The following is a 57,671-nucleotide window of genomic DNA, read 5'->3' on the forward strand; positions in this document are numbered from 1 at the left end:
CTCGTTGCTCAATCAAGGTGGCGCATTCTACTTCGTTTCGCCGCCTTGTCAACCGTTTATTTTTCGCCGCTTCCGACTCCGAAAACAACCAAAAACTCATCGGCTTACTGCTAAATCGAGGTGCGCATTCTACACCGAATCGCTACCTTGTCAACCGCTTTCTGAAGAATCTTTAAAACATTTTCTTCAATCCTTTCAAGCAGTTATCGCATCAGATCTGACCGATTCCAGTGGCCAGCCCCTCAAGCGAGATGCGCATTCTACAGACACCAGCTGAGGAGTCAACAGCCAATCTGAAAAAAGTTCAAACCGGCCGCATTCAGGCTAAACCTAACCAACCACCACTACGCGAGCTATCTTCTTCTTACCCGCCTGAACAATGCAGTCATCACCTTTCACAAACTTCCGATCCCCTTCGAACTGCACACCATCAAGGTAAACCGCACCCCGACCTAACACGTCACGCGCTGCCGCACCGTTCTTAACAAGCCCCGCCAGGCGGAGAATGGCAGCCATAGGAAGATCAGCCTGCCCTTCCAGCGAAACCTCGACCGTAGGTACATCTTCCGGAATTTCACCCAGAGCGACACGATTACCCGCAGACTTATGCGCACTTTTCGCAGCATCTTCGCCATGAAAGCGGGCGATCAGCTCTTCAGCAAGGACCTTCTTAAAGTCCTGCGGATTGGCTCCCCCTTTAACGGCCACTTTATACTCTTCAATCTCCACCATTGGCCTGAAGCTAAGTAACTCGAAATATCGCCACAGCAATTCATCAGGCACCGATAGCAACTTAGTGTACATTTCGCCAGGCGCATCATTCACACCGACATAGTTACCCAGAGACTTCGACATTTTCTGCACACCGTCCAGCCCCTCAAGGATTGGCACAGTGAGAATAGCCTGAGGTTTTTGCCCGTAATGCTTCTGCAATACGCGCCCCATGAGAAGGTTAAACTTCTGATCAGTACCTCCAAGCTCGATATCCGCTTCTAAGGCAACTGAGTCATACCCCTGGATCAAAGGATAGAGGAATTCATGAATAGCGATAGGCTGCTCTGAACGAAAACGCTTTGTGAAATCATCACGTTCTAACATTCGGGCAACCGTGTATTGGCCAGCCAGAGTGATCATTTCAGCGGCATTCATCTTACCCATCCACTCGGAATTGAAAACTACCCGGGTTTTAGCGGGATCAAGAATCTTGAATACCTGCTCTTTATAAGTAATGGCATTTTTACGAACCTGCTCTTCGGTGAGCGGCGGCCGCGTTGCACTTTTCCCGGTCGGATCACCAATCATTCCCGTAAAATCGCCAATCAGAAAAATTACCTCGTGACCAAGATCCTGGAACTGGCGCAACTTATTAATCAGAACAGTATGCCCAAGATGAAGGTCTGGAGCCGTCGGATCAAAACCCGCCTTAACCCTTAGCGGCCGCTCTTCTTTCAGCTTTGCGATCAGATCTTCTTCTGGAATCAGCTCATCAATTCCACGTTTTATGATGGCTAATGCTTCATCTAATGATGCCATGAACCCTATGTCTCCAGTTTTGAAAGCAAAACGAAAGCTGCCAGTTACACAGCACTACAAAAGAAGTGTGCGATTTACAGGCGCCGCTTGTTAAAGTATGCGCGATCAGTTTTTAACCAACCCATATATTTCAAGGCCGACATTATATCAGCGGAGGTGTATTTTGTACGACCGCCTGCGCCCGTAACCGTAATGTTCGACGCTGTCCTGTTTCTTTTATATGCGGTAATCTGTTGGTCTATAGTTAATCAGACGCTTTAATTAGCGGACTCAACTACCTGGAATAGCGATCATAATGGGTGAGCATCGTGCTTAAAAGTTTCCCCAAATCACATATTACGCTTGCCGCCGCCGCTACAGTTGTAGTAACCGCAGCAGTGCTTATGAGCCCCAGCGCAGATGTTGAAGCCAGGCGCATGTCTTACCCTGTTGACCTTGAGCAGGGAGTCGTTTCTGGTGCACCGTTAAAGGCGCCCCTTTCAAGCCAATCGGTTATCGAACCTCCTGCCAGCGACGACATCCCACCAACCACAGCAAACGAACAATCGGCTTCGGTCGCTGAGTCAGCACCTCCTGCACCCACCTCCCCCGTGGCCCCGAAGGTTCAGTGGCAGGAATTCCGCATTAAATCCGGTGACACCTTGTCATCCTTGTTCAAAAAAGCCGGGTTTAATGATCGAATCATGCTATCGGTGATTCACGGCGAGGGCGAGGCGGATAAACTTCAACGCCTGTATGCCGGCGAAGACATTCGTTTTGGACTGAATGAACAAGGTGAACTGGTTGGCGTCCAACTGCAACGCAGCCTGCTCGAAACCCTCAAAATCGAAAAATCCGAAAACGGGTATAAAGGCCAGACTGAAATTCGCGAACCAGAAGTCCGCCCTGCCTTTGCATCTGGCGTTATCGATGGTTCTCTTTACCTGGCGGCCAAAGAAGCCGGCATGGACGACCGACTCACCATGGAGCTGGCCGGCATTTTCGGTTGGGACATAGACTTCGTCTACGACGTTCGCAAAGGGGACCGCTTCGAAGTCGTTTACGAGAAACTCTTTATCGATGGAGAGGAATTCAGCACAGGCCGAATTCTGTCTGCTAAATTCATCAACCAAGGAAAAGAGAATTTAGCCGTTTTGTACACTGACTCTAACGGAGAAAGTGACTACTATTCAGCAGAAGGGCAAAGCATGCGGAAAGCATTTTTGCGCGTGCCCATTAATGCCCGACTCTCGTCACCATTTAACCTGCAGCGCCGACACCCCGTACTGGACATTGTGCGACCTCATCAGGGAACTGATTACGCAGCACCTCCTGGCACCCCGATCAAAGCCGCCGGCAACGGGCGCGTTAAGTTTGCTGGCTGGAAGGGTGGTTATGGCCGAACAGTTGTGCTTCAGCATGGCGACAACGTCACCACGCTGTATGCTCACATGAGCCGGCTTGGTAAAGGTATAAAGAATGGCACCCGCGTTAAACAGGGAGAAACCATTGGCTACGTCGGTTCTTCTGGCATGGTTACAGGCCCCCACCTGCACTATGAATACCGGATAAATGGTGTCGCGAAGAACTCTCGCACCGTTAAACTTCCGGACGCTCAGCCTATCCCAAAATCTGAAATGGCCCGATTTAAGCAAGTTACAGATCAGCGCCTGACTCAATTCAACATGCTCCATGAGAGTCGGCAACAACTGGCTCTGGCACCGGAAAATTGAGAATGAGTTACTGGCTTGGTCTGATGTCAGGCACCAGCATGGATTCAGTCGATGCCGTGCTGGTGTCTTTCAAATCACAAAGTCTGACGATACACGCCACTCATTCTCTCGCCTATCCGGATAATCTCCGGCATCGCCTTCTTATGGCAACCCGCGACCACGGAAGTCCAGACGAACTTGGCGAACTTGACACTTTGGTAGGGCAGCATTTTGCACGCACGGCCTCAGAGCTGATCGCACACTCAGATATTTCCGCCCCAGAAATATCTGGCATTGGTAGCCACGGCCAAACCTTGCGCCACCAACCATCAGGAAATGCGCCCTTCTCCATGCAGATCGGTTCGGCAGCCTTTATCGCAGAAGCAACAGGCGTGACAACAGTCTCTGATTTCAGAAGCCGGGATATTGCTGCTGGTGGACAAGGGGCTCCGCTTGTACCCGCATTCCACAGATGGCTATTCGAATGCGAAGAGCAGGACCGATGCATACTGAATCTGGGCGGCATTGCCAACATAACCTGGCTACCCGCTGGCAACCGGAAGCCGATCATCGGTTTTGATACTGGCCCGGCTAACGCGCTTCTGGATGCCTGGTGCCTGGACCAGACCGGCCGTCACTATGATGAGCACGGCCTTCTGGCTGCGGAAGGCTCATCCAACGAAAAGCTTTTGGCCAGCATGCTCTCGGATGCTTATTTCACCAACCCCGCCCCAAAGAGCACAGGCAAAGAACGCTTCAACCTTGACTGGATTCACACTCACCTTCAGCGCTTCCCGGAGCTATCTCCAGCAGATGTTCAACGAACCCTGTTGCAGCTGACTGTAACAACCATTTTGCAGCAACTGCCGCAAGAGTCTTCCAACATGGCGGTTTATGCCTGTGGTGGAGGTACGTTTAATCCATTACTGATGAACGAATTAAGGCTGGGGCTTGGCTCTGTAGCATTGGCCACCACCGCTGATCTGGGGCTGGATCCGCAATGGGTAGAACCGGTTGCTTTCGCATGGCTTGCGCGGCAGACGCTGCAAAACCTGCCAGGCAATGTGCCGGAAGTCACTGGAGCTTCGGGGGAAAGAATTCTTGGGGCTATCTACCCCGCCTGATATCAGATCGAGAAGGAACTACCGCAACCACAGGTTGAACTTGCATTTGGATTTTGCACCACAAACTGAGAACCCTGAAGGCCCTCTTGGTATTCAATGGTGGCCCCCACCAAGTACTGGTAGCTCATGGAATCAACCAGCAGCTTGACACCATCTCGCTCAATGACCGTGTCATCTTCTTCCTGATTTTCGTCAAACGAAAAACCATACTGAAAACCAGAACATCCTCCGCCTGTCACAAAGACCCGCAGTTTTAGCTCCGGATTTTCCTCTTCTTCAATCAACTCGCGCACCTTGGCAACGGCACTGTCACTGAAAAACAGCGGTGTGGCCACTTGCTGCTGAACTACACTCAAGGTTTGCCTCCGGCACTATTGGATATTCTTAGATTATGGTATTCCCGAGTAAAACAGTCAACTATTCGGACTTTCCCTCATCCTCATCATGCGCATTATCAACCTGGGAAGCCTCATGGGAAAGCAATCCGGTCGTTTCCGTCTGACGAACAAGATTCCCATTCACCGAAGCCCCCATTGCCATTTCAATCAACTGATAATAGACATTTCCGTTGACGCTCGACTTTTCAGCTAACTCAAGGTGAGCAGACGACTGCACATCGCCATTAACAGTGCCATTGATAATGATGTGTGGCGCGATCACATCGCCGGTAATCTGACCGACTTCAGACAGGCGAACCACCGCATCACTGCCATCTTCAGCGATAACACGACCTTTGATTTTACCATCAATATGCAAGCCTCCCGAAAAGTGCACATCACCCTCAATCGAAGTTCTTGCTGAAATCAACGTATCGAACCGATTCGAAGCACGATGCCGCTTCTGCTTTTTCTTACCCAACATATCAATTCTCCGTTAACTGCTCCCAATCAAAGGTACTCTCAGCCTGAGAGGCCTTCCGACCCTCAGCCTGGGCAACCACCTGAACTTCCAAAGGTTCAAAATTTTCCGGCAAACTCAGGCTGCCTTCTATGTCCTGAAAATAGCGAAATCTGAACTTTATACCGAGATCATCGATTTCTTCCGATAGATCTCGCAGGGCGATCACCTCTTTTTTACCCCCCAGAGAGCCGATCACATTTACGGCCACAAGACCCGATATGTACCGATTATTATTACCCACCTGGGTCAGTACCATCTTGAAACTATAAGTACCATTTTCACGAGCAGGAGCTAGCGTAAAACTGTCCACCTGCAGGCCTTTACTTGCCTCAGACGGAGCCATAATGTTGCGATAAAATGTCAGGTCAGCCTCAAGCTCAGAGACACGAGTTTCAAGGCCTACGATGGCATTCCGGGCGTCCCGAAGAGCCTGCTCATCAATCGCTCTGCCTCGCTCCAGATTTATCAGATTCTGCCGGGCCTTACGGTACTGTTCTCTCAAGCCATCGATTTCTTGAACCAACTGGTCGTTAGAATCTTCTGCAGATGAAAACCGAAAGCCACCCTGGGCCATCCCAGCAAAATACCCGGATACTGCGGCCACAACGGTAAATATCAGCAGAATCAGGGTCCGGCGCATGCGATAACCCCGCCGATGGCGGATAACCACATATTCCTCTACGGGTTTACGAGTGTCACTCACAGGTTACCCTCAGGGAAGTAAGGCCGGAGCATTCAGCCCCAGATTTTCATTCAATCCGAACATGATATTCATATTCTGAACAGCCTGACCGGCCGCGCCTTTCACCAGGTTATCAATCACCGAAGTAATGATAACCACGTTGCTCTGCTCCTGGCGGTGCAGTGCCATGCGACAGTGGTTAGCGCCCCGGACACTCCGGGTTTCAGGATGGCTGCCAAACGGCATCACATCTACGAACGGCTCATCTTTATAGCGTTCTTCGTAAAGAGCCTGAAGGCGATCAAAATCAGCCTCATTCACCAACTCTGCATAAAGCGTTGCCTCGATGCCTCGGATCATAGGTAACAGATGAGGAACAAAGGTAACACCCACACCCGCACCCGCACCCGCAGCCAGACTCAGGCCTTGCCGAATCTCGGGCAGATGACGGTGACCAGAGGCACCATAGGCCTTAAAGCTTTCACCTATTTCACCGTGCAGCATGCCGATGCTTGCCTGTCGGCCAGCCCCGCTGGCACCGGATTTGGCATCGGCGATCAGCCGTGAAGCATCCACCAGCCGATGTTCAAGCAACGGCAAAAAGCCCAACTGTACCGCAGTGGGGTAACAACCCGGGTTCGCCACTAATTGCGCTTTATGAATGTCTTCACGAGCCACTTCAGGCAAACCATACACTGCTTTTGCCGCCCATTCCGGGCTTTCATGGGGCATGCCATACCACTTAGCCCAAACATCGAGATCTTTAAGACGAAAATCGGCAGAAAGATCCACAACTCGCGTGCCAGCATCCATCAGTTCTGGCACCATACGGGCAGCCACACCATGGGGCGTTGCAAAAAACACCAGGTCACACTGTGCTAACTCCGCCGGGTCCGGTTCGGAGAATGCCAGATCAAAGTGCCCTCGCAGGTTGGGATACATGTCTGCTACCGGCATGCCGGCTTCTGAGCGGGAAGTTATACACTTCACCTCAACCTCCGGATGGACTGCCAGGATTCTCAGCAGCTCTACACCTGTGTATCCGGTACCACCAACGATGCCAATTTTAATCACGCTATTCTCCAACGTATTCTGGTCAGAATTTCGCGGTAGTCTAACATGATAAACCAAGGACTTATTGCAGCTTGCAGGCTCAAGGTTACAATGTTGACCGAAACACTCTGATCGAACCGTTCGACCAACCGGAACCCGGCGCATATGCGTAACATCAGGCAACAGATCACGGAAAACCTGATACCCGTATTCCGAGGTAAGCTCTCCGGTGTCGACGCACTTCCCCAATTAGCCGCGCTCGGCCTGCTATCCGGCATTGTAACCGGCGTGGTCATTCTGCTGTTCCGGTTCGCCATCGAGTGGCCTCTTGAGCATTTCCTCCCAGGCGATGGCTCTGAAAATTTTGAGGATCTGAACATTCTCACCCGTGGTCTCCTGCCTCTTGCCGGAGCCCTTGGACTAGGCCTTCTTCTGCACCGGTTAGCGCTTCATGATCGCAAAGTCGGAATCGCCCATGTTATGGAGCGGCTGAACTACCATCAAGGCTACATTTCCCTCAAAAGCGCTATGGTCCAGCTTGTCGCAGGTGTGGTTACCGTCGTCAGCGGCCAATCCGCCGGTCGTGAAGGCCCCGCAGTGCATCTTGGCGCAGCCTTTTCGAGCTTGCTTGGCCAGTGGATGCGACTACCTAACAACAGCATTAGGACACTGGTTGCTTGCGGTTGCGCAGCGGCGATTTCAGCCTCGTTCAATACGCCAATATCCGGCGTTATTTTTGCCATGGAAGTGGTGATGATGGAATACACCATCGCGGGCTTCACTCCCATCATCCTTTCGGCCGTCAGCGCAGCCATCGTGACCCAGCTGGTCTACGGCTCCGAGCCGGCATTCAGCGTGCCCGCATTAACAATGAACTCCATGCTCGAAATCCCATGGATACTGGCCATTGCAGTCATCATCGGCATTGCCGCCGCAGCCTTCATTCACATTGTCGACAGCCTGGGGCGCTATCATCATCGCCCGGTGCTGTTACGCATCAGTGTTGCCGGGCTAATCATGGTGCCTTTTGCAATATTCATCCCCGAAACCATGGGGATTGGTTACGACACCGTCGGCAAAACCATTCATGGCGAACTCGGTTTCTGGCTACTCCTGGGTGCGGCAACAGCCAAACTCCTGATTACCGGTGCATCCATTGGTTTGGGCATGCCCAGCGGAGTCATCGGACCAACACTGTTTATTGGTGCCACACTGGGGGCCGCCATGGGGCTGGTAGGCGCGGCCATGTTCCCTGACAACGCCTCTTCTGTTGGCTTTTACGCGATGCTTGGTATGGGCGCGATGATGGGGGCGGTTCTGCAAGCACCAATGGCCGCTCTGATGGCACTAATGGAGCTGACCAGAAACCCGAACATCATCTTGCCCGGAATGCTCATCATCACCACCTCCAGCCTCGTCACCAGTGAAGCCTTTGGAAAAAAATCCCTGTTTTTGACTGTCCTCAAAAGCCAGGGGCTGAGCTACCAGAGTTCGCCAGTTATCCAGGCCCTCAGGCGGGTCTCCGTTGGCGCAATCATGGAGCGGAACATTCTGCGAATCAAACGTGAACTGACCTTTGAGGAGGCCCGTAAGGCCCTGACCTCTGAGCCAAAATGGCTCTTAGTGGACGGCAGCAACGGGCCTACATCATTACTACCTGCTGTTGACCTTGCCCGTTATCTGGAAGATATCGAAAAACAGCTGACCGAAGAGGGTATTGAATCGCCGGAAACCCTGGACCTGATGCAGATCCCGGCCAACCGACGTGATGTCGCGCCGGTGCAATACCAGGCAACGCTGGAAGAAGCCCTGAACGAATTTGATCAATCCCACGCCGAAGCACTATATGTGCAACGCCATGTGGCTCCGATGATTCAACGGGTTTATGGTGTCGTCCTGCAATCAGACATAGAAAGTTACTACCAATATCGACGGAGTTAAAAAATGCTTTGGGTTAAGGCCTTCCATATAATTTCACTGGTCTGCTGGTTCGCCGGCATTTTCTACCTGCCACGACTGTTCGTATACCACGCAGCCTGTGAGGACAGGCCCGGCCAGGAGCGTTTCAAAATCATGGAACGCAAACTGTACCGGGGCATAACCACCCCTTCGATGATTGCCACAGTTATATTTGGTGTCTGGCTGCTCAGTTATAATCTTTCCGGCTATTTCAGCCAGGGCTGGTTGCATGCAAAGCTTTTTCTGGTTGCACTGTTGATTGCATACCACTTTTATTGTGGTCACCTGGTGAAGGTATTCCGTGACGACAACAACACCCGTAGCCACGTATTCTACCGCTGGTTCAACGAACTACCTGTGCTCATTCTGCTCGCGGTAGTTATCCTTGCGGTTGTGAAACCCTTCTGAGGAGGCGAATTATTAACAGCTACACCCGTCCCCATGTTCTGGTGCTTTCAGGGCTGGATCCTTCCGGCGGCGCCGGCATTCAAGCAGACATTCAGGCAATCACGTCACTCGGTGGCCACCCCCTGCCGGTGCTGACCTGCCTGACAGTGCAAGATACCAACAATGTATATAACGCCAAAGCTATTGACCCCGGGTTCATCCGTCAGCAACTCGAATGCCTGGCAAACGATATCCCTATACATGCCATAAAAACCGGAGCTATGGGCAATGGCGCCATTGTATCGATCCTGATGGATTTTCTGGAAAGCCGACCGGGCATCCCCATGATAGTGGATCCTGTGATCAAGGCTGCAGGTGGCGGTGATCTTGCAGATGATGAACTGGTAGAGGCCATGAAGAGCAACCTGTTTGCCAAGGCCGAAATGATTACTCCCAATGGCATCGAGCTCATCCAGCTTGGGGGATGCGAGAGCGAAGGCCTGGCCGCCGACAGGCTGCTGATGGCCGGCTGCAAGTCGGTACTAGTTACCGGCGGCCATGGTACTGGCACCCACATCATCAACACCCTGTACTGCCATGATCAGGCGCCCATGCACTGGGAGGTCGACAGGGTTGGTGACAACGAATACCACGGCACTGGCTGCACACTGGCGGCTGCGATCGCCACAGGCCTCGCCAGCGGGCTTTCAGCCCGAGCCGCCATATCTCAAGCTCAGAACTATGTTCACCGCACCCTTCTGCAAGCCCTGACCGTTGGCCAGGGACAACGAATTCCAGACCGGGGTATCCCGTGGGAGCGATAAACCATAAAGTCCAGCCTGGCCTTTATGCCATCACCGACAACCAGCTCACGCCCCCCGACCAACTGCTGCAGTCCGTAGAAGCCGCTCTGGAAGGCGGAGCTGTGTTAGTCCAATATCGGGACAAGCTTTCTGCGGATTCAGAACGGTTACGCCAGGCAGCAGACCTGACCGACCTGTGCCGAAATGCGGGCGTCCCATTGCTCATTAACGATGACCCTGAACTGGCACTCAGAGTGGGCGCTCAGGGCGTGCACCTTGGCCAAGACGACTGGTCACTGGAAAAAGCCAGAAACCTGCTGGGGCCGGAAGCTATTATTGGCATTACTTGCCACCACCGCATGGATCTGGCTCACGCAGCCAAATCACATGGCGCAGATTATTTGGCTTTTGGCCGGTTTTACAGCTCCAGAACAAAACCTGGCGCACCCGCTGCAGAGGTCAGTGTATTAACGGAAGCAACCCGATTGGCACTGCCCGTGGCAGCCATTGGAGGCATTACAACGGATAATGCAAAACCACTGATTCGCGCGGGCGCGGACCTTCTCGCCGTAGTGGGCGGATTGTTCGGGGGATCCCCGGAAGACATTAAAGCAAAAGCCAGAACTTTTAGCCGACTCATCGCTTTGCATCACCCGCTATCAACACATTCTCACTAACAGGAGCTAACCATGACTCATTCTGAAGAGCTGTTCGAACAGGCCCAGAAATACATACCCGGCGGCGTCAACTCACCGGTTCGCGCATTTCGTGGTGTAGGCGGCACTCCGGTGTTTTTCAATCACGCAGAAGGCGCGTACCTGTACGATGAGGACGGCAACCGATACATCGACTTCATCGGTTCCTGGGGCCCAATGATTCTTGGTCACTCAGACCCCCGCATCAAAGCAGCCCTGCACGCTCAGGTTGATCTTGGCGTTGGTTACGGAGCGCCCACTGCTATCGAAACAGAGATGGCCAAAAAAGTGTGCGAACTGGTACCTTCCATCGACCTGGTTCGCATGGTGAACTCCGGCACTGAAGCCACCATGAGCGCGATTCGTCTGGCTCGTGGCTACACCGGCCGGGACAAGATTGTGAAATTTGAGGGCTGCTACCACGGCCACGTCGATTCCCTGCTGGTAAAAGCCGGCTCTGGCGCACTGACTCTGGGCGAACCAAACTCTCCGGGCATTCCTGCCAGCCTGGCCCAGCACACCATAACTCTCGACTACAACGACATCGACTGTGTTCGTAAAACCTTCAGTGACATCGGCGATCAGATTGCCGCTATCATCGTGGAGCCTGTAGCCGGCAACATGAACTGCATTCCGCCAGTTCCAGGATTCCTTGAGGGTCTGCGAGAAGTGTGCGACGAGCACGGCACCGTACTGATTTTCGATGAAGTCATGACCGGCTTCCGCGTGTCTCTCGGCGGCGCACAGGGCCACTACGGCATCACCCCAGATCTGACAGCGCTGGGCAAAGTCATCGGCGGCGGCCTGCCTGTGGGTGCATTTGGCGGCAAGCGTGAGATCATGGAACACATTTCACCACTGGGCCCGGTCTATCAGGCTGGTACTTTGAGTGGCAACCCACTGGCCATGGCTGCTGGCCTGACGTCACTGAATGCGATTTCTGAGCCGGGCTTCCACGACAAGCTGATCGAAAAAACTAACAAAGTACGGGATGGTCTGAAAGCTGCTGCCGACGAAGCGGGTATTCCGCTGACCGTGCAATCCGCCGGCGCCATGTTTGGATTCTTTTTCACCAGCGAGCCATCCGTGACTCGTTTCGATCAAGTGATGAAATGCGATGTGGAACGTTTCAAAAAGTTCTTCCAGGGCATGCTGGCTGAAGGGGTATATCTTGCACCCTCTGCATTCGAGGCAGGCTTTGTATGTGCAGCGCTATCGGATGAAGACATTGAGTTTACCATCGCAGCAGCCCGCAAGGTGATGGCAACGCTGTAACTCGAAGAAATAAAAACAGAGGCCTGGGATGGCCTCTGTTTTTACAGAGCTCTCGCCCGGTTCTCAGCCTGATCGGCCCCTGCAACATTTCCCCGGGCTCGGCGAATATCCGCCAGCAATAACCAGCCAGACCGTTGCATCCGGTAGTCATTACCCGCCAGTGATAGACCTTTCAGGGTGAATTGTTCCGCTGCGCCCAGATTTTCTCCCGCGACATAGGCCTCTGCCAATTTGAAGTACACCTCGGCTGAACGTGGCGCAACTCGTTGGGCACGCTCCAGCCGTGCAACCGCCCCAGCCGAGTCGCCCTGTTTCAGGCGCTGGTCGGCATCATGAATCAAAGCCACAGCCGCCGCTGGCAATTCATCACCAGACTCCCGATAGCTCGGCGAACGGGTTGGCTGGCCGGGTTCCGGCTCACTCACTTCCGGCTGTTCACTCTTGCGCCACACCGGTGGTTCGAGTTCCGCAGGGGCAGACATACGCGGAGGCTCAGGGGCTTCGGCTTGTTCACTGCCCCCCATGGGGACATAAATGGAACCTCCGCCAGGGCCCGAGGCACATCCGGCCAGACTCAGCACCAATATGAGGCCTGCGGCATGGGTTATCGCTACTCGTTTCATCTGAACAATCCTTCAAACCAATTACGAATTTGCCCGCCAAAGTTCCCGTTACATCCCGTATGAGCCTCTGGCTCGCTGCCGGTTACAAATGGCATCAACCGGGCATTCTGGCAATTCTCACTGGTCAGAGCCTGAGCCTCGGCATCCACCCAATGATATTGCACGCCATCAGGCATTACCGGGGAAAAGCCATGCTGAGGAATTTGCGCCATCATGGCAGACCACACTGGCAACGCACCAGAAGCGCCGGTGAGTGACGTTGGGCCATTATCATCCCTGCCTACCCAGGCAACAGCAAGAATGTCGCCACTAAACCCGGCAAACCATGAGTCACGGCCGTCATCCGTGGTGCCGGTTTTCCCGGCGAGCGTCAACCGCTCAGGCAAGGTGTAATAGGCTGAGCGACCGGTGCCTTCCTGCATGGTTTCCTGCATAACGTACTGCACCAAGTGCACAGCTGCAGGGTCCGCCACCTGATCAACCTTCAAGTTATAGCGAGAAAGCGGCTGATTGCCAGCATCCGTCACCTCACGAATGGTGCGTAGCGGCGTATTAAAACCCGAGGTAGCCAGGCCTTGGTATAACTGAGCCACGTCCACCGGAGCCAATGAAACAGAGCCCAACAACATTGCAGGATAATCCGAAATCGGCTTGGTAACCCCGAACGCCCTGAGCTTCTCCTGAACCTTCGGAATTCCCACATCCAGACCGACCCGAACAGCTGGCAAATTATAGGATTTAGACAGCGCAAGGTGCAGGGGCACTTCGCCCCGCTCCTGTTTGTCAAAATTCTTTGGCTGCCATAACTGGCCATCATCAAACTCCAGCGTGAAAGCCTGATCTTTCACTGGCGTGATCAATGTATATTTCTCTGGCTGCTCCAAGGCAGCCAGATAGATAAACGGTTTGATCAGAGAACCCATCGGCCGGTGTGCATCCACAGCGCGGTTAAATCCGGCGAAATCCGGATCTTTACCACCCACCAGCGCAAGCACTTCACCCGTATCTTTAGCCGTCACCACCAGTGCTGCTTCCAGTACATCGGATTTAGGCAGTTTGGGCAACGTTTTACTTACCGCGGTTTCAGCGGCGTGCTGCACAGCTGGATCGAGCGTGGTGAAGATGCGCAAACCTTCGCTCTGCAGATCTTCCTGTTGATAGTCCCGGGCCAAGTGCCGGCGAACCAAATCGATATAAGCAGGATAACGGTTATCGGTGAACGAAGGCTTAGCGCTAACATCTAACGGTTTGGCCTTCGCGCTGTCGGCCTCCCGTTCTGACAACAGCCCGGCTTTCGCCATTTCATCCAAAACCAGATTACGGCGCGCAGTCGCTCGTTGCGGATGACGCCTGGGGTTGTAGTAGCTAGGCCCTTTGACCATACCAACCAACAAGGCAATCTGATGTGGCTCCAAGTTCTTTAGCCGCTCTCCGAAGAAAAACTGACTGGCCAGGCCAAAGCCATGAATGCTTCGAACTCCAGCCTGCCCCAGATAAACCTCATTCAGGTAGGTTTCGAGAATGTCATCTTTCTCGTAATGTAGCTCCAGCAGAATCGACATCAGGGCTTCGTTCCCCTTCCGCGCAAGGGTCTGGTCACGGGTCAGAAAAAAGTTCTTCACCAGCTGCTGAGTTAAGGTGCTGCCCCCCTGAACGATCCCGCCAGCCTTGATATTCACAACCATGGCGCGAGCGATAGACAACGGTGCAATGCCGAAGTGACTATAAAAATCACGATCTTCTATCGCCATCAGGGCTTTCGGCAACAACTCTGGCACCTCATTCAGCTGCACCAGCACCCGGTCTTCCCGGTGAGCCGGATAGATACCGCCGATCTGCGCAGGCTCCAACCGAACAATAGGCGACTTAGGCCCCGACAACACAGAAAATGACTGGACTTTATCGCCATTCACCACTAATGAAAGCCTGCGCTGGGGCTCATCACCGTCAGGGAACACAAAGCTTCGCGCGCTGATCACGAACCGTCCACCGTTACGCTGGTAAGTGCCGACTTTCACGCCATCACCCGCTCTATAGCCTGCTAACGCTAACTCTCGGGCCAGGCCTGCAGCACTGACACTGGCTCCGTCGTACAGTTCCAGCGGCCGGGCGTACACGCGAGACGGCACTTCGAAACGACGGCCTTCGAAACGGGAAGTAACCACAGCGTCCAGATAAACCATCCAGCCGGCCAACACTACCAAGCCCAAAAAAGTGATACGGAACAATAAACGCCACAGACCAGAACGCCTGCTCTTTGGTTGAGTTTTGGGAGATTTTTTACGGGAATTCGATGATTTGCTCATCCTGTGATTATAACGAAGCCTGATAGGCGACCGGCAGACCTGTTATGTGTTATTTCTGTAATCTGCCAGCTATGATAGACCAAATAAAATCAACGAGTTCAGGGATCCCAGGAGCAAAATGTGAGCGAGCGAGCGCCCGATACACTGGTTAAAGCACTACAGAACCCGGAATTGTTCGACCATCCGGTTAAAAATTTCCAAGTGATCGAGACCCATATTTCTCAAGTACTTCTGACCGGCGACTACGTCTACAAAATCAAGAAACCCATGAATTTCGGTTTCCTCGATTTCTCCACGTTGGAACGTCGTAAACATTTCTGTGAAGAAGAACTCCGCCTGAACAGCCGGTTGGCTTCAGACCTTTACCTGGAAGTGCTGCCGATTACAGGTACCCCGGAACAGCCCCGCTTTGGTGGTGATGGAGAGCCCTTCGAATACGCAATACGCATGCGCCAGTTTGATCAAAGCCAGCAATTCGACAGGCTTCAGGAAAGTGGCGAGCTAACGCCAGACTTACTCGTCAGTACGGCCCGCCAGGTTGCTCTGTTTCATGACAGCCTGCCCCCCGTAGCTGAGGACAAACCGCTGGGTACAGCGGAAGCTGTTTATGCCGCGATGCAGGAAAACTTCGACCAGATCCGGCCATTGCTGAGCGATAAATCCCTGCTCACCCAGCTGGACGCTCTGGAAGAATGGACAAAAACCACCTTCGAGCGTAACCGGGATCTGGTTACTGCACGCAGGGCTAATGGCCTGGTACGCGAATGCCACGGCGACCTCCACCTCGCCAATATTTCCGTATTCAAGGGACAGGTAACGGTATTCGACTGCATCGAGTTTAACGAGCCCTTTCGCTGGATTGACGTCATCAACGACCTGGCGTTCCTGTTAATGGACCTGGAATCGCGCCAGGAATACGTATTGGCGAACCTGGTTCTCAACACCTACCTGGAATACCGAGGTGATTTCGAGGGTCTGGAGCTACTTCCTCTTTATAAAGCGTACCGGGCGATGGTGCGGGCTAAAATTGCCCTGTTTACCATGGGAAACCCAAGCCTGAAGGAAAGCGAGCTCAAAAGTCTGTGGCAGGTCTACCGGGATTACGCACAACTTGCGGAGAATTACGGTGCTATTCCTAACCGCTACCTGCTGGCCACTACCGGCTTGTCGGCATCTGGAAAGACCTGCGTTAGCGCTGCCATGGCAGGCGAACTGAACCTGGTGCGCCTGCGTTCGGACGTAGAACGTAAACGGCTGCACGGCCTTGGGCCTCTGGATGACAGCAAATCCGGATTAGGCACAGACCTGTACAGCCCTGAAGCGACAAAGAAAACCTACCAACATCTGGCACAACTTGCCGACCAGCTTCTGACGTCCGGGTTATCGGTTATTGTTGACGCTGCATGCCTGAAAGAAAGCGAGCGAGCACTGTTCGCCCAGGTTGCAGAAAATCAGGGCGTGCCGTTTGCATTACTGCACACCGAAGCGCCAGAAGCATTGCGCCGGGACTGGGTGCGCAATCGCAAAGGTGATGCATCTGAAGCGACGGAAGAAATGCTCGACGCTCAACAAACCTGGTTCGAACCTCTGACAACAGAAGAAAAGACCCACACCATCCACCTACAAACCAATCAGGAGCATGTGGCAGAAGCCGTGGCCGACAGAATCCGTCAGCACTTTGGCCTCAGCCCGCAGCAATGAAGCCTGCAGGCACCCCCTGGCAATCGGTTTGCCCGGCACAGGAACTCGTGCCGGGCAAATTTGTGGAGTTCCGGCTCCAGCAAAAAGCCGCTGCCCCCGACAGCATGCCGCTGACAGGTTTTGTTTTTCTGGACAACGGCAACCCCAGAGCCTACCTCAACATCTGCCCCCACCTGGGCATTGAATTGAACTGGATGCCAGGCCGCTTTATGGATTCCGACAACCTGTTCATTCAGTGCTCCACCCACGGAGCTTTGTTCAAGCCAAGCTCCGGCGAATGCATCGCAGGCCCCTGTCAGGGAGAGGCACTGACGGAACTGGATGTACGCGAACGAAATGGCGACATCGAAATCAGGGTGCAAGGTTAACCGGCACGGGCCCCACCAGATCAAGCCGACCACTCGGGTTGCCATCAGCCCCGAGCAAAGCGGCCCTATAGGCTATCACTTCGACTCCGGCTTCAACGGCCTGCCTCAGTAACTGGCCGTAACGGGGATCAATGTGATCGGCTGGCCGCACTTCGCCAATGCCAGTGTGATTCACCACAAAGAATAAAACTGCACGATCACCCTTTGCTACTTGCGCCATCAATTCCCTTAAATGCTTTTGTCCGCGCTCTGTGACTGCGTCCGGGAAATACCCCTGCCCACCATCAGCCAGAGTTACGTTTTTCACCTCAACCCAAGCATCCGGTTGCGTGTCATGGTCAGACAACAGAAGGTCAATACGGCTGTTTTCTTCACCATAACGTACCTCACCCCGACACTGGCGGTACCCCATCAGTTCAGAGACAGTCCCCGCCTCAATCGCAGCCCTGGCCTGAGCGTTCGGTCGTGCCGTATTCACACATGCGATAACACCAGGACTGGTTTCTACCAGCTCCCAGGTGTACCTGAGCTTTCGTTTAGGGTTATCACTCTTGCTCAACCAGACCCTAGCATTTTCCGGCTGGCAGCCAAGCATTGACCCGGTATTCGGACAGTGCGCCGTTACCTCCTCACCATCCGGTAAACGCACATCTGCCAGGAAGCGTTTGTAGCGGCGAATCAGCCGCCCCTCTATCAATGGTTCCGCAAACTTCATATGCTCTCCACAATAAGTCGGAGTCACAGGACTAGCACCCCTGAGACTTATCTGCTATTTTCCGCAAATTCCCATGTCAGGGCGCCTGGGTAAAACCCGCACAGCCACCCATGCTGATGCGGCAGAAGCAAAGCGCCCTAGCTAGAAGCATAAACAAGAGGCCAGGATTCAATGGCAAAGAAGACTGCACAAGCACCAAGCGAAAACTTTACCGACTTCACCCCTTACGAGATGAAAAAGGGTGAAGAATACATGAGTGCAGAGATGCTGCAGCACTTCAAGGAACTGCTCCTGAGCTGGAAGCAGGAACTGATGGAAGAAGTAGACCGCACAATGCACCACATGCAGGAAGATGCCGCAAATTACGCGGATCCCAGCGATCGCGCAACCCAGGAAGAAGAGTTCAGTCTGGAACTCCGAACCCGGGATCGTGAACGCAAACTGATCAAAAAGATCGACAAGACCATTGATCGTATCGATAAAGACGATTATGGCTTCTGCGATCAGTGTGGCGTTGAAATCGGTACCCGCCGGTTAGAAGCTCGCCCAACTGCAACACTCTGCATCGACTGCAAGACACTCGCAGAAATCCGCGAGCGCCAGACAGGCATCTAATACCTCCTGATAGCTGGCGGCTAGCCCGCCAGCTTATAGAGCCGCTATGGAGCACTCTCGGTACCGTGGACGTTTTGCGCCCTCACCCACAGGCCCTTTACACTTTGGCTCCCTCGTTACTGCCTTAGCCAGCTGGCTGGAAGCCCGCGCCTCTAACGGTGTTTGGTTGGTACGCGTGGAAGACCTGGATCCGCTAAGAGAGCCACCGGATGCGACGGCCCAGATTCTGCATTCGCTAGAAGCCCACGGCCTACTCTCAGACGAACCTGTCTGCTTTCAGTCCCGGCGTCATTCAGCATACCAGCACGCTATCGAACAGCTACTGAAAAATGGCAAGGCCTATCGCTGCGCATGCTCCCGCAAACAATTGCAGGCCAATAATGGACGCCATCCAGCCCACTGCCGGGATAATCTGCCGATTCCTGACGGCACAGCCTACGCCATCCGCTTTGCTCTGAGTGATGAGAACTGTCATTGGCAAGACCTGCTTCTTGGCCCGCAAAATCAACGGGTTTTGGCGGAGCTTGACGACCCGGTAATTCGGCGAAAAGAAGGTTTTTACGCTTACCAGCTGGCGGTGGTGGTCGACGACATCAACCAAGGTATAACTGATATTGTTCGGGGCTCCGACCTGCTGAACATGACCGCCCAGCAACAGCAGGTATTCCAGGCCCTAGGTGCCGAACCTCCACGATGGCTGCACATTCCTGTCATTCTCAATGAACAGGGCCAGAAACTCAGCAAGCAGAACCTCGCACCAGCGCTGGACGACTCTCAGCCTTCGGTAAACCTCGTACAAGCCCTCAGCTCTCTCGGCCAAAAGCCCCCTGCAACGCTGGCATACGCGCGGGTGGAAGACGTACTGGAATGGGCGCTTGCCCACTGGCAAAGACAGGCTATTCCACTGACATCCCAACAGGCCCGTGGTATAACCCTAGGCACACAAACGCACTCGGACTACTAGCCTGATGTATATCTACCGCCTGGTTTTTCTACTGGTGCTGGCCATCTACATTTTTTCTCCGAACATCCTGGATTGGTGGACCTCGCCGGGCAATGTCTGGTACAGCCCGTATATAATCTGGGGCGGCCTGATAGTGATCGGCTTCTGGCTCGAATGGCGGCGGGATCCAAATGAGTTTTAGTGCACCGGGGCTGCTACTCGCCAGCCTTCTTTATCTTATTCTTCTGTTCGGAATTGCGTGGGCGACAGAGCGTGGCACGCTGCTTCGCCAATGGGTCCGGCACCCTCTTGTATACACTCTCAGCCTCGGAGTTTATGCCGGCATATGGGCCGTTTATGGTGCAGTTGGCATGGCTGCTGATTCTGGCTTCGGATTTCTTGCATACTATCTGGGTATCAGCGGTGCGTTTTTGCTCGCCCCGGTATTGCTTAACCCCATACTCCGGATCGGGCGGGCCTACCAGCTAACGTCTCTGGCAGACCTGTTTGCCTATCGATACCGCAGTCAGTGGGCGGGCACACTGGTAACACTGTGCTCCGCCGCGGCTATTCTGGCTCTGCTCAGTATGCAAATACAGGCTGTCTCTATGTCTGCCAGCCTGCTGGCACCGGACACCCCACCCAAAGTCATCAGCATTATGTTCAGCTTAATCGTAGTGCTGTTCGCCATGTTGTTCGGCGCTCGTCGCCATCAAACATCTGGCAATCACCAAGGCCTGGTTCTAGCTATCGCTTTCGACTCTCTGGTGAAAGTCGCTGCGCTGCTGGTGCTTGGCGGCGTCATCTTGTTTGGCGTGTTCGGCGGAACGGGTGGGTTGGAGATATGGCTGGCTGAGGAAACCCAGCCCAAAGCCCCGATGGCGATGGCCATTAACGACGGCAGTTGGCGAGCCTTATTGCTGATGTCGTTCGCCGCATCGCTGGTACTGCCCCACATGTACCACATGACTTTCAGCGAAAACCCCTCCCCCAGAGCTCTGGCAAAGGCAAGCTGGGGGTTCCCTCTGTACTTGCTCCTGATAGGCCTGCCGGTTCCTTTGATTGTTTGGGGAGGTCAGGCTTTAGGCGTTACTGTGCCACCGGCGTTCTTCAGTATCGGCGTGGCACAAGCCCTGGGCAGTCCGATACTGACACTGTTGATGTACATTGCCGGGCTTTCTGCCGCCAGTGGCCTGATGATTGTAAGCACACTGGCACTCGCCGGAATGGTACTGAACCATGTCGTTCTGCCCCTTAAAACACCAAGAGATCAGGGTGATATCTATCGTTGGCTACAGTGGGTCAAACGCCTGCTGATTGCCGTTATCTTATTTATGGCGCTGCTGTTCCACGAAACCATTGGCCAGCATCTCAACCTCTCCATTCTCGGGGCCATTTCGCTGACGGGCACACTACAATTATTGCCGGGTGTTTTGGGGGTGATTTATTGGCCTGAAGGAAATCGTCGCGGACTCATTGCCGGGCTGCTCACCGGCTTGACAATCTGGCTGTTCACTCTTGTGCTGCCCTTTTCCTACACCCTGGACCTGCTATCATTTATCGGCCTCCCCATCACCACTGGCTATGATAATTGGCATCTGCTTACCTTCTTCAGCCTGACAGCCAATATCAGCATATTTGCTCTGGTATCCATACTCAGCCCTGCCTCTCCAGAAGAGACCAGCGCCGCCCAGGCATGCTCCGTTGGTGCGTTATCACGACCACAACGCCGGGAACTTCTTGCTGCCTCATCCAATGATTTCATTCAGCAGCTGGCAGAACCCCTGGGCATCAATGTCTCGCGCCGTGAAGTAAACCGGGCCCTGACCCAGCTCAAGCTACCCAATACAGAGTTTCGCCCTTATCAGTTGCGACGCCTGCGAGATCAAATAGAGGTTAACCTGTCGGGCTTGCTGGGCCCCTCTGTCGCCCGGGATATGGTGAAGCGACACCTTGGTTTCAAGCCCATGAATCACGGTGGCACCGGCCAGGATATCCGTTATGTCGAACGTGCTTTGGGCGACTACCAGAACCAGCTGACAGGACTGGCTGGCGAGCTGGACAATCTGCGCAGGCACTATCGGCAAACTTTACAGAACCTGCCGATACCCGCCTGTTCCGTTGGTGAAGATGGTGAAATTCTGATGTGGAACCACGCCATGGAGGCACTCACAGGCATCTCCGCCGATGAAGTGGTGGGCGCAAAACTGATGGCACTGCCCGAACACTGGCACCTCCTGCTGGACGACTTCAATCTGGGCAATGACCTCCACCGCTACAAGCACCGTCTGGACCTGCGCGGCAAACCCCACTGGCTGAACTTGCACAAAGCCGCGCTGAACGGGCCGGACCATGCTGAAGGGGGCTCTATTATCCTGGTGGAAGACCAGACTGAAACCCGCTTACTTGAAGACGAACTAATGCACAGCGAGCGACTCGCTTCCGTTGGTCGTCTGGCTGCCGGCGTGGCGCACGAAATCGGCAACCCTGTTACCGGCATTTCTTCTCTGGCACAGAATCTGAAGCTCGAAACTGACAACCCGGAAATCCTGGAAACCGCCGACCAGATTCAGCAACAAACCCGCCGGATTTCGACCATTTTACAGTCACTGATGAACTTCTCGCGCACAGGCAACCATGCTCAAGCCAACCGTTATGAGCCTGTCAGCATTCACCGCTGTGTGGAAGAATCCATCAACCTGCTCTCGCTAAGCGAAAAAAACATGGGCATACAGTATCTGAACGAATGCCCCCAAGACTTACAAATACTGGGCGACGAGCAACGGCTGGTACAGGTATTCGTAAACCTTCTCGCCAATGCCCGAGACGCCTCACCGGATGGAGGAACCATTCGGGTCAGTGGAAAGCTTGACGGTTACTCCGCTATCATCGAGGTGATAGATGAAGGCTCCGGTATTCCTGCTGAGCAGCAGGATCATATTTTCGAGCCGTTCTACACCACTAAAGCACCCAACAAAGGCACAGGGCTTGGCCTCTCCCTTGTATACAGTATCGTTGAAGAACACTATGGCAACATCCAGGTTGAAAGCCCCGCCAACAAACAAAGCGGTAACGGAACCTGTATGAGATTACGCCTGCCGGCTTATGAACCTGACACCGATGCTGGCAGCAGCCCGAACGAAAGGTCGTGAACGCAATATGCCCCGTATTTTGATTGTTGAAGATGAAGATATTATCCGCTCCGCAGTACGCAAACTGCTTCAGCATGCCGGCTACGAAGTAGCCGATGCAATTTCTGTTGAGGAAGCCGATAGCCTGGAGCCAGATAGCTTTGACCTGGTCATCACGGACCTCCGGCTACCCGGCGCAGCGGGTACCGAAATGATCAACCGGGCACCAAACACCCCGGTACTGATCATGACCAGCTACGCCAGCCTGCGTTCGGCTGTGGATTCCATGAAAATGGGCGCCGTGGACTACATCGCCAAGCCGTTTGATCATGATGAAATGCTGGCGGCTGTCGAAGGCATTCTTGCCCGGAAGGACTGCCGCCCCCCTCTTGATGAATCGGCCTCAGAAGGCGACACGGAAGCCGTCGATCCATCCAGCATCATGTTCGGCCAATGTGAACCCATGCAGAAGGTGTTCACGCTCATTCGCAAAGTAGCCCCTACCCAAACCACCGTGTTGATTAACGGTGAATCCGGTACAGGTAAAGAACTGGCGGCCAGGGCCCTGCACTTGCTCAGCCCCAGAGCGAACAAACCGCTGATTTCCGTGAACTGCGCAGCCATCCCGGAAAGCCTCATTGAGTCCGAATTGTTCGGCCACGAGAAAGGCTCCTTTACTGGCGCAGTTTCTGCCCGCACAGGCCTGATTGAAGCCGCTGACGGCGGCAGCCTGTTTCTGGACGAAATCGGGGAGCTACCCGCGGAGGCACAGGCCCGACTGCTTCGGGTATTGCAGGAAAGTGAAATCCGGAAAGTAGGTGCAACCCAAAGCCGAAAGGTCGATGTACGCATGATTGCCGCGACACACCGGAACCTGAAGGCAATGACCCGGACCGGAGAATTCCGCGAAGACCTCTATTACCGTCTGAACGTGATGCAAATCCGACTTCCACCGCTTCGGGAACGGCGTGCAGACATCTTGGGGCTCGCTGGCCGATTCCTCAAAAAACAAGCCGAAAAGCTGGGTCGCCCGGAATTACACCTTAGCCCTGAAGCCATGCAGGCCCTCGAACGCCACCGCTGGCCGGGTAACGTCCGAGAATTGGAGAACGCCATAGAGCGCGCCTCAATTCTCACTGACGGCGACACCATCACGCCCTCTGTTCTGGACCTGGACAGCGACTTCAGCGATGAATACATCCCTGAAACTCTGGTAGAAGGTGACAATGAGCGCACCCAGCCGCGGGAAGCCGACTCCGCCAACGACCTGTCGCTGGAAGATTACTTTCAGCATTTTGTCATTGAAAACCAGGATCGCATGAGCGAAACCGAACTGGCTCAAAAGCTTGGCATCAGCCGGAAATCACTTTGGGAGCGCCGGCAGCGCCTGGGAATCCCACGTAAGAAAACAACGGGCGGCTGAATGTCGCCCAACAACTGAACCCCGTCTCAACTGTTACCGTGCGTTCCCCCAGGTAACACTTCGCGATAAAGCAGTGCAATACAGGTAACACTTTTTAGGGATACGGGGTAACACCTATTTCCAGAGTTACCGTAAACCACTGTTAACTATAGAGTTATTAAAACTGGCACGGGCTCTGCACTCTTATTAGCGCACAACAACAAAAACAAGAGTGACAACGCAGCGTCTCAAACAAAAACAAAAAGCTGCAGGTGCGTCCGCCAACAAAAACAAGACTGGACGCGAGCGAACTGAGTGTTTTGGGTGCTAGGTTTTTTTGTGGTCCCTCAGCATGCGCGAGTTGTAGATGTGGAGAAGAATCGCCTTTCAGACGACGCCACAACTGCTCTAAAAACCCGCTCCATGCTACTGACTACTCTATGTATTCAAAGCTTTCCGTTTGCGTTGCTTATCGCCCTTATTATTGGGCAGCACAGTGGGGCAAAAGATTAAAAAGAATCCCAGCAAAAACAAAAATAATTGCAGATCGTCAACGCTTTGAGGGCGGGTTCGTGAAAACGGATCCGCCTTTTGATTATCTACCCACGGCAAAAGCCAAGTCCGCACTAGCTCACACAAAAAACCACATTTTCACGGCTATTATCAGCCAAACATGTGCAATTCCTGCGCAAACCGTTAAAATCCACGTTTTTGCGCTTCGCAAACACGGAATTCCATGCCTAAACGACTTGTAGACAGACTGCGTTCTTTCATGCCCGGCAACGGGAAAAAGAAAGCCAAACATTACCAGCGCCAAGAGATCCCCAGGGATCAGCACAATGTGTCCCGCTCAATGATCAGCGAGCCGGCCAAAAAAGTGCTGCACCGACTGAACAAGTCCGGTTTCGAGGCTTATCTTGTGGGCGGTGGTGTTCGGGATATCGTACTGGGGGGCAGACCCAAAGATTTCGATATTGCTACCAACGCAACGCCAGAAGAAGTTCACGATCTGTTCCGGAACTCCAGGCTGATAGGCCGCAGGTTCCGCATCGTGCACGTTGTCTTTGGCCGCGAAATCATCGAGGTTACCACTTTCCGTGGCAACGCCGGAGAATCAGAAAACGGTCACGCCGATGATGAACATAAAACCAGTGAGCATGGATTACTGTTGCGCGACAATGTCTACGGCAACCTGGAAGACGACGCCCTGAGGCGCGACTTCACCATCAATGCGCTTTACTACTGCATCCAAGACTTCACGATTATCGATTTCGCTAACGGCATGCAGGATCTTCACAACCGTCAGATTCGCCTGATCGGAGATCCGGCAACCCGGTACCGGGAAGATCCAGTTCGCATGCTTCGGGCCGTACGTTTCGCTGCCAAGCTTGGCTTTGAGATAGAGCCTGAAACAGAGGCACCCATTCGTGAACTGGCCCCTCTCTTGGGGCACATCCCCCCTGCCCGCCTGTTTGACGAAGTACTTAAACTTTTCTCAGCGGGTTATGGCGAGACCACTTATCAGCTACTCCGGGATTACGGGTTACTTGAACTACTGTTCCCGGAGACTGTCAGGGCCCTTGAAGCCGGCGAATCCGATGAACTTATCCGTCAGGCCTTGCGCAATACGGATGCAAGAATAGCCCAAGGTAAATCGGTAACTCCGTATTTCCTGTTTGCAGCCATGCTATGGCCGGCACTTCAGGCTGAGTGGCGTCGCCGACAAGACAACGGCGACCCGGTTCAGCCTGCCTTGCATGGTGCCATTGGCAAGGTAATCGGCCGCCAGGTTCAGGCAACCTCTATACCCAAACGGTTCTCAGGCCCCATGAAAGAAATCTGGGAACTCCAGATTCGGCTTCCTCGCCGCCAAGGAAAGAGAGCACTCGCGACCGTCTCACACCCGCGCTTCCGCGCTGCTTATGACTTCTTGCTGGTACGGGAATCCGCAGGCGAAATAGAACCCGGCCTTGGCGATTGGTGGACAAAGTTCCAGAAAGTCGATGAACGCGGTCAGGAAAAAATGCTTTCTGAATTAGGCTCGTCTGCCGGCCCCCGGAAACGTAGCCGCAAGCGCAATCCGGTCAAGAGGCCACCCCAGTCGTGACAACCGTTCTGGCCTATGTAGGCCTGGGCAGCAACCTGCAAGACCCAGCGGCACAACTGGCACGGGCGGTGATGGAATTGGCCCGCCTGCCGCAAACCATGCTGCAGGCTCAGTCGCCATTTTACGCCAGTCGCCCGGTTGGCCCACAGGACCAGCCTGACTTCGTAAATGGCGCAGTAGAACTGAGCACCAGTCTGCCACCACTAGAGCTACTGGATCACCTGCAAGCCATTGAGCAAGCTCACGGCAGGGAAAGGCTCAGACACTGGGGCCCTCGTACCCTTGATCTGGATTTATTGTTGTATGGCAACAAAACTCTGGATAACGAGCGTTTGAAGGTGCCCCACGCTGAACTGGCCAACAGGGACTTTGCACTGCAGCCATTACTGGATCTCAACCCTGAGCTTACCCTGCCTGACGGGCGTCGCATCGATCAGTTACGCGCACAGTGCCCAGACAACCGGTTACGCCTGTTGCTTCCTTTGGCTAAAACGGACTGACCCAAAGACCAAGACGCCATGCTACTCTTGTGTCTTACCTACCTCGGCATTAATCTAGTACATCTCTAAACACCGGAAGACCCCGACTTATTACTGGCCCATCCACCCAAAAGGCAAGGATCTTATGGCAGTTACCATCAATACCCTGCGGGAATTCAAACAAAAGGGCGAAGCCTTCTCAGCCCTGACCTCTTACGACTCCACTTTTGCACAAGTGGTCAGTGAAGCAGGTGTGGATGTAATCCTTATTGGTGACTCTCTCGGCATGGTCCTTCAGGGCAACGACAGCACGCTCCCGGTCACCATGGACCATATGATTTATCACACCCACTGCGTCGCCAAGGGCAATAAGGGCTCCCTGATCATGGCCGACATGCCCTTCATGTCTTACGGCACCATTGCGGACGCCCTCGACAATGCAGCTGAACTGATGCGCGCCGGGGCTCACATGGTCAAACTGGAAGGCACAGACTGGATGAAGGATACCATCGAAGCTTTGAGCGAGAGGGGCGTACCTGTGTGTGCTCACCTGGGCCTGACGCCACAGTTCGTCAATAAATTTGGTGGCTACAAAGTCCAGGGGCGCGACGAAAAGGCCGCCGAGGCAATGATTGAGCACGCCTGCGAACTGGAAGCCGCCGGCGCCGACGTTATTCTTCTGGAGTGTGTGCCGGCGCCTCTCGCCGCCCGCATTACCCAAGCGGTAAAAGCTCCGGTAATCGGCATCGGTGCCGGTTCCAGCACGGACGGACAGGTTCTTGTACTGCATGACATGCTTGGTATAACCCCGGGCCGCAAGCCACGTTTTGTGAAGAACTTCCTGGCTGAAACCGACTCGATTCCGGAAGCCATCGCTGCGTACGCTAACGCCGTCAAAACGCGCAGTTTCCCCGCCGAGGAGCATACGTTCAAAGCATGAGAACCGTACATTCACTCAAAGAACTTCGTAACATCCTTAAGGCCTACCGCCAACAGGGTAAAACTATCGCGCTGGTGCCAACCATGGGCAACCTTCACGATGGCCACATATCGCTCGTGCGCAAAGCCTCAGAAGCAGCCGATGTTGTGGTTACCAGTATTTTTGTAAATCCGATGCAGTTTGGCGCAAACGAAGACCTTGATTCATACCCCCGGACACTGGCGGAAGATCAGGATAAACTTGCACCGGCGGGTAACACATTGATATTTGCGCCTCCGGTTTCAGAAATCTACCCGGAAGGGCTCGCCAACCAAACGAAAGTAGTTGTTCCTGAAGTCAGTGAAGGCCACTGTGGCGCCAGCCGGCCAGGCCACTTTGAAGGCGTCGCTACAGTCGTAACCATGCTGTTCAATATGATTCAGCCTGACATCGCCGTTTTCGGTGAAAAGGACTTCCAACAGCTAGCCGTAATTCGAAAAATGACCCGCGATCTGATGATGCCCATCGAAATCGTAGGTGCTCCCACCGTTCGCGAAGACGACGGCCTGGCCAAGAGTTCACGTAACGGCTACCTGTCTGACACTGAAAGAGCCTCCGCGCCGGTTGTTTATCAGACTCTGACAAATGCGGCCAGGCAACTGGAACAAGGGCGGACTGATTTCACCGCTATCGAGCAGGAAGCTCAAGAGACCCTTTCCAAAGCCGGTCTGCGCCCTGACTACTTTAATATTGTGAACAGCCTGACGCTGAAACCAGCAACAGTAGACGACTCAGAAGTTACCTTGCTAGTGGCTGCCTTTCTCGGCACCACCCGGCTGATCGACAATATTTCCATAACCCGCTGAATACAGGACTTGCTGCCTCACTGTAAAGAGAGGCAGCGAACAGAAAGGACGCTCTGATGCCAGTCAAGCCGGTACCACTGACTCAAAAACCAGAATGGCTGGCTCTTCTCCAGCAGAAAAACCAGCTGGAAAACCTGACCATGCGAGCCATGTTCCAGCAAGACCCGCAACGCGCGCAGCGCTACCTGATTGAAGGCGCAGGGCTAACACTGGATTTTTCACGCAACCGCCTGAACGATGACACGCTCACCGCCCTCATCAATCTGAGTAAAGCCTGCGGTCTGGAGCAACGCACCTCCGACCTGTTCAACGGTGCTACTGTCAACCTCACCGAAAACCGGCCGGCACTACACACCGCCTTACGTCAGCCAGAAAACACCACAGTGCTGGTAAAAGGCACCAACATCATCCCGGAAGTTCATGCCACACAAGCCCGAATGGCGCAGCTGGACAGAGAGATCAAGAACGGCACCCGAACCGGCTACACAAAGCGCCCATTCACTGACGTGGTCAGTATCGGTATCGGTGGATCTTTCCTCGGCCCAAAACTGGCCGTGGAAGCGCTAAAGCCGTACTGGCAAGGCCATCTGCGCTGTCACTTCGTAGCCAACATTGATGGCACCGACATCTCAGAAACACTGAAACGGCTTAATCCTGAAACCACGTTATTCCTGCTGCAATCAAAGTCATTTCGTACTCAGGAAACTCTTGATAACAGCCTGGTAGCACGACAGTGGTTCCTCACTAACGGCGGCAACAAAAATGCTATCAGCAAGCACTTTATGGCTGTCACTGCCAATGTAGATGCCGCCGTTCGTTTCGGCATCCACAAAGAAAACATCTTTCCTATGTGGGATTGGGTGGGCGGACGCTATTCACTCTGGTCGGCTATCGGCCTGCCCATTGCCCTGATGGTGGGGATGGATAACTTCCGTGCCTTGCTGGCCGGCGCTCACGCCATGGACACCCATTTCAAAGAAGCCCCGGCCGAGCAGAACCTGCCCGTAGTGATGGCCATGCTCAGCATCTGGAACAATAACTTCTGGGGCGCTGGCAGCCATGCAGTGCTGCCTTATGATGAATACCTGAAACACCTGCCAGAACATCTCCAGCAACTCGACATGGAAAGTAATGGCAAACAAGTCACCCAGCACGGTGCAACGTTCGAGTACGGTACGGGCCCGATCATCTGGGGTGGTGTCGGCGCTAACGGCCAGCATGCCTATCATCAGTTGCTACATCAGGGAACCCGGCTGATTCCCGCAGACTTTATCATTCCGTTGACCTCACACAACCCGGTAGCGCATCACCACGCCACTCTGTTTGCCAATTGTTTAAGCCAGGCCCGAGCTATGATGACAGGCAAAACCGAGGCAGAAGCAACTCAGGAGCTGATGAATAGCGGCATGGACAAGGCCGCGGCTAAACGCCTGGCCCCACACAAAGCTATCCCTGGCGACAAACCCAGCAACATCCTTCTGATGACAAAAGTAACACCCGATACCCTGGGGGCATTGATTGCTCTCTACGAGCACAGAACGTTTGTTCAGAGTGTCATCTGGGACCTGGACTGCTTTGATCAATGGGGAGTGGAGCTGGGAAAACAGATGGGAGGCGAGATTCTACCGCGCCTGCTCAACGATACGGAAAAGGGCTCCACGGGTGACAGTGCAACCGACAATCTGGTCGCCCTGTTTCGCTCAGCTAACCGCCATTGATATCTTTCGGCCTTGCCAGATAAAGTCCACCGGCCAGAGCTTCTGATCGGTAGCATAGCATTGCCACAAATCTCGATAGCTCTTCAGACTTACCGGATGCTGAACCTCTGGAGCTATATCTGCCAGAGGCTTCAACACAAAAGCATTCTTCAGGATTTCACCACGGGGCAGTTCCACACCAGCCACAACACCAACAAGCTCGCCATAGGTCAGAATATCCAAATCCAACGTACGAGGACTGAACTTCCGCGCACCGGGGCTTCGGCCGCATTCCAGTTCCAACTGCTTCAACTGACCCGAAAGTTCGGCTAATGGCAGCTTCGTCTGGAAGCTCACCACCAGATTCAGAAAATTCGACCCATTAAAGCCTACCGGCTCACTCTCGTATACCGGAGACACGTCCAGCTCGCCAAACCTACCCTGCAACATATCCAGAGCCATAGCCACATGCCGGTAGCGCTCAACATTACTGCCAATGCCGAGATACACTTTCGTCATGTAAGATTGCCTCGCTCAATACGAACTCCTACAGAGGTCGCCGCTGGCACGGCGCCCGGCTTTCTGATTGTCAGCCGAAGCCAGCCAACACCAAACTCTTGTTGCAGAAGCTCGGCTACCGTTTCTGCCGCAGTCTCTAGCAACTGGGGTTTCAAGTTCTGAACGCATTGGCCAACCCGTTCACTCACCGCAGCATAATCCAATGCATCCGCCACACTGTCGCTCGTCGCAGGCACCCGGTTATCCCAGGCCATCTCCAAGTCCACAAGAAGGCGCTGAGTAATCTCACGTTCCCAGTCATAAACACCAATGACAGCATCCACCGCCAAACCTTCAATAAGCACTACATCTGCCAAACCAGACTCCCTAGCCTTAACACTCTTGGCTGATTGAATATTAAACAGACAAGCGATACTGTGGCCGTTCGCCTGCTCGCCTGAATTTGGGGCGGACATTTTCTCACAGAACACTGGCGCCGTCTGCGCAGCTTTCGAGCCCACTATGAACCTGGCAAACCATCCGATTCTGATTGTATTACTCTGCTTTGGTGCTTATCTCGCCGGATCGGTGCTGTTCGCTATTCCTGTCTGCAGGGCCTGGCACCTTCCAGACCCAAGAGCACAAGGGTCTGGCAACCCTGGGGCGACCAACGTGTATCGTGCAGGCGGCTGGCAACCAGCTTTGGCCACACTCATCCTGGACGCTCTCAAAGGCTGGCTACCGGTTTGGCTGGCCTATCAAGCCGATATGTCTATTCTGGTTCAGGCAATGGTCGCGCTATGCGCTGTCACCGGACACATGATTCCAATTTTTTTCCGGTTTAAAGGCGGGAAAGGTGTAGCAACCGCTCTGGGTGCCGGCCTGGCCCTGGCCCCGTCATCGACGCTTATTATGTCTGCAGTCTGGCTGGCCATTATGTGGCGCTGGCGCATCTCTGCTTTGGCATCATTAGTCGCTATCGGCTCCGGCCCCGTCATCAGCGCTCTGCTAGAGCCAGAAACACTGCCGTTATTTGGCCTGTTAGCCCTGCTTATTGTCGTGCGCCACCGCAACAACCTTATCCGTCTGGCCCAGGGTCGGGAAACCGGCCTGTAACGCAGTCAATCCACCAGACCATTGGTGCGGGACTCATTCACTGAAGGCAGAGTATCCATCGGCCAGCGAGGCACCGACACAATGCGCTCACCGTCTTTCTGACCCATCCTCAATCGCTGAGCACCGGCATAGGCAATCATCGCACCGTTGTCAGTACAGAACTCTGGGCGGGCATAGAAGACAGAACCATCCAGCTTTCCCGCCATTTTTTCGAGCCCGGCCCGCAGGCGTTTATTCGCACTGACTCCCCCGGCAATCACCAGCCTTTTACAACCGGTATGCTCCAATGCTCTCCGGCACTTGATGGTCAAGGTATCTACCACGGCTGTCTCAAAAGCCAGTGCGATGTCGGCTTTCACCTGTTCACCGAATTCGCCCTTATCCCGTGCATCATTAACGGTGTTCAAGGTGTAGGTTTTCAAACCACTGAAGCTGAAATCCAGACCGGGCCGATCGGTCATTGGCCGAGGAAACCGGTAACGACCATCTCGCCCTTTCTCCGCCAAAGCAGCCACTCTGGGGCCACCCGGATAATCCAGCCCCAACATCTTAGCAGCCTTGTCAAAGGCTTCGCCCGCCGCGTCATCCACCGATTCACCCAGCATTTCATACTCACCAATTCCATCCACTCGCACCAACTGGGTATGCCCGCCGGAAACCAATAAAGCAACGAAAGGAAATTCTGGCGGGTTGTCTTCCAGCATCGGCGCAAGCAAATGCCCTTCCATATGATGAACACCTAGCACAGGAATACCCAACGCAAAGCCAAGAGCATGAGCCACAGCCCCCCCCACCATCAGCGCCCCAATCAGGCCAGGCCCGGCGGTATATGCAATACCCTGGATGTCGGCACGGGTTTTCCCGGCATCAGCCAGCACCTGATCGCACAGCGGTAACAATTTGCGAACATGATCCCGCGACGCCAGCTCCGGCACCACGCCGCCATAGTCCGCATGCATATCAACCTGACTGAACAAGGCATGAGCCAGCAGCCCAAGCTCGTCATCAAACAAAGCAACGCCGGTCTCATCGCAGGAAGTTTCAATACCAAGAATCAGCATAATCAGGGCCGTGTCAGCAGGGAGTGGAATGAACTGAACTTATTTTAACAGAAAGCCGAAAGCCTCCGGGACTTTCGTTGAACAATGATTGACCTGCAACGTCCTAACCGCTATCATTGCCGCCCTTAATTATGCACTGGTCGAGTTATAACCAATCTGACCAGGAATCGAGCCGCGAGAATCTATTCCAGCGGAACAATTTGAAACCGAATCTATCAGGTAGGTGATTGTCGAATGCCAGCTGTTAAACTGAAAGAGAACGAACCGTTTGACGTAGCACTGCGTCGCTTCAAGCGTTCATGTGAAAAAGCCGGTGTACTGTCTGAAGTACGTCGTCGCGAACACTACGAAAAGCCTACGGCTGTTCGTAAGCGCAAAGCAGCTGCTGCCGTTAAGCGTCATCTCAAGAAGCTTCAGCGTGAGCAGCGTAAGTTCGAGCGTCTGTACTGAGTTCAGGTCGCATCGACAGCAAGACTGATTGCCGGAACGGCGTTTCGCCTTATCCGGCAAACTGAAAATGCCGCCGAGGCCTGGCTTCGGCGGCATTTTTGGCTATGGTGAATAACGTTTGTATCCGGCGCCCCGGATGAAGTGGAGCCACCATGAGCGGACTGATCCCTCAACGCTTTGTTGAAGACCTGTTGGATCGAATTGATCTTGGGGAACTGATCGGATCACGCATTACTCTCAAAAAAGCCGGTGGTAACTACAAGGCCTGCTGCCCATTCCATGACGAGAAAACACCCTCGTTTAATGTTCGGCCAGACAAAGGCTTTTATCACTGCTTCGGTTGTGGTGCTCATGGCGACGCCATCAGCTTTATCCGCGAATTTGAGGGCCTGGGCTTTACCGAAGCTGTGGAAGAGCTCGCCAAACGAGCCGGCATGGAAGTGCCGTATGACAAAGCCGCCAAGCAGGAAATGCAGCAGGCGCGGACGCTGACCGACGCTCTGGATTTTGCCAGTAGGTTTTACCACTCAACACTGGCCAGTCAGCAAGGCGCATATGCACGAGACTACCTGCAGCAACGCGGCCTGGACGATGACATCATCACGCGATACCAGATCGGCTTCGCTCCAGGCACTGGCACTGCACTGTATGACGCAGCACCCAAGGATCTGAAAGGACCACTACTGGAAACCAAAACCGTTTCCGATAAGTACGGCAAGCCGAGAGACCTGTTCCGCAACAGGGTCGTGTTTCCCATCCGGAACACTCGAGGCAAAACAATTGCGTTCGGCGGCCGCACATTGGGCGACGACAAAGCCAAGTACATCAACTCGCCGGAATCAGACGTATTTCATAAAAGCCGCGAGATTTACGGCTTACACGAAGCCCGGCAAGCCACTCGCCAGCTGGACAAGCTGCTGGTTGTAGAAGGCTACATGGACGTCATCGCTCTGGCCCAGCACGGCATAGATTATGCTGTTGCGACACTGGGTACAGCGACCAATCAAGACAGCTTGACCGCTCTGCTCCGGCATGTGCGGCACATAGTCTTTTGCTTTGATGGCGATCAGGCAGGCTTCAAAGCCGCTGATCGCGCCATGGAAAACGCACTGGAACTGATCGCAGACGGCCTGCATTTACAGTTCCTGATGCTTCCCGAGGGCGAGGATCCGGACACACTGGTCCGCAAGGAAGGCGCTACCGCTTTCCAGAAACGAATTGATGGAGCCACACCACTCTCGCGCTACTTGTTTGACCGCCAGAGTGAGGGCCTGGACCTACAGCTTCCGGAACACCGGGGCGAACTGAGAGCCAGAGCCGAGCCGCTATTGAATAGAATGCCTCGCAGCACGCTGCGGGATGCCATGTGGCAAGAAATGCTTCGCCTGTGCGGCGGCCGAAGCCAATGGCAAAGCCGCCAGCAAAATGGCAAAAATTACAAAGCCAAAGGTTGGCGTGGCGAACGCCAGCACCGTCCAACGGAAGAACGGATTGATGTAAAACTCAGTAAAGACAGCACGCTGTGCCTGGCTTTACTGGAGGCGCCGGAATTGGCCATGGAAGTAAAAGCTCAGGCCGACAGCGCACGAAAACTTGAGCAAGCAGGGCGTTTTGCCCGCTGGCTTCTGGAAAAAAACATCCAAACCCGCAAAGCATTAGTTGCGGGGCTGGCAACCGACAAACAGGCCCGTGACAGGTTCTACAACCTGTTTGACGGTCTGGAGCACATACCGGCACGGGAACGCACGCTGGCCGCCGCCAGAGAGCTGCTAAGCCCGAATGAAGAAGCCGCGCGCCAGCATAGACTGGCAACCCTGCTCCGGAACCTGGCAAAGCTCACCCCAGAAGAACGGGATGAGCTAAGAACACTCAGCACAGGTACGTTAAATCCGAAGGCTGAGGATTGAGCACTTGAAACTATTGTCATTGATCACCATCTAACCATTCAGTGGCAGACCAGATAGGCGACAGCTATAATGGCTGTTTAATTTTTTCCTCTTTAAAAGCGAGTTCACAGGGTGTCTATGTCAGGCAATTCGCAAAAATCACGTTTAAAAGACCTTATCGCACGAGGCAAGGAACAAGGTTACCTGACTTACGCCGAGGTAAATGACCACCTGCCGGAAGATATTGCAGACCCGGACCAGGTCGAAGACATCATTCGCATGATCAACGACATGGGTATTCAGGTAACCGAAGTGGCACCGGATGCCGATACCCTCCTGATGACCGACGGAGACTCCACCGCTGACGAAGCCGCTGCCGCCGAGGCTGCTGCTGCTCTCGCCGCTGTAGAATCTGATGCTGGCCGCACCACTGATCCTGTGCGCATGTACATGCGTGAAATGGGCACCGTGGAGTTGCTGACTCGTGAAGGCGAAATTGTTATCGCCAAGCGAATCGAAGAAGGCATCCGTGACGTCATGGCAGCCGTTGCCCATTTCCCGGGGACTGCAGGCACGGTCATTCAGGCTTACGACCGGATTATCGAAAACGAAGGTCGCATCAGCGACATCGTTACCGGCTTCCTGGATCCAGACGACGCCGAGCCGTTCATGGGCGAAGAAGTCGTTGAAGAAAAACCCGCTTCTGACGGCAATGAATCTGACGATGCAGATGACGACGAAGAAGAAGAGGAAAAAGAAAACGGCCCAGATCCGGAAGAAACCCGCCTGCGTTTTGAACTGCTGAAAGAAAAACTGGAAGCAGCTAACGAGGCTCTGGCCAAACACGGCCGTGGCCATAAGAAAACCCAGGAAGCACTGAACGATCTGGGCCAGGTATTTGCACCATTCAAGCTGGGCAACAAAGCCTTTGATGAGCTCGTTAATGTGGTTCGCTCTACCAACGATCTGGTACGTGAAAACGAGCGGGCCATCATGCAGATTTGCATCCGCGAATCCAAGATGCCCCGCAAGGACTTCATTAAAGAATTCCCGGGCAATGAAGTGAATCTTGACTGGGCGCCGAAAATTGCCAAAAGCAAAAAGCCCTACGCCGCAGCCATCGGTGAGCGCCTGGACGAAATCATCCGGCTGCAAAAGCGGATCCACAATGTGCAGGTTGACGTCGACTTAGACGTTGTTGACATCAAAGAGATCAACCGTCGCGTCTCTATTGGCGAAGCAAAAGCTCGTCGCGCCAAGAAAGAAATGGTTGAGGCCAACTTGCGACTGGTTATTTCCATCGCCAAAAAATATACCAACCGCGGCCTGCAGTTCCTGGATCTTATCCAGGAAGGCAACATCGGCCTAATGAAAGCGGTCGACAAGTTTGAATATCGTCGTGGCTATAAATTTTCTACTTACGCCACTTGGTGGATTCGTCAGGCTATCACCCGCTCTATTGCGGACCAGGCCCGCACCATCAGGATTCCGGTGCATATGATTGAAACCATTAACAAGCTCAACCGTATTTCCCGTCAGATGTTGCAGGAAATGGGCAGGGAGCCCACACCGGAAGAGCTTGGCGAACGAATGGAAATGCCTGAGGAAAAAATCCGCAAGGTATTGAAGATCGCTAAAGAGCCGATCTCTATGGAAACACCGATCGGTGACGATGAAGACAGCCATCTGGGCGATTTCATCGAAGACATTCAGGCGTTATCGCCCGTCGATTCCGCCACGGCCGAAGGCCTGCGCGAAGCAACCCGCTCCGTGTTAGCGGGCCTGACCGCCCGTGAGTCCAAAGTACTGCGCATGCGTTTCGGCATCGAAATGAACACCGACCACACCCTCGAGGAAGTCGGCAAACAATTCGATGTAACCCGTGAGCGCATCCGTCAGATCGAAGCCAAGGCCCTGCGCAAACTGCGCCACCCTTCTCGTTCTGACCACTTGCGTGGCTTTATTGACGACCAGGGTAACGGATAAAGCAGAAAACACAGTAGCGGGCGTCATCCCTCATAGGTATAATGGCGCCCGCTTTTGTTATCGGGCCTATAGCTCAGTTGGTTAGAGCAGAGGACTCATAATCCTTTGGTCCCTGGTTCGAGTCCAGGTGGGCCCACCATTTCCCCTCCCCAGAATTATTTCGCAATAAAAACACTCTCTACGGCCTATCGGGCCAGAAAAACTCTGATGGCACCAAGAAATGCGCCTCTGTACGTGGTATTACTGACACAGCTTCGTGTCAAACAGACCAAGGCCCTGACGTCAGAAGCCCAATACACTTAACGCTGAATAATCGTACCAATCCCTCCATCCTTTGGCGGGACCGTGCAAAACAATAAAGAGCGAACGGAGTGTATAAATGGTTCTTCCCACCCGATTTTCTGTACGGGCAACGACCCTTGCTGTTGCAGCTGTATCCGCCACCCTTTCCATGCCAGCCACCGCCAGCATGGGCAACCTGGGCACCACTTATGGCGTGATGCCAGTAGACGTTGCCACAGCCCAGTCATTGTCCATGTTCAATGACCAGGTCTCTGCCACTTACTACAACCCGGCCGCTCTTACCAAGGATAAACGAGGGGAACTGACATCCGGCATTCTACATGCCGACCAAGAGCTCCGTTCAGCCAACCCGAATGCCAACGGCGATATTGTGTCAAGCTCACCCAGTCAGCATGTTCTTATCGGCATGAAAACCAACCTGAGCTCACTGACCCGCTTCGAGCATCCAATTTATCTGGGATTTATTGCCGGTGTGGAAAAATACGGTAAAGAAATGCTGGCCTTTAAGTCCGAAACCAGTGAGGCAGGGCAATACCTGCAACACGGCAAAGAGCCGCTGTTCCTTAACTTAGGCGGCGCCACTCCGATTTGGCGAGGTATTTCTGCAGGTGCATCTGTGCGTGTCACACTGGAAGCTTCTGCCCAACTGAGCGCAGTCTCCACTTTGGGCGGCGAAACAAGCCGTGAACAATTAGCCGTTAACGCCGAGCCCACACTCAAAACCATCCTGGGCACAAACATCGACTTCGGTAGCACTTTCTGTCCTGACACCGACTGCATTCTTAGCGGTTGGGAAACGGCATTGACCTACCGTACCAAATCTTCAGCAAAAACCTCCGTTGGCTCCGATATCATCGTCACCCAAATTGTCCCCGATCCGGGACTTAGCCTGACCGTAGCGACAATTGACTCATTCCAGCCAGAAACCCTTGTCCTTGGTACACAGTACTCCGGGAACCGGTGGCGAATTGGCGGCAGCATCGAGCAGCAGAACTGGTCAGAGCTTGAGAACGAATTCAGCAGAGACAACATCAAAGATCAGGCCTCTCTGGCAGCAGCGAGCCGCATCCGGTTTGACGACATCCTCATTCCCCGCCTGGGAGCTGAGTACCAGCTGAATAAGAATTTTTCGGTTCGTGGCGGCATCGCTTATGAGCAATCGCCACTTAAAACAACTCGCAACCCAGAGCTCAACTACCTGGATACCGACAAAATCATCGTAGGCTTAGGCGTCAGCGCTACCTACAATCGCACACACTTACTGGCCTTCCCGGTACGTTTAGACCTTGGCTATCAATACCAACAACTACAAGAACGGGACTTCACCCTGATTGACTATGACGGTACAGAAACCAACGTCACTGCCGATGGTGATATCCACGTACTCAGCGGCTCCATCACCCTGAAGTTCTGAGGAGAAGCAGGCCATGAAAAAGTTAAAGACACTCTTAGTTATCCCCACCCTGCTACTTGCAGCCTGTGGCGGAGACGAGCAAAGCATTAACGAAAAAGTAACGCCCGGATCACTGGTTTATTCTTACCCGATGGATGGTCAAACGAATGTCAGCCCCAAAGCTGATATCGTTCTTCGCTTCACTCATGCCATCACAGACAACGAAGCGACACTAGCGAAAAAGATTCTGCTGACATCAGGCAGTGGCACCCCCGATTTCACTATCACAAAGGTAGACAATGGCAAAAGCCTGAACCTTCAAATTGCTGAAGGTCAGGCTCTTGCCAGCAAAGCCAGCTACTCAGTCACCTTCAAGGAGCCCCTCATTGCTGAAGAGGGCCGCGAAATCGCTACGCCAAATGCTAAAAATGATGATAAGCCGGGTATTCAGTTCAACACCCGTGCAGAATATAGCGGCGCGGCTGAACTGGCCGTAACTTCAGAAGCTTTCAAAGTTGCCTTACAGGTTCCACAAAATGGCTCACCATTCGAAGCCATGAACTTCTCCACCTTCCGACTGGCCATGACCCACCCGATTCATCCGGAGTGGAAGGAATACGGGGGCTCCATTGAGCTCCTCGACAAGAAGGGCGCAGCTGTACCGTCCACTGTTCTGGTAAAAGGCAATCGCATTACCGTTGACCCTTGTGTTACGAAAGATCCGAAAGCCTGCGGCAGCAAGGCCGATATACTGCAAGAAGACCAAACCTACACCCTGAAACTGAACAATCTTGTCAGTCTGATCAACGGCCCTGATGGTAAGCGTTTCACTAAAGAGTTCCGCTTCACGCCAAAAGATACCGGCCCGACCGTCGTGCTTCAGCAATCGGCTATCGACTCAAACAACGAATCGATTACCTCCGTACTGAACGGCCAACCAATCAACTCGGTCACCCTGAACTCTGTTCTGTTGGGTGAAGCCGGCCCGTCACAACAATCCGGCGATCTGTTTGCGGAATTGGCGTATGCCCCGTCATTCAAAGCTGACGAAGCTCTGCCATTGCGTATTCCCAAAGGCAGCGTGTTACTGAGTACCAGCCTGGATGTTCTGGTTGGTGGTAATGTTCCCGTATTAGACGCAGCAACTAACCAGTTTCAAACCACAGGCGACATTAAGGTTACCTTGCTCTCGGATGCCTCTGGATATATGAGCCCGAATCAATATACCGACGACCTGAACGCGCCTCGCCACATCACCTTGTTTATGGATATTTCCATGAACACAGAGGAAGCACAGCCCAACGCCGCCATGTCACAAGACCTTCTTGGCGTGGAACTGCGAGGCATTGCTCTTGTGCAGAATGGCATGCTGACGATTGATGCTATCGGTATGGTAGAACCCAACCTGCTTGGTCAGGAATACGCCGATTCCACCATCGCATTTCAGCTACAGGCAGCTACCGACGTCGACTCGGTTCTTGATGCTGAGGTGTTGCGTAAAATCGACAATACAGCGCCTCAGCTTGTGAGCTGGATGCCCGGGGACAAGGAAAACGCTATCCCCAATACGCGTCAATCAATGCAGCGACCAGGTGATCCAGTGATTCTTTTTTATGATGAGCCTCTGGATCCAGCTTCTATCACAAACGGTGTCACTCTTTACGCAGACGATACGCCAGTAGAAAAACTCATCACCAAGGTCGATGGCACTGCACTTATCATTAACCCCGAAGGGGGACTGAAGCACGGAGTCGAGTACACGCTGGACATTGATGGCGTTTCAGATCTGGCCAGCAACAACGCCAATAAGCTGTCGCTGACATTTGCGCTGGACCCAATAGACAGTTCGCCGAATTCTGTCTCCCAGCGCCCACCGTTAGCACTCACCACCTATCCCGGGTTTCCCTGCGAAACTGACCACAGCATGCTTGACCTTGAGAAGGGCGTGCTCGGCCAGTGCTATGACGTGCGAGGAAATGCTTACAACAAAGGCCGGGCCGCTACTGTCGACACCTTACCTGTCAGCCAAATGCCCTCCGATCGTCCGATCACTGTGGTATTTTCAAAAACCATGAATACGGACTCCTTCATTTTAGGAAGAACGTTCACCGTTGAAAAAGTCTATCAATCTGGCGTAGGAGGCAGTACCGTCAGAGTTATTGAGAGCGTGCCTGGACGGCTTGAAAAAAACGCTCAACGCATACGATTCTTCCCGCAGAAGCCGTGGGAAGTCGGCTCTCATTATAGGTATACACTGGCCTCCTCAGAGAGCGCTGATGCATGCGCTTCCGGAAATTACAGGGCTATATGCGACACCCATAATTTAGCTCTTAAAACCGATCTTCTGGAAGGCCTGAACGACTCGCATGCCGGCGATGACCCTCTGGTTATCTATTTCACAGCCACAGAAGCCTTACCGAGCGTTTTCTCGCCCCTGCGCAACCTCCCCGTTCGGGACACCAACTCAAACTTCCTTGTTGACTGCAATCCCTATGAGAGCAGTAAGGGAAACAGGGCTTTCGAAAATACAGACACTTGCCTGGAACCTTTTCAGCATGAGGGAAGCGATGCTGATGGCTGGGTTCCCTCTGCCAACTCAACGAAACTTGCCGTTCGTAACCAGACGGCTCATGCCAGCGCTCTCGCTGGCGGCGATATACCAGCGCAAGTTGGGTGTGAGGCAGGCGAAGGAGTGAGCTGTCCCCGAAGTAAATTCATCTACCAGACCTATGCCCTCAACACCGAAGTCAAAGGTCCAGGAGTCTATGACCCAGATCCGGATATTGACGGAGATGAAATCGACGGGGTTCTCGTTGACTTATACCCGACGCTACTCGCAACAAGCTCTATCAGCGTGTTTACAAAAATAAAACTGGCCGGTTTGATTCCTTTACAAGAGGAAACCATTACAAATACACAGGTGCTCAGAATGCGCTACGCAAAGGATGATCCCACCTGTACTGGCAACGACTGTGCGCGCAATTCACTCATTCCCGGTGTCATTGCGAAAGGTGAGAATGATCAACCTGTCTTCATCACTAAAGCGGAATTGCTACTTGATGCACCAGATATGGTTATCCCTCTGGGTGGAACACATGATCTGTACGGCCGTCCATTCACACTCGACCTTAAAGGCGACATCACCTTTTTCGATGACGGCCGGATGCAAATCGAGCAACGCAACGTGAATTTCGTAGGGGACTCAGATGAATTGCTGGTAACAGCCAATACTGCGGGAATTTCCCACATAGGCTTGGTAACCATCAAGCTACCTCTGGAAATCCCTGTTGGCGGTACGTATCTCAACTTCATATCGAACCCGGTAAAAGACCTGCCAATTCAACAATAATTCAGGTGTTACTGTTCTCAGGTCAGCCATCTTAGGCTGGCCTTTTTTATTTCCCCTTTCCAGATCCTCCGTAGGCACCAAAGGCCAAAGTCTGGCACACTGAGGCTCTTCTCAAATAAGTCTGAAGCGAACAGGCTCAATCCTACAAAACAGGGAGGCTTACAATGCCCAGAGGGCTGCAACTGACATTTATTATTATCGGGCTTGTGGTTATCGGGGTGCTGCTGTTCTATATCTGGCGACAGTCACGAGCGATTGCAGAGGAGCGCCAACGCCAGAGGAAAGCAGAAGAATTTCAGGCCAAACGCAAAGATGAGATGGTCGAAAGTATACGGATTATTGCCATGGCGGTTGAGGAGAAGCAGGTAGAGTACTCAGAGGCTTGCTTACGCTTAAAGGGGTTACTGGACCATGTAGCGCCAGAAATGCTAACCCAGGAACCTTACCGGGTGTTTCAGGAGGTTCACGACAAGCTTCAACACATGCCCACACACAGGGCGAGAAAAGCCGCAGAACCGGAAATGATCCAAAAAATGGATAACGATCGGTTTGCTATAGAGAAAGAATATGCCCGAGATATTCTCCGTGCAGCGATAGCTCTTCGCCATTTCCGTCCTGACTGACACAAGCATTTTGTAACTTTTTGTATCAGGAAATCAGGGAGCACATAGACTTTACCACGGCAATTCAATGGGTTTGGGACCAAACCGAAGTTGAGACACCGTTCACATTTTTTTGCCCGCTCATTACAGCTTTTCTTTCCAGGAGCTTTGACTAAATTCAAAGCAGGGGCGTGGCTTTAGATACTTCAGGCACACCTTCTACGTAGTTTCTCCTCATTAGTGGGACGACTCTGTATTTTTCGCATGATATTGCCGGCCCTTCGTGCCGGCTTTTTTTGAGTCATCTCGAAGACATCATGCCTGCCATAGCCATGATGCTGTCTTTGTTTTCAACCAACTCATCAAACTGTCGCTCTACAGCTTCTCTGTCCAGCCCCAACTCTTCAAATGCTTCATCACTCACAGGCTCTCCCGCACCCAAAGCAACACCTCGACTGGTCAGAAGCTGCCGCCCCAGCCATAACACTCGCGCATAAACGCTATGGGGGCCGTTGTAGGCCAAGTTCTTCTGGTAACGAATAGCCAAAGTAACTTCTTCTGGCATTCCCCAGTTTTCCATCAACTGTGCAGCGATCTGTTCCCGGGTGATTCCTAACAGATAATGTTCAATCACACTTGAATCAATGTTGGGGTTCACTTCCAGTGACCGACAAACCAGCTTGAAGTGCGGAGGAAAAACCTGCGCCAGGACAAGGTGGCCAAAGTTGTGCAGTAATCCAGACAAGTACGCTAAACCAAACATCGGCCGCTGCCCCCGGGGCATCATGCTCGCCAGCACGCCTGCAGACTGTGCCTGCCAGATGGCCTGCTGCCAGTAGCCCACGTAACCATCCGGGTGATCTTGAGGTGGGTTAAGAGCTCGGCCAAGAGACAGCCCCATTGCCAGGTTCATCACCAGATCAAACCCCAGAACCCTTGAGACTGCGTCGTGTACGGAGCGGACCTGGCCGGCGGCGGCATAAAATGATGATGAGGCCCAGCTAACCACTTGGGCTGCCAGACTGGGGTCACTTTCAACCACATCAACCAGATCACCCATCACAGCGTTAGGGTTCACTCGAAGGTGGATGATGCGTTGTGCCGTTTCCGGCAAAGGCGGCAGCTCCAGAGTATCTTCAAGACGTTTCTGTATACGCAAACTGGTGAATTTTTTCAGAGCAAACTGGAGTTGCCCGAGGTCGGCGCTGGGATCACTCAGGTTCACGGCGATTGACTGAGTTTCTACTGAAAAATCATCGCGGTCCGCGCCGGCAGTCAACTTCCGGAAGTCGTCCGCAGGCATCATGACGGCCAGGTTCTGCTCTACCAGCTCAAGAGCAATGCAATCCAGTTCATCTACCCTGCGGTCGATAACTGTTGGCCAGCCGGTTAACGATGGCAAGGCAGGCAATTCCTGAAGACCTGAGCGCTGGTTCACTCTTACCTGCTCTCGTCGCTGCATCACTCGCAAATCACGGCCCAGGCTTTTATTCAAAGCGTCCAGATCGAGCATATCATCGCGACGGCAAATAGCTTGCAGGTTACCTTCACTGTCATTCAACAGAACCATGCGAAGCAAATGCTGTGACTTGACCTGGCTGACACTTCGAAGAGATACGCCCAAGGCCTTCTCGCCCAAAGCTTGCTGAACCACAACGGGGAGTTCCATCAGTGCCTCCGTGTAAACACTAAGATCTGTATGATTGCATTCTGCAAACAGTATACGGCTATTAACAGGTAAGTATTGGCCCTGAAGTAAAGCTTCTTAAGTATTCGGGACTCACACCTCACCATAACGAATTTTCTCACCCAACCACCGGCGAATCAGCGCATCAACCAACCGCGGTTGTTTCATCAATCCCGGGGCCATGTTTTTAATGGGCTCGATCCAACCTTTATCACGCTCAAAACTCGCCAAGCGGAACTGCATCAGGCCGGTCTGGCGAGTACCCAGCACTTCACCAGGGCCTCGGATTTCCAGATCTTTTTCTGCAATCACGAACCCGTCCTGGCTTTCTCTCAAAGCCTGCAATCGGGCTTTGCCATTATTGGATAATGGTGGATGGTACATCAGCACACAGAAGCTCGCCTGCTCACCCCGGCCCACCCGGCCACGAAGCTGGTGTAACTGAGCCAGCCCCAGGCGCTCGGGATTTTCGATGATGATCAGTGAGGCATTGGGCACATCCACACCCACCTCTATCACGGTTGTTGCCACCAGAAGATCCAGAATGCCCTCTTTAAACTGTGCCATCACATTGGCTTTTTCCTGCGCTTTCAGGCGACCGTGCACCAACCCGACTCTGAGGTCTGGCAGGCGTTCCGTAAGCTCCTGAGCGGTCACCTCCGCAGCCTGGCACTGCAACGCTTCCGATTCATCAATCAGCGTGCAGACCCAGTAAGCCTGGCGGCCCTCCCGACAGGCACTCATAACTCTTTCAATAATGTCTTCCCGACGGCTATCCGGCACCACTATGGTCTCTATCGGCTTACGACCAGGTGGCAGCTCGTCAATGATGGAGGTATCCAGGTCGGCATACGCGCTCATGGCCAGTGTCCGCGGGATGGGCGTGGCTGTCATGATTAACTGGTGCGGGGCCAGAGAGCCGCCTACACCCTTTTCCCGCAGAGCCAAACGCTGATGCACGCCAAAACGGTGTTGCTCATCAACGATCACTAACGCCAGACGATGGAACTGCACCTCATCCTGGAACAGTGCATGGGTGCCAATAGCCACTTGAGCGCTCCCACTCGCCACGGCCTCCAGCGCCTGTTGTCGGGCTTTACCTTTTACTTTGCCCGACAACCATGCCAGCTGAATCCCCAGGGGCTCCAACCAGGACTTGAAGTTGTTGTAATGTTGCTCTGCCAATATTTCTGTGGGTGCCATCAATGCAACCTGAGCTCCAGCCCCCAAAGCCTGCAAAGCTGCCAGGGCCGCAACAACCGTTTTACCCGAGCCGACATCCCCCTGAACCAGTCGCAACATAGGAATTGGCTGGCTGAGATCCTGTCGGATTTCCAGCATAACTTGCCGCTGGGCGCCGGTCAGGCTGAACGGCAGTTCTGCCAGGAAGTCTTCCGTGAGGTTGCCGGTTGGTAGCAGCGGTAGCGCGTCTCTGGCTTGTATCTGTTCCCGCACTTGCAACAGACTAAGCTGATGAGCCAGCAGCTCTTCCATCACCAATCGCTGCTGTGCCGGATGACGCCCTTCCAGCAATTGATGTACCGGAGCTCCAGCTGGGGGTGAGTGCACCAGCTTTACGGCTTCAGAAATGCAGGGCAATTGATAATTCGCCAGCAAGTCCGGTGGCAACCAGTCTTTAATCGGATGGTGGTCCAGGTATTTCAGAGCTTGCTGGCACAGGCTTCGGACTCTGGGCTGCTGAATACCTTCCGTTAACGGATAAACCGGCGTCAACGTGGCCTCAGTGGCGGGGGGCATCGGAGGTGGATTGATCTGGTATTCCGGGTGATAAAATTCATAACCGGCACGGCCGGGGCGAACCTCGCCAAAACAACGCACTCGGGCCCCCTCACTAAGCTGATTTTTCTGGGCCGCATTGAAATGAAAAAAGCGCAGAACCAGAAAGCCGCTATTGTCCCGCAGAGTAACCTGGAGACTGCGTCGCCGCCCCATAATCAGATCCGTTTTCATCACCTCCCCTTCCACCACCGCAATATCACCAACACGCAGGTTGCCCATAGGCACCACCCGAGTGCGGTCTTCATATCGGTATGGCAGGTGAAACAGGAGGTCTTGCATGGACTGAATGCCCAGCTTACCAAGTTTCTCAGCCAAGGCGCTTCCTACGCCCTTAAGCTCAGTTACGGAGATGTCGTCCAGTGACGCCATGGCTAGCCTCAGGCTTTTGGTACGGCCGCTGGAGTTTCCGCTTTAGCCCGCTCAATCACCCGGCACTGGCTCGCAGCTAGCGATAACACGTCAATAGCTTTTGGCCTTGGGAAAGTAACCCGCCAGGCCAGGGCCACTGTCCGGAAAGGTACCGGAGCCACAAACGGGCGAACAGCCAGAATATCTTCCTGATACTTGATATTGGAGGCTGCAGAGAGTGGTAAAACGGTAATGCCCAATCCAGAGGCCACCATATGACGAATGGTTTCAAGCGAGCTACCCTCGGTCACCAAACCTGGCCGACTATTGCTGGTCCGCTGGTTCATGGCATCAACCAGAGGCGGGCAGGATTCCAGCACCTGATCCCGGAAACAGTGCCCAGGCCCCAACAACAATAGCTGTTCTTTAGACATCTCTTCTGGGGTAATTTCTTGTTTCTTGGTCAACGGATGGTCTGCGGGCAACAAAACGACAAAAGGCTCGTCATATAAGGGCAAGGTAACAACTTCCGGCTCTTCAAACGGCAACGCGATGATGATGGCGTCCAGTTCTGAATGCCTCAGTTTCTGGCGAAGGTTAGCGGTGTAGTTTTCTTCAATGAACAGCGGCATTTCCGGCGCAGCCCGGCGTAGCTCCGGCAGCAGGTGCGGGAACAGGTAGGGGCCAATGGTATAGATAGCCCCTACTTTCAATGGTGAATTAAGCTGATTTTTCCCATCTTGTGCCAAGTCTTTGATAACACCAACCTGGTCCAGAACTTTCTGGGCCTGTTCGATGATCCGTGTACCCACCTCAGTAACCCGGATATTACTTTTACTGCGCTCAAACAACGCAATACCAAGCTCATCTTCCAGCTTTTTCACCGCCACACTCAAGGTAGGCTGACTGACGTGACAACGCTCCGCAGCCCGGCCAAAATGCCTTTCCCGGGCAAGCGTAACAACGTATCGTAACTCGGTAAGGGTCATGTGGGCTCCGGTCGGATTTTTCAGGTCGAAGTTGCACTTACTTTATCAGCCAAAGGATAAGGATTGGGATTGTCTATGGCAATGACGGAGAGCAAGCAATTTTCACGAATTCTGGTTGCCGGCTGCGGAAAGCTCGGCGGAGACATTGCCAAAGTCCTGTCCAGCACCACGCAGGTCTTCGGATTACGTCGCAACCCCGGTAAGGTTCCCGAGGGTATAACCGGCATTGGCGCTGACCTTACGAAACCAGAAACTTTACAGGGCAGGCTCCCTGAAAACCTGGACATTGTCATCTATTGCCTGACTCCATCAGCGTATGACGAACAGGGTTATCACGATGCCTATGTCACAGGACTGACTAATTTACTGAATGCCATTGGCGATACCCCCCTGACCCGCCTGTTCTTTGTCAGCAGTACCAGCGTATATGCTCAAGACGATGACAGTTGGGTTAATGAAACCAGCGCAACAGAGCCCGACCGCTTCACCGGCCAGCAAATTCTTCAGGGTGAACAAACCGCGCTGAATAGTATTCACCCCGCAACCATCGTGCGTTTCAGCGGCATCTATGGGCCTACCCGTCAGCGTTTTCTGGAAGAAGTTCTTGAGGGCCGAATGAATCCTCAGCCTCCGGCACCTTTCAGCAACCGGATCCACGAACAGGATGCGGCCCGGGCTGTGGCCTATCTGAGCCAGCAAGCATTAACGGGCAACGAGCCGGAACATCTGTACATCGTCAGCGATTGCGAGCCAGTGAGGCTGGATGAGGTCGTTGAGTGGGTTCGGCAGCAGGTGCCTTGTAAAGCCCCGGTAGAAGGCGCGCGCAAAGGTGGCAGGGCCGGAAGTAAGCGGTGTAACAACCAGCGTTTGCTGGCTAGCGGGTTTAAGTTCCGGTACCCCGACTTTCGGGCGGGATACCGGGAGATGATCAGCAACCTTAGCTAAGCACCATCACAGCTTCCATTTCTACCGGAACACCCTTCGGCAGTGCTGCCACACCCACGGCGGCACGGGCCGGGTATGGCTGCTGGAAGTAGGTGGCCATCACTTCGTTCACAGTTGCGAAGTTGGCCAGGTCGGTCATGTAAATGTTCAGCTTCACGATATCCTTCAGTTCCCCGCCCGCAGCTTCACAAACAGCCTTGAGGTTTTCAAACACCTGACGAGTTTGAGCTGCGAAGTCACCGGCCACAACTTCCATGGTTTTCGGGTCTAGCGGAATCTGGCCAGACAAGTACACGGTATCTCCCGCTTTGACTGCCTGGGAGTATGTGCCAATCGCTTGCGGTGCGTTTTCGGTCTGGATGACAGATTTGTTGGTCATGACCTGTAATTCCTCTCATGAAAAACGACAATCGTCACCCTTCTACGTGGCTGCTGTCAACCACGCGAAGGCCTCAGTCAATGCCGAACACGGCTTATGTGGGTTACTGCACGAATGTTACGTACCCGGCGCATCACCCTGGCCAAATGTCGGCGGCCAGTCACGTGCACGACCAGGCTGACAATGCCAAACTTGGCATTCTGATCTTCTACGTTAATGCGCTCAATGTTGCCGTCAGCCATGGCGACAGCGTTTGCCACCTCAGCAATCACACCTCGCTGGCGCTCAAGCTCAACACGCAGTTCCACGGAGAATTCATCCGTAATATCTTTGGCCCATTTCAGGTGGGTTAACCGGGCCCGGCCCTCGTCATCTTCCGGCAACCGGGAACAGGTATCGGAGTGAATGATCATGCCATTGCCAGAATCCATAATGCCTACCACCGGGTCGCCCGGAATTGGCTTACAACAAGAGGCAAGCCGCAGCAGAATGCCCTCTGTCCCTCTGATCATCACAGGTCCCGACTGATCTACCTGAACCGCCTTAAGTTGCTCTTGCGCCTCTGGAGCCTCATTACCTGCAATCAATTGGCGGGCAACCAGGTAAGCCATTCGATTACCCAGCCCGATATCACTGACCAGGTCATCAAAACTGTTGACTTGATTGTGGTTCACAACCGACTGTTTCTGAGCTTCACTGATATCCGACAATTTGGCATCGAAGCCTTTGAGAGATTTCTTGAGCAAAGCCCGGCCCAGTGCCAAAGACTCCGCTCTCTTCCGGGTTTTCAAGGCATGCCGGATACTGCTTCGGGCTTTGCCTGTGGTAACAAAACCAAGCCAGGCTGAATTAGGCCGTGCCCCGGGTGCAGTAATGACTTCGACAGTCTGCCCGCTCTGCAGTGGCTGGCTAAGCGACGCAAGATTGCGATTAATGCGGCAGGCGACTGTGGCATTGCCAATATCTGTGTGGATGGAGTAAGCGAAATCCACCGGAGTAGCCCCCCTGGGCAATTCCATGATCCGCCCCTTGGGCGTGAACACATAGATTTCATCGGGAAACAGGTCAACTTTCACGTTCTCGATAAATTCCATGGAATCATCAGCCCGTTCCCGCATTTCCATCAGCCCTTCCACCCAGCGGTCTACCCGAGACTGATTGACGGTGCTAACACCCGTTTCGTCATTTTTGTACATCCAGTGGGCAGCGATACCGTTATTGGCAATGTGCTCCATTTCTTCCGTGCGGATCTGGATTTCGATATTCACATGCATGCCGAACAGGGTGGTATGCAACGACTGGTAGCCGTTCGCCTTCGGCATGGCAATGTAGTCTTTGAATCGCCCGGGAAGAGGCTTGTAGAGATTGTGTACAGCACCAAGGATGCGGTAGCAGTCGTCTTCCGTGTCGGTGATGATACGGAAGGCATACACATCCATAATCTCATGAAAGGATTTCTGCTTGAGCTTCATCTTGCTGTAGATGGAGTTCAAATGCTTTTCTCGCCCCTGAATGCGCCCCGGAAGGCCTCGCTCTTCCAGCTTTTCCTGCAGCTTACCCCGGATATCCTCGATAATTTCCCGGTGATTGCCCCGCAACTTCTGAATTGCCTTGGAGATGTATTTGGAACGCATGGGATAGAGAGAGCCAAAGCCCAGATCTTCCAGTTCCGTAGAAATAGAATGCATCCCCAACCGATTGGCAATAGGGGCATAGATATCCAGGGTTTCAGTAGCAATGCGCTGGCGTTTTTCGAAAGGCATCGGGCCAAGGGTGCGCATATTGTGTAAGCGGTCCGCCAGCTTCACCAGAATAACCCGGATGTCTTTAGCCATGGCCAGGGTCATTTTCTGGAAGTTTTCCGCCTGGGCTTCCGCCCGGGACCGGAACTCGATCTGGGTCAGCTTGGATACGCCGTCGACTAACTCGGCCACATCGTCGCCAAACTGATCCGCAATGGCATCTTTGGGAATGCCGGTGTCTTCAATAACATCATGCAGCATCGCGGCCATCAGGCTCTGGTGATCAAGCCTGAGTTCAGCAAGAATGTGCGCTACGGCCAGCGGGTGAGTGATGTAACGGTCACCACTTTTGCGCATTTGCCCTTCGTGGGCTTGCTCGGCGTAATAGTAGGCCCTTCGCACCTGATTGATGCGATTGGTATCTAAGTACGAACTGAGCTCTGTCGCCAGTTCTTCAACCGTTGCCTCTACCGACACCTCGCCTCCACTACATTCTGTTTACCAGGAACAAAAAAAGCCCGAATGCTTTCATCCGGGCTCTTCCTCGTCTTTCCGGCTCGCTTCTATAGTTACACTATAAAACCGCAGAGACAGATTTCAATGCTTCTCAGCCGCTAACAGGTAATTCTACGAATACCTGAAGACTGCAGTGTTTAATCTTCTTCAGTTTCGGTAAGCAAACTGCGAGAAACTTTACCTTCGGCGATTTCGCGCAAAGCGATAACCGTAGGCTTATCATTTTCTTCCGGCACCATCGGCTCAGCACCCTTGGTGGCGATCTGGCGGGCGCGCTTACTAGCCAGCATGACCAGCTGGAAGCGGTTATCTACGTGTTCCAGACAATCTTCAACGGTAACTCGTGCCATTATTTTCCCCGAAAAATAACAAGTACTTGAACTAGACCGCGTAGTTTACTGCCAGCGGCTCACTTTGTATACAGCGGGTAACCGCTATCTGCGCAGAGCTCCCACCAGCCTGGCGTCAACTGCCCCCGGACAATCCAGCCAACAGCCTGCTATAGCGCACTTGTTGCCTAGACATTTTCAGACGACAGCTTCGAGTGATTGCTAGCAAGTCTTCCAAAGCCACACCGAAGACATCGTTCACGACCAAGTAATCAAATTCCACCGCATGGCGACATTCCGCTTCAGCTTCGGCCAGACGGCGCTCAATCACTTCCTGAGCATCAGTGCCTCGCCCTACCAGGCGTTCGCGAAGAGTTTCCGCTGAAGGCGGCACGATAAAAATACTCACACACTCCGGAAGCAAACGCCGAACCTGCGCAGCTCCCTGCTGGTCAATTTCCAGAATAACATCCTGCCCTTTGGCCAAGGTTTCACGCACCCAGACCTGGGAAGTGCCATAGTAATTCCCGAATACATTCGCGTGCTCCAGGAACTCACCCCGGTCGATCATTGCTTCGAACTCATCACGGCTCACGAAGTGATAATTCACGCCGTCCTGCTCACCATCACGCATAGCCCGGGTGGTGTGCGAAACCGAAACACCCAGGCAGGAATCCTGGCGCAGCATTTCCGCCACAAGGCTGGTTTTACCCGCTCCTGAAGGCGCAGAAATCACAAACAGCGTACCCTGCCCACCGGCCTGACTCATGTATGAACTCTCCTGAACAGCGACTTGCGGCCTCTGACACGGCCAGAAAGCGCCAAATTATACGGGGTTTGACTTATCTCCGCATCCCAAGCCCGTTACACCTGATACCATTAATAAAATCCCCTGATAACGGACGGAAAAGTACATGGAAAAGCTCCTGATCATCATGGACCCCACATCCAAAAACCAGGTTGCACTCAACCGCGGAGTGGAGTTGGCTCGCGCGACCGGAGCCAGGCTGGAAGTCGTGGCGTTCGTGCACGAGTATCTCGATGCGCTGCCAAACGATCCCGTGATTCAGAATAACGCCAAACAATCCCTCATCAAGCTCAGGCAGAACTGGCTTGAACAGATGCTGGCACTGACTGACTGCACCGACCTGACCATATCCGCCCATACGGTGTGGGAAAAGCAGATTCACCAGTGGATTATCAACTACTGTCAGCAGCAAAGAGTCAGTGCTGTGATAAAAACGGGCAACCGCTCCGAAACCCTTCTTTACACGCCAACCGATTGGCACCTGATCCGCGAATGCTCAGCACCGGTAATGCTGGTGGCAGAACAAAAGTGGAACAAAGCCCATCCGATCCTTGCTGCGGTGGACCTAAGCACGGAGAAGCCGGTAAAAAAAGCTCTGAACAACCGCATCATTGACCAGGCCTGGCATCTGGCAAAAGCCATGGAAACGGAGCTACACCTGGTGCATGCACTGCATACATCCGTGGTACTGGCGGACCTCGACATCATTGACCCGGTCTCGCACGCTCGCAAACGAAAAGAAGCTCTGAAGCCAAAGGTTGAACATCTGTGCAATACCTGGCACCTGACACCCGAACAGGTTCATATCGTGCCTGGCCCCGCCCAGAAAGTAATCCCCAGCGTGGCCAACAAGATTAAAGCAGACATGGTAGTGATGGGCACCACAGGTAAGACGGGGCTGGCAGCGCGGGTAATTGGAAATACCGCAGAGAAGGTGCTTACACACCTGCGTACGGATTTGCTGGCGATCAAACCAATACTGTAGGCAACCAAGACTCGAAAGGGGCAGGCTACCTCCCTGCCCCATAGCCTGAAAAGTTGCCGCAAGCTATCGGGCCAGGTCTTAAGAGTCCCACTCGTTCAATGCTACGCGGGCCTAATCAATTATAGCGTCTAAATAACTCCGTCTTATACTGGCCCAAGGTGTAGACTTTTATATCGTGAGCACCCATAAAATCTTCGAATGATCCAAAATTCTTATAAACCCTGTAAAACGCATCCCTGGCTGACGGGTACTCTCTGGAAATCTCTCCTAATATTGCCGAATTCTCATTGTAACCTGCATATATAAAAGAATAGTCATTCTCTGGTGTAACCACCCATCTAAACACCTCTTCAACACGAACACTGTCCAGACGACTCTCAAGCTCAGCAACGACCTTCTCAACATAATCTACTGAATTCATTCTGTGACTTTCTATATTGCTTTGTGCCTCTTCGAGAGACTTCTCGTAGAATTCAATATAGGACAACATTTCATCAGTACTTTCCCTTGCTGACTCAATTTTTCTCTGAACATATTCTTCATGAGATTTTTCGAGTTTCTCAATCGAGTGCTCAACCCTGGCAACCATATCTGCAAGCGCCTCCTTCAACTTATTCCGAGCATACTCTCGGCGCGCCTTTGCATTAGCTTCATCAGAACCCTCATTAAACATCACCCCCATCCCGCCAGAGGTCTTTATCTTCCGGACCAGATAAGGAATTTCCTTACTAAAATCTACTGTTGGTATATATTCCTCTACATCAACCAAAACGCCGTTTCTTGACTCCTTTCTTTTAACATTGTAGCCATAAAAATAAGCGGATTTTACATCTATCTTTTTACCGGCAACAACGTCTTCCAGGTCTAGACCCGACAAATACTTCAAGTATTTTTTAGCCTCAGCGATATCTTCCTTGAACTTTAAAGACTCATCAGACTCTTCCATGTGGCTTACAAGTTCTTCATTACTTTTAATGGTTGCTCTTGCCGCTGCAATTCTTTCATTAAGGCTATCAACCGATTCCTCATATCGACCAGGGCCCTCTAGAATCTGGTATAACTCAGCAGTGTTCTGCTTAACGAGGTCCGCCTCATACTCTTTAACCCCTTTAAACTCACACTTGTATTCAATTACAACCTCGCCCCTTTCACCTTCATACTCGCTCCAGCTAACCGAATTACACACATCACGGTTATCAAACAGCTGACCAATCGAATAGGACTCAAAATAAGGGGTTGGCGACGCTTTCAACGATTCAATATGCCCATCACCACAACCGGACAAAATCAAAAAGAATGAGAACAAATACAGCTTAGAACGATAAAAACAACACATCACAAAAACACCCTTTCACTCAACATTAAAGCCACAATTCAAAACACAACTACCACGAACTTTTGCATGGATTCTCGACACTATTCAAGGATGGCAAAGAACTCTTCAACCCGTTCACAGGAAAGCTCACCTTTCGATCACCGGCAATAATATCCAGAGTTCCTGCATTGCGAAAATCTTCCCAAAAATCCCGAAAAATCTCCCCACAAACCCGGCAATCTGTATAAAACGGATTCAGATACAGTTTTCCATCAACAACTACATCAAATTGGCTCTGGGCACTTAAGTCAGAACCGTATCTTTCCCCAAAAAGGATAACCGTGGCGCTTACATAGCCATCTTCTATCTCATTTGGGCAAGAAATCAGTATTTCATTTCCGCTTCCGTCACTAACATGAAATTCAGACACCCCCATGCCCCACCCTGAGGTCCACTCATGGTTTCCCGCTAAAACCGGAAAAGCGAGCAGGCTCATTAAAGCACACAAGACGAAACTTCTATTTCCCATCAAAACTACTCTTAAAAGCAAGCAAGCTCTTGCATTCGCCAAAGTAACCGCACTGATCACTATTATTCCAGATTCTGCACCTGCTCACGCATCTGCTCAATCAGCACTTTCAGGTCAACCGCAGCACGCGTCACCGCAGCATCAATGCTCTTACTGCTTAACGTGTTGGCCTCCCTGTTCAGCTCCTGCATCAGAAAGTCCAGGCGACGGCCAATGGCTTCTTTACTCTGCAGAGTTTCCCGGACTTCACTGATATGAGCATCCAGCCGGTCCAACTCTTCAGCCACGTCACTCTTTTGAGCCAGCATCACCATTTCCTGAGACACCCGTTCCGGGTCCAACTCCACTTTGGCTTTTTCGAATCGCTCACGAAGATTGTGCTCCTGAGCCGCAAGCAAATCCGGCATACGCCCACGCACTTCCCCGACCAATTGGCTCATGATGGCCAGGCGATCTTCAAATAACGGCCGCAACCGTTCACCTTCCCGCTCCCGAACGCTCACCAACTCGGCCACCGTTTCCGTAAACAAATCTACCGCCGCACCTTTTGCCTCGCTGTAATCATTTTCTGGCAGAGACATAACGCCTGGCCAGCGCAAAACATCCAAGGCACTGATATGGGCCGGGTTATCCAGAATCCGGTTAATATGATTTGCGGCGTCATTAACAGCCTTGACCATTTCATCGCTGATCTCAAAACCCCGCACCTCGTTTTCAACAGACTGCAGGCGCATTGACACATCCACCTTTCCCCGCTTTAACCCTTTGCGCAAGACCTCCCGAAACCGGTTCTCCAGCTCACGGAATGCCTCAGGTAAGCGAAATGACGGCTCCAGATATCGATGGTTCACCGTACGTATCTCACAGGTCAGGGTGCCCCAGTCCCCACGAGTATCTTTACGAGCAAAAGCAGTCATACTGCGGATCATAATGACTCCAATACAGGTTGATGATATTCCGAGTTTAACAGCCTACCACCTAACGCGGCGAACCAGCTCCTTTACAGGTACCCTTAGCCCCGCCCCCGGGCATCACCATGCTATACTCGCCGCCCTTTCATAAACCCAACCGGCTCACCACCGGACATGCATATTCACAAACAGGAAACACTATGCGACCAAGTGGCAGAACGCCCGAACAACCCAGAGAAGTCCGGATCACCCGCAACTACACTCGCCACGCTGAAGGCTCCGTGCTGGTTGAGTTCGGGGATACAAAAGTGATCTGCACCGCCTCTGTAGAAAATAAAGTGCCTCCATTCCTGCGCGGCGAAGGTAAGGGCTGGATCACCGCCGAATACGGCATGCTCCCCCGCTCCACCGGTAGCCGTATGGGCCGCGAGGCCGCCCGTGGCAAACAAGGTGGCCGCACGGTAGAAATCCAGCGTCTGATCGGCCGCAGCCTGCGCGCCGCAGTAGACATGGAAGCTCTGGGCGAACACACCATCACCATCGACTGCGACGTGATCCAGGCTGACGGCGGCACTCGCACAGCGGCCATCACTGGCGGCTGCGTGGCACTGGTAGACGCGCTGAACCACCTGGTAGAAACCAAACGCCTGAAAAAATCTCCGCTGAAGCAGATGATCGCCGCAATCTCTGTGGGTGTTTACAAAGGCACACCGGTTGCTGACCTGGACTACCCGGAAGATTCAGAAGCCGAAACCGACATGAACGTCATCATGACCGACAAAGGCGGCTTCATCGAGATTCAGGGAACTGCGGAAGGCGCGCCTTTCGAACAGACAGAATTAGACAGCATGCTTGGCTTAGCACGCACGGCTATCAACCAGTTGTTTGAAATCCAGAAAGAAGCTTTGAACGCCTAACGCCAAAGCTCGGGCGTTGGCGGGGATGTCGCTTCACAGAATGTCGGAGGCCATGGATGGCCGGAGAGAAGCGCACTGGATGTGCTCGTTGCGGTTCTGGGAAGCGACATCCCTGCCAATGCTTCCCCCATAGTTCAAGGCTGAACTTAGAAACCAATCTCAATATCGTAATCCATCACCACCGGAGCGTGGTCAGAGAAACGGGTACCCGCATCAATCCAACCATCACGGATGGTTTTCCGAATACCCGGCGTCAGCAACTGATAATCCACCCGAATCCCCGCCTTCTTGCGAGAACCTTCAGTCTGCTCTGGCCACCAAGTAAACTGATTACTTTGCTTATTGATCTCGCGGAACGCATCCACACAGCCCATCTCATCGAATAAACGATCTAACCAAGCGCGCTCGTGGGGCAGAAAACCTGAAAAATCGGTTCTGTGATACAACGGACTTGCGTCCGTCACATGATGCGCCGTCTGCAAGTTTGCACAAAGAATAAACTGACGGCGTTTACGTAACGTTTTCTGCATATGCACGCCAAAAGCGTCCATAAACTCGTCTTTGTGATCCAGAACCGTCAGGTCATCTTCACCAGTCAACTCTTCCTCACGCCCCAAAGCACAAGGCGCAAGAACACATGCGACCGACACTTTATCGAAGTCTGCCTGAATGAACCGACCTTCGCGGTCCGCCTGCTCATTAGCAAAACCGTACATGATCGCTTTCGGGAAGTGGCGGGTATAAATACCCACACCACCATGTTCATTCAGCTCACCATCAATAAAATAAGCTTCATAACCTTCCGGAATCAGGTTTTTGTCTTCAACTTCATAGGCACGCATACGGTGGTCCT

Annotated in this window: 50 protein-coding genes and 1 tRNA gene (1 of these 51 running past the window's edge); 29 read left to right on the top strand and 22 right to left on the bottom strand. The window is 53.1% G+C overall.

The genetic code is table 11. The features are described from left to right. Nucleotides 1–330 precede the first annotated feature (330 nt). The gene (gene tyrS, locus ABYA77_RS07270; protein ID WP_372965291.1) at nt 331–1,533 is read right to left on the bottom strand and encodes a tyrosine--tRNA ligase; all 1,203 of its coding nucleotides are present in this window, start codon (nt 1,531–1,533) and stop codon (nt 331–333) included. 308 nt (nt 1,534–1,841) lie between these two features. On the opposite strand from tyrS, the gene ABYA77_RS07275 reads away from it, so the two are divergent. Then, nucleotides 1,842–3,245 carry an OapA family protein gene (locus tag ABYA77_RS07275; protein WP_372965292.1) on the top strand — a complete coding sequence of 468 codons (1,404 nt, stop codon included), beginning with the start codon at nt 1,842–1,844 and terminating at the stop codon, nt 3,243–3,245. A 2-nt stretch (nt 3,246–3,247) separates the two neighbouring features. Further along, complete coding sequence (locus tag ABYA77_RS07280) at nt 3,248–4,348, top strand: anhydro-N-acetylmuramic acid kinase (RefSeq protein ID WP_372965293.1); 1,101 nt, start codon at nt 3,248–3,250, stop codon at nt 4,346–4,348. A 2-nt stretch (nt 4,349–4,350) separates the two neighbouring features. Here the strand turns inward: ABYA77_RS07280 and erpA are convergent, their stop codons facing one another. From erpA to argC, 4 genes are all read right to left on the bottom strand, one after another. Next, nucleotides 4,351–4,704, bottom strand: coding sequence for an iron-sulfur cluster insertion protein ErpA (erpA, locus tag ABYA77_RS07285; RefSeq protein ID WP_372965294.1), 354 nt, complete (start codon nt 4,702–4,704; stop codon nt 4,351–4,353). A gap of 61 nt (nt 4,705–4,765) precedes the next feature. Then, nucleotides 4,766–5,209 (bottom strand): polymer-forming cytoskeletal protein, encoded by a 444-nt coding sequence (locus ABYA77_RS07290; protein WP_372965295.1) that lies wholly within the window; start codon nt 5,207–5,209, stop codon nt 4,766–4,768. A gap of 1 nt (nt 5,210) precedes the next feature. Next, nucleotides 5,211–5,951, bottom strand: a complete 741-nt coding sequence (locus tag ABYA77_RS07295; protein WP_372965296.1) for a DUF6776 family protein — start codon at nt 5,949–5,951, stop codon at nt 5,211–5,213. A 9-nt stretch (nt 5,952–5,960) separates the two neighbouring features. Then, nucleotides 5,961–7,004: an N-acetyl-gamma-glutamyl-phosphate reductase gene (gene argC, locus ABYA77_RS07300; RefSeq protein WP_372965297.1), complete on the bottom strand. Its 1,044-nt coding sequence runs from the start codon at nt 7,002–7,004 to the stop codon at nt 5,961–5,963. Nucleotides 7,005–7,148: 144 nt separating this feature from the next. On the opposite strand from argC, the gene ABYA77_RS07305 reads away from it, so the two are divergent. Genes ABYA77_RS07305 through hemL form a run of 5 tightly spaced genes read left to right on the top strand, consistent with a single transcriptional unit; the run spans nt 7,149 to nt 12,102 of the window. Continuing rightward, a complete protein-coding gene (locus ABYA77_RS07305) occupies nt 7,149–8,924 on the top strand; it encodes a chloride channel protein (RefSeq protein WP_372965298.1) in 1,776 nt (591 codons plus the stop codon). Between the two features lie 3 nt (nt 8,925–8,927). Beyond that, nucleotides 8,928–9,350: a protoporphyrinogen oxidase HemJ gene (gene hemJ / locus ABYA77_RS07310; RefSeq protein WP_372965299.1), complete on the top strand. Its 423-nt coding sequence runs from the start codon at nt 8,928–8,930 to the stop codon at nt 9,348–9,350. Between the two features lie 41 nt (nt 9,351–9,391). After that, nucleotides 9,392–10,153 (top strand): hydroxymethylpyrimidine/phosphomethylpyrimidine kinase, encoded by a 762-nt coding sequence (locus ABYA77_RS07315; RefSeq protein ID WP_372965300.1) that lies wholly within the window; start codon nt 9,392–9,394, stop codon nt 10,151–10,153. Continuing rightward, nucleotides 10,141–10,809 carry a thiamine phosphate synthase gene (gene thiE / locus ABYA77_RS07320; RefSeq protein ID WP_372965301.1) on the top strand — a complete coding sequence of 223 codons (669 nt, stop codon included), beginning with the start codon at nt 10,141–10,143 and terminating at the stop codon, nt 10,807–10,809. The genes ABYA77_RS07315 and thiE overlap by 13 nt, the downstream gene beginning before the upstream one ends. A 12-nt stretch (nt 10,810–10,821) precedes the next feature. After that, nucleotides 10,822–12,102: a glutamate-1-semialdehyde 2,1-aminomutase gene (gene hemL / locus ABYA77_RS07325; RefSeq protein ID WP_372965302.1), complete on the top strand. Its 1,281-nt coding sequence runs from the start codon at nt 10,822–10,824 to the stop codon at nt 12,100–12,102. Between the two features lie 41 nt (nt 12,103–12,143). Here the strand turns inward: hemL and ABYA77_RS07330 are convergent, their stop codons facing one another. Together ABYA77_RS07330 and mrcB are read right to left on the bottom strand one after the other, a co-directional pair. Then, on the bottom strand, nt 12,144–12,725 hold the full coding sequence (locus ABYA77_RS07330) for a tetratricopeptide repeat protein (protein WP_372965303.1): 582 nt from the start codon (nt 12,723–12,725) through the stop codon (nt 12,144–12,146). Further along, nucleotides 12,722–15,031 carry a penicillin-binding protein 1B gene (gene mrcB, locus ABYA77_RS07335; RefSeq protein WP_372965304.1) on the bottom strand — a complete coding sequence of 770 codons (2,310 nt, stop codon included), beginning with the start codon at nt 15,029–15,031 and terminating at the stop codon, nt 12,722–12,724. Before mrcB ends, ABYA77_RS07330 begins: the two co-directional genes overlap by 4 nt. A 120-nt stretch (nt 15,032–15,151) precedes the next feature. Between mrcB and ABYA77_RS07340 the strand changes: the two genes are divergently transcribed. Beyond that, nucleotides 15,152–16,732, top strand: a complete 1,581-nt coding sequence (locus ABYA77_RS07340; RefSeq protein ID WP_372965305.1) for an AAA family ATPase — start codon at nt 15,152–15,154, stop codon at nt 16,730–16,732. Then, nucleotides 16,729–17,100 (top strand): Rieske (2Fe-2S) protein, encoded by a 372-nt coding sequence (locus tag ABYA77_RS07345; RefSeq protein ID WP_372965306.1) that lies wholly within the window; start codon nt 16,729–16,731, stop codon nt 17,098–17,100. The genes ABYA77_RS07340 and ABYA77_RS07345 overlap by 4 nt, the downstream gene beginning before the upstream one ends. Here the strand turns inward: ABYA77_RS07345 and sfsA are convergent. Next, nucleotides 17,084–17,815 carry a DNA/RNA nuclease SfsA gene (sfsA, locus tag ABYA77_RS07350; protein ID WP_372965307.1) on the bottom strand — a complete coding sequence of 244 codons (732 nt, stop codon included), beginning with the start codon at nt 17,813–17,815 and terminating at the stop codon, nt 17,084–17,086. The genes ABYA77_RS07345 and sfsA overlap by 17 nt on opposite strands. Nucleotides 17,816–17,986: 171 nt before the next feature. Between sfsA and dksA the strand changes: the two genes are divergently transcribed. The 9 genes from dksA (at nt 17,987) to pgi (ending at nt 29,995) form a co-directional block, all read left to right on the top strand. Further along, a complete protein-coding gene (gene dksA, locus ABYA77_RS07355; protein WP_372965308.1) occupies nt 17,987–18,430 on the top strand; it encodes an RNA polymerase-binding protein DksA in 444 nt (147 codons plus the stop codon). Nucleotides 18,431–18,476: 46 nt separating this feature from the next. Then, nucleotides 18,477–19,394: a tRNA glutamyl-Q(34) synthetase GluQRS gene (gluQRS, locus tag ABYA77_RS07360; protein WP_372965309.1), complete on the top strand. Its 918-nt coding sequence runs from the start codon at nt 18,477–18,479 to the stop codon at nt 19,392–19,394. Nucleotides 19,395–19,564: 170 nt separating this feature from the next. Further along, entirely contained in the window at nt 19,565–22,525 is a 2,961-nt protein-coding gene (locus tag ABYA77_RS07365; RefSeq protein ID WP_372965310.1) for an ATP-binding protein, read from the top strand. Nucleotides 22,526–22,532: 7 nt separating this feature from the next. Next, complete coding sequence (locus ABYA77_RS07370) at nt 22,533–23,927, top strand: sigma-54-dependent transcriptional regulator (protein ID WP_372965345.1); 1,395 nt, start codon at nt 22,533–22,535, stop codon at nt 23,925–23,927. Nucleotides 23,928–24,642: 715 nt separating this feature from the next. Beyond that, nucleotides 24,643–26,013, top strand: a complete 1,371-nt coding sequence (gene pcnB, locus ABYA77_RS07375) for a polynucleotide adenylyltransferase PcnB (protein WP_372965311.1) — start codon at nt 24,643–24,645, stop codon at nt 26,011–26,013. Continuing rightward, on the top strand, nt 26,010–26,513 hold the full coding sequence (folK, locus tag ABYA77_RS07380) for a 2-amino-4-hydroxy-6-hydroxymethyldihydropteridine diphosphokinase (protein WP_372965312.1): 504 nt from the start codon (nt 26,010–26,012) through the stop codon (nt 26,511–26,513). The genes pcnB and folK (ABYA77_RS07380) overlap by 4 nt, the downstream gene beginning before the upstream one ends. A 124-nt stretch (nt 26,514–26,637) precedes the next feature. Beyond that, a complete protein-coding gene (gene panB / locus ABYA77_RS07385) occupies nt 26,638–27,432 on the top strand; it encodes a 3-methyl-2-oxobutanoate hydroxymethyltransferase (protein ID WP_372965313.1) in 795 nt (264 codons plus the stop codon). Continuing rightward, complete coding sequence (panC, locus tag ABYA77_RS07390) at nt 27,429–28,277, top strand: pantoate--beta-alanine ligase (RefSeq protein WP_372965314.1); 849 nt, start codon at nt 27,429–27,431, stop codon at nt 28,275–28,277. Before panB ends, panC begins: the two co-directional genes overlap by 4 nt. Nucleotides 28,278–28,333: 56 nt before the next feature. Continuing rightward, on the top strand, nt 28,334–29,995 hold the full coding sequence (gene pgi / locus ABYA77_RS07395) for a glucose-6-phosphate isomerase (protein WP_372965315.1): 1,662 nt from the start codon (nt 28,334–28,336) through the stop codon (nt 29,993–29,995). On the opposite strand, the gene folK (ABYA77_RS07400) is transcribed toward pgi, so the two are convergent. Together folK (ABYA77_RS07400) and folB are read right to left on the bottom strand one after the other, a co-directional pair. Beyond that, nucleotides 29,978–30,493: a 2-amino-4-hydroxy-6-hydroxymethyldihydropteridine diphosphokinase gene (folK, locus tag ABYA77_RS07400; RefSeq protein WP_372965316.1), complete on the bottom strand. Its 516-nt coding sequence runs from the start codon at nt 30,491–30,493 to the stop codon at nt 29,978–29,980. The two genes, pgi and folK (ABYA77_RS07400), sit on opposite strands and share 18 nt — an antisense overlap. After that, a complete protein-coding gene (folB, locus tag ABYA77_RS07405) occupies nt 30,490–30,849 on the bottom strand; it encodes a dihydroneopterin aldolase (protein ID WP_372965346.1) in 360 nt (119 codons plus the stop codon). The genes folK (ABYA77_RS07400) and folB overlap by 4 nt, the downstream gene beginning before the upstream one ends. A gap of 145 nt (nt 30,850–30,994) precedes the next feature. Here folB and plsY point away from each other — a divergent pair, with 145 nt between their 5' ends. Next, nucleotides 30,995–31,588, top strand: a complete 594-nt coding sequence (plsY, locus tag ABYA77_RS07410) for a glycerol-3-phosphate 1-O-acyltransferase PlsY (protein ID WP_372965317.1) — start codon at nt 30,995–30,997, stop codon at nt 31,586–31,588. 5 nt (nt 31,589–31,593) lie between these two features. Here plsY and tsaD read toward each other — a convergent pair whose 3' ends face one another. Beyond that, nucleotides 31,594–32,649, bottom strand: a complete 1,056-nt coding sequence (gene tsaD / locus ABYA77_RS07415; RefSeq protein WP_372965318.1) for a tRNA (adenosine(37)-N6)-threonylcarbamoyltransferase complex transferase subunit TsaD — start codon at nt 32,647–32,649, stop codon at nt 31,594–31,596. A 234-nt stretch (nt 32,650–32,883) separates the two neighbouring features. Between tsaD and rpsU the strand changes: the two genes are divergently transcribed. From rpsU to ABYA77_RS07450, 7 genes are all read left to right on the top strand, one after another. Then, the gene (gene rpsU, locus ABYA77_RS07420; RefSeq protein WP_096278179.1) at nt 32,884–33,099 is read left to right on the top strand and encodes a 30S ribosomal protein S21; all 216 of its coding nucleotides are present in this window, start codon (nt 32,884–32,886) and stop codon (nt 33,097–33,099) included. Between the two features lie 152 nt (nt 33,100–33,251). Further along, on the top strand, nt 33,252–35,006 hold the full coding sequence (dnaG, locus tag ABYA77_RS07425) for a DNA primase (RefSeq protein WP_372965319.1): 1,755 nt from the start codon (nt 33,252–33,254) through the stop codon (nt 35,004–35,006). Between the two features lie 117 nt (nt 35,007–35,123). Beyond that, entirely contained in the window at nt 35,124–36,971 is a 1,848-nt protein-coding gene (rpoD, locus tag ABYA77_RS07430) for an RNA polymerase sigma factor RpoD (protein ID WP_372965320.1), read from the top strand. Nucleotides 36,972–37,033: 62 nt separating this feature from the next. Beyond that, nucleotides 37,034–37,110, top strand: a tRNA-Ile gene (locus ABYA77_RS07435). A gap of 240 nt (nt 37,111–37,350) precedes the next feature. Continuing rightward, the gene (gene aupA / locus ABYA77_RS07440) at nt 37,351–38,688 is read left to right on the top strand and encodes an alkane uptake protein AupA (RefSeq protein WP_372965321.1); all 1,338 of its coding nucleotides are present in this window, start codon (nt 37,351–37,353) and stop codon (nt 38,686–38,688) included. A gap of 13 nt (nt 38,689–38,701) precedes the next feature. After that, entirely contained in the window at nt 38,702–42,016 is a 3,315-nt protein-coding gene (locus ABYA77_RS07445; RefSeq protein WP_372965322.1) for an Ig-like domain-containing protein, read from the top strand. Nucleotides 42,017–42,180: 164 nt separating this feature from the next. Beyond that, nucleotides 42,181–42,639: a DUF2489 domain-containing protein gene (locus ABYA77_RS07450; protein WP_372965323.1), complete on the top strand. Its 459-nt coding sequence runs from the start codon at nt 42,181–42,183 to the stop codon at nt 42,637–42,639. A gap of 280 nt (nt 42,640–42,919) precedes the next feature. On the opposite strand, the gene ABYA77_RS07455 is transcribed toward ABYA77_RS07450, so the two are convergent. The 3 genes from ABYA77_RS07455 to ABYA77_RS07465 all read right to left on the bottom strand — a co-directional run bounded on the left by ABYA77_RS07455 (nt 42,920) and on the right by ABYA77_RS07465 (nt 47,442). Then, a complete protein-coding gene (locus ABYA77_RS07455) occupies nt 42,920–44,287 on the bottom strand; it encodes an HDOD domain-containing protein (RefSeq protein WP_372965324.1) in 1,368 nt (455 codons plus the stop codon). A 111-nt stretch (nt 44,288–44,398) separates the two neighbouring features. Further along, on the bottom strand, nt 44,399–46,474 hold the full coding sequence (gene recG / locus ABYA77_RS07460) for an ATP-dependent DNA helicase RecG (protein WP_372965325.1): 2,076 nt from the start codon (nt 46,472–46,474) through the stop codon (nt 44,399–44,401). An 8-nt stretch (nt 46,475–46,482) separates the two neighbouring features. Further along, nucleotides 46,483–47,442 (bottom strand): hydrogen peroxide-inducible genes activator, encoded by a 960-nt coding sequence (locus ABYA77_RS07465; protein WP_372965326.1) that lies wholly within the window; start codon nt 47,440–47,442, stop codon nt 46,483–46,485. A gap of 75 nt (nt 47,443–47,517) precedes the next feature. On the opposite strand from ABYA77_RS07465, the gene ABYA77_RS07470 reads away from it, so the two are divergent. Then, nucleotides 47,518–48,387: an NAD-dependent epimerase/dehydratase family protein gene (locus tag ABYA77_RS07470; RefSeq protein WP_372965327.1), complete on the top strand. Its 870-nt coding sequence runs from the start codon at nt 47,518–47,520 to the stop codon at nt 48,385–48,387. On the opposite strand, the gene ABYA77_RS07475 is transcribed toward ABYA77_RS07470, so the two are convergent. From ABYA77_RS07475 to gmk, 4 genes are all read right to left on the bottom strand, one after another. After that, on the bottom strand, nt 48,380–48,766 hold the full coding sequence (locus tag ABYA77_RS07475) for a RidA family protein (RefSeq protein ID WP_305897095.1): 387 nt from the start codon (nt 48,764–48,766) through the stop codon (nt 48,380–48,382). The genes ABYA77_RS07470 and ABYA77_RS07475 overlap by 8 nt on opposite strands. 77 nt (nt 48,767–48,843) lie before the next feature. Then, entirely contained in the window at nt 48,844–50,985 is a 2,142-nt protein-coding gene (locus ABYA77_RS07480) for a bifunctional (p)ppGpp synthetase/guanosine-3',5'-bis(diphosphate) 3'-pyrophosphohydrolase (protein WP_372965328.1), read from the bottom strand. 176 nt (nt 50,986–51,161) lie between these two features. Continuing rightward, nucleotides 51,162–51,374, bottom strand: a complete 213-nt coding sequence (gene rpoZ, locus ABYA77_RS07485; protein WP_372965329.1) for a DNA-directed RNA polymerase subunit omega — start codon at nt 51,372–51,374, stop codon at nt 51,162–51,164. A 115-nt stretch (nt 51,375–51,489) separates the two neighbouring features. Further along, nucleotides 51,490–52,122 (bottom strand): guanylate kinase, encoded by a 633-nt coding sequence (gmk, locus tag ABYA77_RS07490; RefSeq protein WP_372965330.1) that lies wholly within the window; start codon nt 52,120–52,122, stop codon nt 51,490–51,492. Between the two features lie 145 nt (nt 52,123–52,267). On the opposite strand from gmk, the gene ABYA77_RS07495 reads away from it, so the two are divergent. Further along, the gene (locus ABYA77_RS07495) at nt 52,268–53,146 is read left to right on the top strand and encodes a universal stress protein (protein WP_372965331.1); all 879 of its coding nucleotides are present in this window, start codon (nt 52,268–52,270) and stop codon (nt 53,144–53,146) included. Between the two features lie 115 nt (nt 53,147–53,261). On the opposite strand, the gene ABYA77_RS07500 is transcribed toward ABYA77_RS07495, so the two are convergent. From ABYA77_RS07500 to ABYA77_RS07510, 3 genes are all read right to left on the bottom strand, one after another. After that, on the bottom strand, nt 53,262–54,332 hold the full coding sequence (locus ABYA77_RS07500) for a hypothetical protein (protein ID WP_372965332.1): 1,071 nt from the start codon (nt 54,330–54,332) through the stop codon (nt 53,262–53,264). A gap of 199 nt (nt 54,333–54,531) precedes the next feature. Beyond that, nucleotides 54,532–55,050 (bottom strand): hypothetical protein, encoded by a 519-nt coding sequence (locus ABYA77_RS07505; protein WP_372965333.1) that lies wholly within the window; start codon nt 55,048–55,050, stop codon nt 54,532–54,534. A gap of 2 nt (nt 55,051–55,052) precedes the next feature. Next, a complete protein-coding gene (locus ABYA77_RS07510) occupies nt 55,053–55,919 on the bottom strand; it encodes a YicC/YloC family endoribonuclease (protein WP_372965334.1) in 867 nt (288 codons plus the stop codon). 182 nt (nt 55,920–56,101) lie between these two features. Between ABYA77_RS07510 and rph the strand changes: the two genes are divergently transcribed. After that, nucleotides 56,102–56,818: a ribonuclease PH gene (rph, locus tag ABYA77_RS07515; RefSeq protein ID WP_372965335.1), complete on the top strand. Its 717-nt coding sequence runs from the start codon at nt 56,102–56,104 to the stop codon at nt 56,816–56,818. Nucleotides 56,819–56,964: 146 nt separating this feature from the next. Here the strand turns inward: rph and ABYA77_RS07520 are convergent, their stop codons facing one another. Next, a protein-coding gene (locus ABYA77_RS07520) for an exodeoxyribonuclease III (RefSeq protein WP_372965336.1) crosses the window boundary here: on the bottom strand, nt 56,965–57,671 show its 3' portion. It continues 100 nt past the right edge of the window; 707 of the gene's 807 nt are visible here — the last part of the coding sequence; its start codon lies beyond the right edge, outside the window; its stop codon occupies nt 56,965–56,967.

Origin of the sequence: Marinobacter sp., assembly GCF_041595835.1 — a bacterium.
Lineage (GTDB): Bacteria > Pseudomonadota > Gammaproteobacteria > Pseudomonadales > Oleiphilaceae > Marinobacter.

Coding starts and splice junctions, on each gene's coding strand:
- tyrS (WP_372965291.1), bottom strand. CDS start 1,533: ATGGCATCATTAGATGAAGCATTAGCCATCATAAAACGTGGAATTGAT.
- ABYA77_RS07280 (WP_372965293.1), top strand. CDS start 3,248: ATGAGTTACTGGCTTGGTCTGATGTCAGGCACCAGCATGGATTCAGTC.
- ABYA77_RS07290 (WP_372965295.1), bottom strand. CDS start 5,209: ATGTTGGGTAAGAAAAAGCAGAAGCGGCATCGTGCTTCGAATCGGTTC.
- ABYA77_RS07305 (WP_372965298.1), top strand. CDS start 7,149: ATGCGTAACATCAGGCAACAGATCACGGAAAACCTGATACCCGTATTC.
- hemJ (WP_372965299.1), top strand. CDS start 8,928: ATGCTTTGGGTTAAGGCCTTCCATATAATTTCACTGGTCTGCTGGTTC.
- hemL (WP_372965302.1), top strand. CDS start 10,822: ATGACTCATTCTGAAGAGCTGTTCGAACAGGCCCAGAAATACATACCC.
- ABYA77_RS07330 (WP_372965303.1), bottom strand. CDS start 12,725: ATGAAACGAGTAGCGATAACCCATGCCGCAGGCCTCATATTGGTGCTG.
- mrcB (WP_372965304.1), bottom strand. CDS start 15,031: ATGAGCAAATCATCGAATTCCCGTAAAAAATCTCCCAAAACTCAACCA.
- ABYA77_RS07345 (WP_372965306.1), top strand. CDS start 16,729: ATGAAGCCTGCAGGCACCCCCTGGCAATCGGTTTGCCCGGCACAGGAA.
- sfsA (WP_372965307.1), bottom strand. CDS start 17,815: ATGAAGTTTGCGGAACCATTGATAGAGGGGCGGCTGATTCGCCGCTAC.
- dksA (WP_372965308.1), top strand. CDS start 17,987: ATGGCAAAGAAGACTGCACAAGCACCAAGCGAAAACTTTACCGACTTC.
- gluQRS (WP_372965309.1), top strand. CDS start 18,477: ATGGAGCACTCTCGGTACCGTGGACGTTTTGCGCCCTCACCCACAGGC.
- ABYA77_RS07365 (WP_372965310.1), top strand. CDS start 19,565: ATGAGTTTTAGTGCACCGGGGCTGCTACTCGCCAGCCTTCTTTATCTT.
- ABYA77_RS07370 (WP_372965345.1), top strand. CDS start 22,533: ATGCCCCGTATTTTGATTGTTGAAGATGAAGATATTATCCGCTCCGCA.
- pcnB (WP_372965311.1), top strand. CDS start 24,643: ATGCCTAAACGACTTGTAGACAGACTGCGTTCTTTCATGCCCGGCAAC.
- panB (WP_372965313.1), top strand. CDS start 26,638: ATGGCAGTTACCATCAATACCCTGCGGGAATTCAAACAAAAGGGCGAA.
- panC (WP_372965314.1), top strand. CDS start 27,429: ATGAGAACCGTACATTCACTCAAAGAACTTCGTAACATCCTTAAGGCC.
- pgi (WP_372965315.1), top strand. CDS start 28,334: ATGCCAGTCAAGCCGGTACCACTGACTCAAAAACCAGAATGGCTGGCT.
- folK (WP_372965316.1), bottom strand. CDS start 30,493: ATGACGAAAGTGTATCTCGGCATTGGCAGTAATGTTGAGCGCTACCGG.
- plsY (WP_372965317.1), top strand. CDS start 30,995: ATGAACCTGGCAAACCATCCGATTCTGATTGTATTACTCTGCTTTGGT.
- tsaD (WP_372965318.1), bottom strand. CDS start 32,649: ATGCTGATTCTTGGTATTGAAACTTCCTGCGATGAGACCGGCGTTGCT.
- rpsU (WP_096278179.1), top strand. CDS start 32,884: ATGCCAGCTGTTAAACTGAAAGAGAACGAACCGTTTGACGTAGCACTG.
- dnaG (WP_372965319.1), top strand. CDS start 33,252: ATGAGCGGACTGATCCCTCAACGCTTTGTTGAAGACCTGTTGGATCGA.
- rpoD (WP_372965320.1), top strand. CDS start 35,124: ATGTCAGGCAATTCGCAAAAATCACGTTTAAAAGACCTTATCGCACGA.
- aupA (WP_372965321.1), top strand. CDS start 37,351: ATGGTTCTTCCCACCCGATTTTCTGTACGGGCAACGACCCTTGCTGTT.
- ABYA77_RS07445 (WP_372965322.1), top strand. CDS start 38,702: ATGAAAAAGTTAAAGACACTCTTAGTTATCCCCACCCTGCTACTTGCA.
- ABYA77_RS07450 (WP_372965323.1), top strand. CDS start 42,181: ATGCCCAGAGGGCTGCAACTGACATTTATTATTATCGGGCTTGTGGTT.
- ABYA77_RS07455 (WP_372965324.1), bottom strand. CDS start 44,287: ATGGAACTCCCCGTTGTGGTTCAGCAAGCTTTGGGCGAGAAGGCCTTG.
- recG (WP_372965325.1), bottom strand. CDS start 46,474: ATGGCGTCACTGGACGACATCTCCGTAACTGAGCTTAAGGGCGTAGGA.
- ABYA77_RS07465 (WP_372965326.1), bottom strand. CDS start 47,442: ATGACCCTTACCGAGTTACGATACGTTGTTACGCTTGCCCGGGAAAGG.
- ABYA77_RS07470 (WP_372965327.1), top strand. CDS start 47,518: ATGGCAATGACGGAGAGCAAGCAATTTTCACGAATTCTGGTTGCCGGC.
- ABYA77_RS07475 (WP_305897095.1), bottom strand. CDS start 48,766: ATGACCAACAAATCTGTCATCCAGACCGAAAACGCACCGCAAGCGATT.
- rpoZ (WP_372965329.1), bottom strand. CDS start 51,374: ATGGCACGAGTTACCGTTGAAGATTGTCTGGAACACGTAGATAACCGC.
- gmk (WP_372965330.1), bottom strand. CDS start 52,122: ATGAGTCAGGCCGGTGGGCAGGGTACGCTGTTTGTGATTTCTGCGCCT.
- ABYA77_RS07495 (WP_372965331.1), top strand. CDS start 52,268: ATGGAAAAGCTCCTGATCATCATGGACCCCACATCCAAAAACCAGGTT.
- ABYA77_RS07510 (WP_372965334.1), bottom strand. CDS start 55,919: ATGATCCGCAGTATGACTGCTTTTGCTCGTAAAGATACTCGTGGGGAC.
- rph (WP_372965335.1), top strand. CDS start 56,102: ATGCGACCAAGTGGCAGAACGCCCGAACAACCCAGAGAAGTCCGGATC.